Origin of the sequence: Sagittula sp. SSi028 (assembly GCF_048553715.1) — a bacterium.
Taxonomy (GTDB): Bacteria; Pseudomonadota; Alphaproteobacteria; order Rhodobacterales; family Rhodobacteraceae; genus Sagittula.
Map to the genome: position 1 here is coordinate 1 of NZ_JBLZNC010000007.1, position 54,730 is coordinate 54,730.

The window sequence follows — 54,730 nt, forward strand, 5'->3', positions numbered from 1 at the left end:
ACCAGCGCCGCCCACATATCTCTTCAGATACTCGCGATGTCAAATAACGTGAAAACAAAACCAAACAGTTGCGCCCTAAACTTACGGCGCGCCCGCCCAACCTTGCCTCGAATTTCCGTCCCGCCGTCCGAACCATTCCAGCCCGTCCAGCGCCCCGCCAGCACCTCAGCGCCGCCGGTGAAGGGGCTTTTACGGATACCCCAATCGAGTCGCAAGCGCTTTTTTGAAGTTTTCTTTCGGAACATTAGATTTTTTCACAAAACGCCCGTCGGGCTTCATGCAAACCTATACAAACAAACGAAAAACGGCGCCCCACATTCAGGGCGCCGCATCAATTCTTTCGTCTTGTCACCTTAGGCCGCGCGCGGGAAACGCTGTGCGCCTTTGACGATCAGGGCATCGTGCAGCACCTGGATCGCAGCGGCCATGTCTACCCGTGGCATGACATATTGCACGTCGACATTACGCGGACCCTGCGAGGCCCCGAGCGAAGCAAGTCCCGCCTGCTCCAAGGCCATCAAGCCGCGCGTCAGAACCGACAAACCCAGAAGATCACGGCCCACGATAGAGACAAGCGACACCTCGCGGGTGCTGATCTCTGCATGAGGGTACAGGCGCATCAGATCCTTCTCGACCCGACGCACCTCGGCCACGGTGGCATCCAGATAATGCGTGATGGTGTTCGCATTGGACACCTTGGACACGATCCGAACCCCATGACGGGTCAGCGCCTCGAGGATGGCGGCATCATACCCTTTCACCCCGACCATATCCTGCTCGAAGATTTCCAGGGCGAGCACGTCGAGACCCGTGACGATTTCCACCGCAGCCGAATCCGTCGGCTGATCATCGATCAACGTACCGGGGTCTTCGGGTTCGAACGCGTGGGCGACACGGAGCGGCACGCCCGCTTGGCGCAGTGTTTTTGCCGCCGAGGGATGGATCGCCTCCATCCCGAGGTTCGCCATCTGGTCCGCCACATCATAGTTCGTGCGCCCCAGCTTGCGCACCTTGTCGGCGCCCACCAGTTTGGGATCGGCGGAGGACAGGTGGAATTCCTTATGGATGATCGCCTCGCGCGCGCCGGTCAAAGCCGCCAGCTTCGAAAACGTCACCTCGGAATAGCCACGGTCAAACTCGCGCATCAGCCCTTCGGTGCATTGTGCATAGCCTGTCACGATTGGCAGTTCTCGATCGGTATCGATGCCATGCAGCGCAGAAGTGATCCGGTCATGCAAGCTGACCTCGCCCTCGTCCCGCCAGCCGGTCAGATCCACCAGACGGGCCTGCGCCCCGGCGCGCTGGAGAAGCAGAACGGCGACACGGGCCGAATGCGCCTCTCCAATGCCGGACAGAAGTTCGCGGATCTGCAGCAGGTGCTGGTTCAGGCGGAAATGCCCGTAGGAACACAGGCGCTGCAGATCGACCAGACAGTTGCGTGCCCCTTCGATACGGTCATGCACCATATCGGTGGCGGCCGCGATATCGTTGGGATGATCGAGGATCTCGGAATGGGCCGCGATCATCGCATCGCGCGCGGCATCCAGCGCGCTGTTCCAGCGTGTCTCGCCATTGCCATCTGCAAAGTTGGCGTAGATCCCCGGCTCGCCGGTCTTCTTATGCTCCAACAGCATGTTGGTGATGCCGCCAAAGGCAGAGACGACAAACACCCGACCGTATTGCGGTGCGCCGTTTTTGATAAAAAGCGTATCGCGCAAGTCCTTGAGGCGGGACATGGACGTCCCGCCGATTTTTTCGACCGTATGGGTCATGGCTTATGCGTCCTCCAGATCCGGCGCTGCATAAGACCCGTCTTCGCGGTGAACCTCTGTGCCGGTCACCGGCGGGTTGAAACAGCAGGCCATGACCAGCTCCTCATCGGCACGCAGGACGTGGCGGTCATGCTGGTCGAGGGCGTACATCACGCCGGGCTTGATCTCATGGGTTTCGCCGGTCGCCAGATCGGTGATCGCCCCTTTGCCCTGCATGCAATACACGCTTTCAAAGTGGTTTTTATATTCGAACGTGTGCTCCGACCCCGCTTCGAGGAAGGTGATGTGGAACGAAAAGCCCATCTTGTCGTCGGCCAGCAACATGCGAACGGATGTCCACTTGGCGTCCGAGACGACGCGGTCGGGTTGGGATTTGGTGATTTCGTTAAAGTCGCGAACGATCATGTCGATTACTCCGCTGCAATTTTGGTTGTTTCAAGGATGTCGCGCGCGGCGGCCGTCAGAATGTCGATGCCCTTTTGCAGGGTCTCATCCGGCGTCGTCAGCGGCGCGAGAATTTTGACCACCTCATCCTCGGCCCCCGAGGTTTCGATGATCAGGCCATTTTCGAAGGCACGCGCACAGATGTCGCCCGCCAGCTCGCCCGAGCCCACATCCACACCGCGCATCATGCCACGGCCCTTCAGCTTGGCGCCGGGGATCATGTCGGCAATCTTTTGCAGGCCCGCCTCGACGATCTCGCCACGGCGCGCGATGTCCTTGGCAAAGGCATCGTCGGACCAGAATTTTTCAATCGCCACGCGCGCGGTGACAAAGGCATGGGTGTTCCCACGGAAGGTGCCGTTGTGCTCCGCAGGCGTCCAGATGTCATACTGCGGGCGGATCAACAGGGCCGCAAAGGGCAGACCCATACCGGACAGTGATTTCGCCAGCGGGATCAGATCGGGCTGAACATCCATCTCCTCGAAGGAGAAGAAGGTGCCACAGCGGCCAATGCCCGCCTGAATGTCATCAAGGATCAGCAGCGCGCCGTGCTTTTTCGCCAGACGGCCAAGCCCTTCGAGGAATTCCTTGGAGGCCGCGTTCAGACCGCCCTCGCCCTGCACCGGCTCCAGAAGGAACGCCGCAGGCGCGTCAACGCCGGAACTGGGGTTGTCCAGCATCTGTTCAATCAACGTCAGCGAGCTCACCTCGTCACCGAAGGCCCCCTCGTAAGGCATACGGGTCACGCCGTGCAGATCCATGCCCGCGCCGCCACGCTTGCCCGCGTTGCCGGTGGCCGCAAGCGCGCCCATGGTCATGCCGTGAAAGCCGTTCGTAAAGGCGATCACATTGGACCGACCCGTCACTTTGCGCGCCAGTTTCATCGCCGCCTCGACCGCATTGGTGCCGGTGGGGCCAACCATCATAACCTTGTGGTCCATCCCGCGCGGCTTGAGGATCTTTTCCTCGAAGGTCGTCAGGAAATCGGCCTTGGCATCGGTGTGCATGTCCAGACCATGGGCGATCCCGTCGCCCGCAATATGGTCGAGCAGCGCGGCCTTCATATCCGGATCATTGTGGCCGTAGTTCAGCGACGAACAGCCCGCGAGGAAATCGATGTAGGTCGTGCCATCTGCGGCGGTCATCTCGGACCCGCTGGCTTTGACGAATGTTGTGTCAAAGCTGCGGCAGTAGCTGCGCGCCTCGGATTCACGACGCTTGAAGATAGGTTGCACATTTGTATGGGAGGCAGTCATCGACAGCTCCTTTCGATTGATTGATTATACGGAAAATTAAGAGACGCGGCTCAGGCCGCGCGTTTCACAGCCTCGGCAAAGGCGATGGTGACCATGTTCTCTGTCTTGGCCCGGCCATCGAAGTGCTCGGCTTGTTTGTAGTGTGGTGTATGGCTCAGCTCGCCGCCGGTGGTGCGGGCGAACTTGCGGAACAGACCCCACGAGGCGTCATTGTCAGAGGTGATTGTGGTCTGAAGACGGTCGACATCCGCACATGCTTCGCGATTCAAAAGATGTGACAGCATCTTGCCACCCAAGCCCATGCCGCGCGCGGCCTCGCCAACAGCAACCTGCCAGACGAAAAGCGTGTCCGGCTCGGACGGTTTGACGTAGCCCGACACCCAGCCGATCACCGCACCGTCAAGCTCTGCCAGCACGCAGGTGTCGGCAAAATGATCGCATTGCAGCAAGTTACAGTAAATCGAATTCTCATCCAGCGGCTTGCAGGCCCGCACCAGATCCCAGATCGCGGCCCCGTCTTCGGCGACAGGCTTGCGCAGGGTCGGTGTGGCGGGTCGGGTCAAATCGCTGGGCTGGGGCATCGGTCTCTCATGCGTTGTTCCTTTGATCGGCAAAGTATCTCCTCGCTGGATTATTTCAAGTGTCTAAGTGAAAAAATGGACATTTCGGCAAAATACCCCATATTTACTTAGAAATATCCGCAAATTTAGGAGAATCTTAACTTTGATTTCCAAAGCGAAATACTCTTGCGAAGGCCGCCCCGCCCCAGTAGTGCTGCACCATCGTGTGAAAGGGAAAACCATGGACAGGGTCGACAGCAGCCTTATTGCCCTGCGGCGCATTATCCGTGCGACGGAACTATACGGTCGTGATCTGAAACAGATCGCCGGCATCACAGCCGTGCAGTTCCGCGTGCTGCAAATCATTGGCGAAAAGGGTCAAACCACCGCCAAGGAGATCAGCACACGTATGCGCGTCAGCCAGGCCACCATCACCTCGCTGGTGGACAAGCTGGTGCGCGAAAACATGGTCACCCGCCAGAAATCCGAAACCGACCGGCGACAGACAAACATCTGCATCACCGAACAGGGCCGCGCGACCCTCAACGATGCGCCCGACCCGCTGCAGCAGCGATTCGTGCGCAAATTCGCGGCCATGGAAGACTGGGAGCAGTCGATGCTTCTGGCAGGGCTGGAACGTGTGGCCGCCATGCTGGATGCCGAGGATCTGGATGCCTCGCCCGTTCTGGATACCGGCGACATCAAACACTAGCCTTTACCTGACCCAAGGTTAGCATACCTATTAGATGACACAGGCATGGATGCCTGCGCAGACGCACGTCCCGCAGGTCAATGCCTGCCGCGCGTTGCTGCGCCCAAATGCCAAAGGAGACACCATGTTTCACAAGATTGTCGTTCCAATAGATTTGGCACACACCTCCAGCCTGAAAAAGGCGCTGGAGATGGCCGCCGATCTGGCCCACCAACACAAGGCCGAGGTGATCTATGTCGGCGTCACCTCCAGCAGCCCCGGCAGCGTGGCGCACAGCCCCGAGGAATTCGGCACCAAGCTGACCGATTTTGCCACGGGTCAGGCGCAAAAGGGGTTTGCCACATCCGCCAAAACCATCGTGGCGGCGGACCCGCGCACCGATACCGACAAACACCTGATCGCCGCGATCAAAGAGCTCGGCGCAGATTTGGTCGTGATGCAGACGCATCTGCCCAACGTCGCCGATTATATCTGGGCCGGACACGGGGTGTCTGTGGCCAGCCATGTCACAGCCTCAGTGTTTCTGGTCCGCGACTGAACCGGCCCCGTGCGGCTGAAAAGATAAAAACGGAAAGAGAGGACATTTATGTCAGACGAGAACAGCTCCGGCATGGATGGGATACCGTCCCCCGACGGCGCGTCCCATATCATCGACACCGATTATGAAATTGGTCAGGACAACGTCGAAGGCTCTGTCGGGCCAATCGGATTCGACATTCACAACCCTGTTTTCGCGATCTCCGGCTTTGCGGTGATGGCATTCGTATTCTACACACTCGCTTTGCCGGAACAGGCGGGCGCGGCCTTCAGCTGGCTTTTCAGCGCCGTGACCAAAGGCTTTGACTGGTTCTTTATCGGCTCGGCGAACATCTTTGTGATCTTCTGCCTTTTGCTGATTGTCACCCCCTTGGGCAATGTCCGCTTGGGCGGCACCGATGCCACGCCGGATTACACCTACATCGGCTGGTTCGCGATGCTGTTTGCGGCAGGCATGGGCATCGGCTTGATGTTCTACGGCGTCTCTGAGCCGCTCAGCCACTTTTCGTCGTCCTTCGGCGGCGTGAGCGTGGGCGAAGACGGCGTGCGCACCGACTGGGCACCGCTTGGCGGCGCCGAAGGGGACGAGGCCGCAGCGGTCCGTCTTGGCATGGCGGCCACGATCTTTCACTGGGGTCTGCACCCTTGGGGCATCTACGCCGTTGTGGCGCTGGCGCTGGCGTTGTTCAGCTATAACAAAGGCTTGCCGCTGACCATCCGCTCTGCCTTTTACCCGCTTCTGGGCGAACGCGTCTGGGGCTGGCCCGGTCACATCATCGACATTCTGGCGGTGTTTGCCACGCTGTTCGGCCTGACCACCTCGCTTGGCTTTGGCGCCACACAGGCAAACGCGGGCCTGAACGAACTCTTCGGCATTCCCGTGGGTCCCGTGACCGAAGTCATCCTGATCTCGGCCATCACATCCATTGCGTTGGTGTCCGTGGTGCGCGGTCTCGACGGTGGTGTGAAAATCCTGTCCGAGGTCAACATGGGTCTCGCGCTGATCCTGCTGGTCTTTGTCCTGCTGGTGGGTCCGACATGGTATCTGCTGTCGCTCTTCGGGGATTCGCTGCTGGCGTATTTCCAGTATCTTCCCGCGCTGGCCAATCCGGTGGGCCGCGAAGACGTGAACTTCATGCAGGGCTGGACCTCGTTCTACTGGGCGTGGTGGATCAGCTGGTCCCCCTTTGTCGGCATGTTCATCGCCCGCGTCAGCCGTGGCCGCACTGTGCGGGAATTCGTCACTTGCGTGCTGTTGATCCCGTCGCTGGTCTGCGTGCTGTGGATGTCCGTTTTTGGCGGCACCGCGCTGCATCAGGTCATCGCGGATGGCTACACCGTGGCACAGGACGCTGCACTTGAACTGAAACTGTTCAAAATGCTGGACATTCTGCCGCTGGCCTCGATCACATCGCTGATCGGCATCGTTCTCGTGATTGTGTTCTTTGTCACCTCGTCGGATTCCGGCTCCTTGGTGATCGACACGATTACGGCAGGCGGCAAAGTGGACGCCCCTGTCCCGCAGCGCGCCTTCTGGTGCATCTTTGAAGGCGCGGTGGCCATTGTGTTGCTGTTGTCGGCAGGCGGTTTGCAATCGCTGCAGTCGATGGTGATCTCCACCGGCCTGCCCTTTACCGTGGTGCTTTTGATCATGTGCTTTGCGATTTTCAAAGGGCTGATCAACGAACGCCGCCACACATAACAGGATCGGCGCGGGGGAGCATCCTCCGCGCCATCCCTTTCAGACGGGCACGACCACGCGACGCCCGTCGACCTCTCCCATGCGCAGCTCTGTGTCGAACAGATCGCTGAGCACACGGTCCGTCATCGCAAGGACCCGCGGCCCTGAGGCCATCAGCCGTCCCGCTTTCAGTGCCACAATCCGGTCCGCATAATGCGCGGTCGCGGAAAGATCGTGCAGCACGATCACAACACTGCGCTGGTCCGGCCCCGGTCGGGACAGATCATAGAGCCGCTCCAACAGGTCGCGCGCGTGTTTGGGGTCCAGCGCGGCCAGCGGTTCATCCAGCAAAATCCATGGTGTATCCTGCGCAAATGCCATCGCCACAAAAGCGCGTTGGCGCTGGCCACCCGACAGGGTTTCGATCAGACGCTCTGCCAGATCCTCCAGCCCGAACAGATCAAGCGCAGCCTCCACCCGCGCATGATCATGCGCCGTGGGCCGCCCCTTGTGATGGGGCCAGCGTCCAAAGCTCACCAGATCCCGCACGGTCAGACGCGCCGTGACCCGCTCTGATTGCGTCAACAGGGCGACATGGCGCGCGCGGTCTTGCGGACGGGCGCGCACCACGTCCAGACCTTCGACCAGAATCTCGCCGTGGGTCGGCGGCAGCAGGCCCGACATTGTATGCAGCAATGTCGATTTGCCCGCGCCATTCGGGCCAATCAGCGCCGTGATCCCCCCCGCCCCGAATTTAAGCGACACTTCATCCAGCGTGACGCTCTCGCCCCGCTTCAACGTGACATTCGACAGCTCGATCATGAGCGCGACCTCCGCAAGACAAGGAACAGGAACAAAAGCCCGCCAAAGAATTCGACAATCACCGCAAGGGCGGATTGCATCCCCAACAGCCGTTCAAACAGGAATTGCCCGGACACAAGGATCAGCGCGCCGATCCCCGCCGCCGCGGGCAGGATCAGCGCATGGCGATAGGTGCCCATAACCACGTACGCCAGACTTGCCGCCAGCAGCCCCAAAAAGGTGATCGGCCCGACCAAGGCGGTGGACACCGCGATCAGAAATGCCACCAACGCCAGCACGCCCAGCACCAGCCGGTCGTGGTCCAGCCCCACGGAGCGCGCGGTCATCCGGCCCAGTTCTGCCACGTCCAGACGCGGCGACAACCACAGCGCGACAGCCATGGCCGGCAACAGCCCCGCCAAGGCAACCCACAGCAACTGTGCGTCGACAAAGCCGAAGCTGGCAAAGCTCGCCGCCTGAATCACCGCAAACTCGGACGGATCGACCAGCCGCGCGGCAAGCCCCGACAGGCCGCGCAGGAAGGCGCCGATAATCACGCCCGTCAGGATCACACGCAGAACATCTTCGGACGACCGGCGCAGCAGCACCCCGAACAACGTCACCGCAGCAGCCATCAGGATCAGCGTTTCCGCCAGAAACTTGGCCATGACGGGCAAGGTCGAAAACGCGCCGCCACCGATGGCCACAACCAGCATCGTCTGGATGAAGATAAACAAGGCGTCAAAGCCTACGATCCCCGGCGTCAGCAGCCGGTTTTGTGACACGGTCTGAAACAACACCGTCGCCGCCCCTGTGGCGGCACCCACCACGATCAGGGCGGCCAATTTTGTGACCCGCAACGTCAGGATATAATCGTATGGCGCGCGCAGCCCCCAGCCAAGGAACAGGCCCGACATCAGCACCAGCATGGCCCCAAGCACAATCAACCGACGCCTACCCATGGCCGGACCTCCCGCGCGGGGCGGCATGCAGCAGCCACAAGAACACAGCCGCGCCGAACACGGCAAACACTGTGCCCGCAGGAATCTCGAACGGGATGCGGATCACACGCCCGATGATGTCAGACCCAAGCACCATCACAGCACCAAGCCATGCGATCAGCGGCAGGTTGCGGCGCAGATTATCACCGCGCCAGCGTGATACGATGTTGGGCACCACCAGCCCGACAAACGGCATGGTGCCGACGCTCACCACAATCACCGCCGTGGTCAGGGCCACCAGCACCAGACTGATCAGAACCGTGCCGCGATAGTCCAGACCCAAGGCGCGCGCCGCATCTTCGCCCAGACCCAACAGGGTGATACGGTCGGCGACGATATACAGCGCGAAGATCACCCCTGCGATCAGCCACAACAGCTCGTACCGGCCGCGTAGCACGCCAGAGAACTCGCCCGACATCCAGATGCCAACGTATTGCAGCAGATCGGTGCTCCATGCGATCCAGACCACGACCGACCCCAGAATACCGCCGTAGATCAAGCCGACCAGCGGCAGCAGCACCGGGTCTCGACGGGGCACATGTTGCGCCAGCGCCAGAAAACCCAATGTACCCGCCAGCGCAAAGACTGCGGACACCCCCATCTTGACGATCAGCGGGGCTGCTGGGGCGAACAGTGTGATGCCCAACAGCCCCAGCATCGCGGCCTCCGGCGTGCCGACCAGCCCCGGCTCTACCATGCGGTTCTGCACCGCCAGTTGAACGACCGCGCCCGACAGCGCCAGCCCCGCACCGGCCAACAGCGCGGCCAGGGTGCGCGGGATCCGGCTGACCGCCAGCAACAGCCCGGAATCCAGATCGCCGCCAAACAAATCTGCCGCGCCAAGCAGAACGCTCGCCCCGATCAACAGGACGAGCGCAGCACCAGCGGCCAAGGCCGTCCGTGTCATCAGTTTGTGGCGTCTGTCATCGCAGCGGTGATTTCAGACAATGTGCCTGTCATCGATTGCAGGCCGCCGCCTGCAAGATACAAAGGTGCGCTATCAAGATAGACGATCTGCCCCGCCTGACCTGCGCGGGTGCCCGCGACCAACGGGTTGTCCAGCGTTGTGGCCGCAGCCTCGCCCTCTTGGCCGATAGCGGCACCACGGTCGATCACAAAGATCCATGCCGGATCGGTCTGTGCGATGAATTCAAAGGACACCGCCTCGCCATGGGTGTTTGTGTCCAGATCCGCATGGGCTTCGGGCAGGTTCAACGTGCTGTAGATCCAGCCAAAGCGGCTTTCGCCCCCATAGGCAGAGACCTTGCCGCCGTTGGTCATCAGGATCAGCGCGTTGTCGGCATCGGTCACCGCAGCCTGCGCGGCCTCGATGGCTGCGTCCAGTTCAGCGATGGCCGCGTCTGCCGCGTCCTGCTTGTCGAACATCACGCCATAGGCCGTGGCCCGCGCTTTGGCCGTCTCGACGATGCCGGCTTCTGCCCCGATGGTCATGTCCACAGTCGGCGCGATGCGCGACAAAGGCTCCACCTGCGATTGCGACCGGCCACCGGCGATGATCACATCGGGCTGCATGGCTGCGATCGCCTCGAAGTTCGGCTCGAACAGGGTGCCTGCGATCTCGCCCGCGCTGACCGCGTCCTGCAGATAGGCGGGCGGCGTGATGTCGGGGACACCCGCAACGGACACGCCAATCGCATCAAGCGTGTCGATCGCCGCAAGATCAAGCGCGACAACAGTCTGCGGATTTTGCGGAACGTCCGCAGCACCGGCAAAGGTATCCACGCTGACAGTCTGGGCAGACAGGAATGTCGGCACCAACATGGCGGCAATCGCAGGGAACATCGGTTTCATCGGGCAGTCCTTCACCAAGATAATTTCCGACTGAATCAGTCTGATCTTTTCCGATTAAAGAACTCAAGAAAGGGATGATTGCAACCAATAAACCATGAGCCGAGCATGCTTTTTGCGATCTTCGCCCGCCGACTGCCCCCGCTATACGCTCAAATTCGCCCGACTATCTTGAAAATGAGAATGCGGCTTTTTGGAAATCACGACAATCAAAGGCCACATTGCCGTTGCGGTAGGGGTGCGGCCTGCTACCTATATCGGGACGCATATCAGGTCGGGAGCCATGGCCCCGACCCCGCTTAGGAGGAGCACCCGCATGACCGCCCACACAGCAAGGCCGCGCAAGACCTTTGAAGGCCTACAGGTTTCGTCCGAACTGGCAGAGTTTATCGAGACAGAGGCGCTCCCCGGCACCGGTGTTGACCCGCAGGCGTTCTGGGCCGGTCTTTCCGCGCTGGTGCATGACTTTGGCCCGCGCAACCGCGCCCTGCTGCAAAAGCGCGAGGACCTGCAGACCAAGATCGACGACTGGCACAAGGCCCATCGCGACGCCCCCCACGACGCCGCAGCCTATAAGGCCTTCCTCGAAGAGATCGGGTATTTGCTGCCCGAAGGTGAGGATTTCCAGATCGAGACCTCCAAGATCGACCCGGAAATTGCCACCACCCCCGGCCCGCAGCTTGTGGTGCCGGTGACCAACGCGCGCTTTGTGCTGAATGCCGCAAACGCCCGTTGGGGCAGCCTGTATGATGGGCTGTATGGCACCGATGCAATGGGGCCAGTGCCGTCGGGGGGCTTTGACGACGGGCGCGGTGCCCGTGTGGTGGCGCGGGCCTCGGTCTTTCTGGACGAGGTGTTCCCGCTGCAGGCGACGTCACATGCCAAGGCCACGCAATACAGCATCGAAGGCGGCGCGCTGCTTGTCGACGGCAGCCCGCTGAAGACGCCCGCAGCCTTTGTCGGCTACACCGGCGATGCATCGGCCCCCGCCTCTGTTCTGCTGCGCAACAACAGCCTGCATGTGGAACTGGTGTTCGACCGCAACCATCCCATCGGCAAGACCACCGCCTCCGGCATCGCGGATGTGCGTATGGAATCCGCCGTGTCAGCCATTGTCGACTGCGAGGATTCCGTGGCCTGCGTCGATGGTGCGGACAAAACGCTGGCCTATCGCAATTGGCTGGGCCTGATGAAGGGCGACCTGCAAGAGACCTTTGAGAAGGGCGGCAAGCAGATGACCCGCCGCCTGCACGGGGATCGCAGCTTTACCGCTGCGGATGGATCGGAGCTGACCCTGAAAGGCCGCGCCTTGCTGCTGGTGCGCAACGTCGGCCACCTGATGACAAACCCCGCCATTCTGGACCGCGACGGCCAAGAGGTCTTTGAGGGGCTGATGGATGCGATGGTCACGGCGCTGATTGCGATGCACGATCTGGCCAAAACCGATGGCGCGCGCAATTCGGTCGCGGGCTCGGTCTATGTGGTCAAACCCAAGATGCACGGCCCCGAAGAAGTGGCCTTTGCCGACGAGATCTTTGGCCACGTTGAAAAGGTGCTCGGCCTGCCGCAATACACGGTCAAACTGGGCATCATGGACGAAGAGCGCCGCACCTCGGTCAATCTGAAATCCTGCATCCGCGCCGCGCGGCATCGCGTGTGTTTCATCAACACGGGCTTTCTGGATCGCACCGGCGACGAGATCCACACCTCGATGGAGGCGGGGCCGTTCTCGCGCAAGGATTTCATCAAGCGCAAGGGCTGGATCGGCGCCTACGAGGCGCGCAACGTCGACATTGGTCTGGAATGCGGCCTGTCCGGCAAGGCGCAGATCGGCAAGGGCATGTGGGCGCAGCCCGACAGCATGGCCGCCATGCTGGAACAAAAGATCGAACATCCCCGCGCCGGTGCCACCTGCGCCTGGGTGCCTTCGCCCACGGCGGCGACCCTACATGCGATGCACTACCACAAGGTCGATGTGCTGGCCGTGCAGGACAAGCTGGCCAAAGGCGGGCGGCGGGCCCATGTGGACGGGCTGCTGGACATTCCGCTGGCCACTTACCGCAAGTGGAGCAAGGACCAGATCCGGCGCGAAGTCGAAAACAACGCCCAAGGCATTCTGGGTTATGTGGTCCGCTGGATCGATCAGGGCGTTGGCTGTTCCAAGGTGCCCGACATCAACGATGTCGGCCTGATGGAAGACCGCGCCACCTGCCGGATCTCGGCCCAGCATATCGCCAACTGGCTGCACCATGATGTGATCTCGCGCCAGGAAGTGTCCGAGATCATGCAAAGCATGGCAGAGGTGGTGGACCGCCAGAACGCGGGCGACCCCGATTATACACCGATGGCCCCCGGCTTTGACGGCATCGCCTACAAGGCCGCCTGCGATCTGGTGTTCGAGGGCACGACCCAGCCGTCGGGCTACACCGAACCGGTGTTGCATGCGCGCCGCCTTGAGCTCAAAGCCCAGTAATCGCGGATGGCGGGCCAATGGCCCGCCGCCCCCCCCTGCCCTGACACGCGCCGGAGTGCCCTGATGTCCCCCACCTATTACGCCCCGCGCGGCGGCCTGCCCGCGCAGGATCAACTGCTGACAGACCGCGCCATATTCACAGATGCCTACGCCGTCCTGCCCAAGGGCACGATGCGCGACATCACCACCAGCTTTCTGCCCGGCTGGACCGACACCCGCCTGTGGGTCATCGCCCGCCCCATGTCCGGCTTTGCCGAGACGTTTTCGCAATACATTATGGAGGTTCAGCCCGGCGGAGGATCGGACACGCCCGAGACCGATCCGCAGGCCCAAGGTGTGCTGTTCATCACCGAAGGCGAGGCGAGCCTGACCGCAAATGGCGCTGAACACCACATGACGGCGGGGGGCTACGCCTATCTGCCGCCCTCGGCCAAGTGGTCGCTGCACAACAAGGGCTCCGCGCCGCTGCGGTTCCACTGGATCCGCAAGGCTTATCAACCGGCACCCGGCCTGTCGGAACCCGATGTTCTGGTGCTGAACGAACAGGACATTACGCCCACACCGATGCCCGACACCAATGGCGCTTGGGCCACCACGCGCTTTGTCGACCCTGCCGACCTGCGTCACGACATGCATGTGACCATCGTTACCTTTGAACCCGGCGGCGTGATCCCCTTTCTGGAAACGCACGTCATGGAACACGGGCTGTATGTTCTGGAAGGCAAAGCTGCATACCGGCTCAACAATGACTGGGTCGAGGTGGAGGCCGGTGATTTCATGTGGCTGCGCGCCTTTTGCCCGCAGGCGTGCTATGCCGGTGGTCCGGGGCGTTTCCGCTACTTGCTGTACAAGGACGTCAACCGACACATGCCGTTGCGCCCGTTCGGGTAAGACAAGCGGACAAAAAAGGGCGGTGTGATCTCTCACACCGCCCTTTTTCTATGTCTGGGTTTATTCGCCCGCCATGGAGCCCGTGCCGCGACCGGCAAGCCCGCCGGACACTTCCTCGGTCGCCTCGCCAGCCAGCTCTTGCGGCAGCACGAGGTTCAGCACAATGGCGATCACCGCAGCAGGCAGAATGCCCGAGGTGGCCAGCACCTTCAGCGTGCCGGGCAGATACTGCAGCGCGCCCGGCTCCAGCTGAAGCCCAAGGCCAAGGCTCAGCGCGATGGCAAAGATCACCATGTTGCGACGGTTCCAATTCACATCCGACAGCATGGAAATACCCGCAGCCACCACCATGCCGAACATAACAATCACACCGCCGCCCAGCACCTCGATCGGGATGGAGGAGATAATCGCACCGATTTTCGGCACCAGACCGCACAGGATCAAAAAGACCGCACCGATGGACACCACGTGGCGGCTCATGACGCCGGTCATCGCGATCAAGCCGACGTTCTGGCTGAAGGACGTATTGGGAAGCGCGCCGAACAGTCCAGAGACAGCGGTGCCCAGACCGTCGGCATAGGTCGCGCCTTGGATCTCGCGGTCCGTCGCCTCGCGGCCTGCGCCGCCCTTGGTGATGCCGGACACGTCACCCACGGTTTCCACCGCAGACACAAAGGACATCAGACAGAAACCGATGATCGCCGCGACCGAGAACTCCAGCCCGAAGTGCAGCGGGTTCGGCAGAGCAAAGCTGGCCGCACGCCCCACGTTGCCAAGGTTCACCTGGCCCAAGGCAAAGGCCAGCGCGTACCCTGCGAGCAGGCCCACCAGCACGGCCGAAACCGACAGCATCCCACGGGCAAAGAACTTCAGCCCCAGCGTCACGATGATCACGGTGCCGGCCATCAGCCAGTTGATGCCCGAGCCATATTCCTCGGTGCCGATGGCGGGCACACCGCCTGCCGCGTATTGAATGCCAACCTTGACCAGTGCCAGACCGATCATCGTCACCACAAGACCGGTCACCAGCGGCGGCAGGGCAAAACGGATCTTGCCGATGAACAGGCCCAGAACCGCATGGAACAGACCACCGACCAGAATACCGCCCATCAGCACGGCAATGGCATCCACGCCCTTGCCCGCAACCAAGGGGATCATGATCGGAATAAAGGCAAAGGACGTCCCCTGCACGATGGGCAGTTTCGCCCCGACCGGACCCAGCCCGATGGTCTGGATCAGCGTCGCGATGCCCGCAAAGAACATCGACATCTGGATCATGTAGATCATCTGCGGAAAATCGGGCGAATTGGAGCCAAAGCCAAACCCCGCCGCCCCGCAAACGATGATAGCCGGCGTCACGTTCGATACGAACATCGCCAGCACATGCTGGATGCCCAGCGGAACCGACTTGGCCAAGGGCGGCGTATAGTCGGGATCGCGCAGTTGCTCCGCTGTCCCGAGTGTGGAATCTGTCATGGGTGGTCCCTCTCTGTTGCTGTCCGCGCGGGTTGGTCCCGCGTCATGACCTTTGGTCGTTCAGTGGTTGATCACATATGGCGTCTCGAACCAGTGTTCCTGCAGGTTGGCGCCCTCTCCGATCCGGTCGATCACCGCAAACAGGCCAGAGCCCGTCAGCGGCGTCAGCACCCCATGCCATGTCCCGCGATGGAAATTGATGCCCTGCCCGGGTTTTGAGCAAAAGGCCCGTGGGCTGCCCGGTTTTCCATCATCGTCAGGGGCGACGATCACCAGAAACCCGTCCATCGACATGGGCAAAAAGGCCTGTGAGCCTTCGGGGTGGCGTTCCATCATCTCCAACCGGTAGGGCAGCGCGCGCAGCTCTGCCTGAAACAGGCTGATGCCTGCGCGGCCCTCGATAAAATCCAGCGACGCGCGGTCGTGATAGCGTCCGCACAGACCCTGATTGATGATCTTGTCCGGCGCGCCAGTGGTGTCGATCACCTCGCCAAAGGGGGCAAAGCCGTCGCGGTCCAGCGGTTCGATGGTGATGTGCATCATGCGCCAAGCTTTTCGATCAGGCGCAGTTGCGCGATGCGTTCGACCTGTCGGCAGGCTTCGCTAAATTCGGTGTCGCGGTCATTGTCGATCCGGCGATGAAAGGCCTCCAGAATGCTGGCCTTGGTGTTGTCTTTTACCGCGATGATGAACGGGAAACCGTGCTTTTCGGTGTAGGCACTGTTTAGCCGGGTAAAGGTCGCGCGCTCCTCATCGGTCAACAGGTCCAGACCCGCGCCTGCTTGCTCGGCGGTGGAGTCTGCCGTCAGCCGCCCGGCAGAGGCCAGCTTACCCGCCAGGTCCGGGTGTGCGCGCAACACAGCAAGCCGCTTTTCCGCATCCGCGCTGCGGAAGACGCGCGCCAGCGCGTTGTGGACCCCCGCCGCGCTGTCGGAATGCGGCCCAAGCTCTTGGGCATGCGCGGCTTCGGCAATCCAAGAGGAATGTTCAAAAATCCCGCCAAAAGCCGCGACAAAATCTTGGGCGTCCATCTGAGATGGCCGCGCAACGGCTTGTGGCGGATGCACCTTGGCCCAGTGATCAGCGATCTGTTCACGGGTGGCGAACCACACGCCCTCTTGCGCGGCCATATGCGCCAGCGCCCGTTTCAACGCCAAGGCCCGCCCGGGACGCCCTGCGAGGCGGCAATGCAGACCGATCGACAGCATCTTGGGCGCGCCCGCCTGCCCTTCGGCATAAAGCATGTCGAAGCTGTCTTTCAGATAGCCCTCGAACTGCGCGCCATCGGTAAAGCCCGCCTGAATCGCAAATCGCATGTCGTTGCAATCCATCGTGTAGGGCACGATCAGTTGATTACGCCCGCCCGCCTTGACCCAATAGGGCAAATCATCGGCGTAACTATCCGCGATATATGCGAAATCCCCCTCCGCCGCTGCCAGGTCGATGGTGTTCATCGAACAGCGGCCCGTGTACCAGCCGCGCGGCGGCGTGCCGACAACCTCTGTATGCAGGCGGATCGCCTCGCGGATCTGGGCGCGCTCTTCCTCTGCGCTCATGTCCTTGTGTTCGATCCACTTCAACCCGTGCGAGGCGATCTCCCACCCGGCATCCTTCATCGCCTGAAGCTGTTCGGGCGCCCGTGCCAGCGCTGTCGTTACCCCGTAGACTGTGATGGGGATGTCGCGCAGCAGATCATGCACCCGCCAGAACCCCGCACGGCTGCCGTATTCGTAGATCGTTTCCATGTTCCAGTGACGCTGGCCGGGCCAAGGCTGCGCGCCGGTGATTTCGGACAGAAACGCCTCGGACGCCGCATCCCCATGCAGAATGTTGTTCTCACCGCCCTCTTCGTAGTTCAGAACGATTTGAACGGCGATCTTCGCACCGTTGGGCCACTGGGGATCTGGGGTGTTGCGGCCGTAGCCTGCCATGTCTCGGGGATAGCGTTGCACGTCGGGGCCTTTCAGATTGTAACACTTGGATAAACGAAGAAATGGCCAAGGATTGTCAAAAACTTTTTGAAACAGCCTTTGGCCCCTGTCGCTTTGCCTCTGCGCCTGCCTAAAGATTACATGACGCCACCGCATCAGGAGACTCCCATGACCGGCTATCTGACCACCCATGTTCTCGACACCGCGCGCGGCTGCCCTGCCGAAGGTATCGAGATCAAGCTGTACCGCCTGACCGGCGAGACGCGCGAGGAGATCGCACAAACCGTGACCAATGCAGACGGTCGCACCGATGCGCCGATCCTGCCAGCAGACGCCTTTGCCACCGGCACCTACGAGCTGGTGTTCTTTGCCGGTGACTATCTGCGCAGCAGCGGCCAAGCCGAGGGAGAGATCCTGTTCCTCGATCAGGTGCCGATCCGCTTTGGCATGTCCGATCCGCAGGCCCATTACCACGTGCCGTTGTTGCTGTCGCCCTACGGCATGAGCACCTATCGCGGCAGCTAAGCGGTGAAGCGCGCGCTGATCCGCTGGATGATAAACTCCATGAAAATGCGCGCCTTGGGGTCCTGTCTGCGCCGATGCGTGAACAGGCAGGCCATCTGGATGGGCTCGGGCGGGGTCTGTGTTGCCACCGGCACCAAGGCCCCGCTGCGCAAATGGTCGGCCACTTCGAACACGGGCTTCATCACCACGCCTTGCCCGGCCAGCGCCCAATCGGTCAGCACGTCGCCATCGTCCGATTCAAAGCGCCCCGAGACCGCAAAACGCCGTGGCCCCTGTGGTGTTTGCAAACGCCACTGGAATTCCGCCGCGCCGGGAAACCGTAGGTTCAGACAGTCATGGCCGTCGCGCACCAGCGCATCCCCATCCAGCGGCATGCCGCGCCGCGCGATGTAGTCTGGCGCAGCACACAGCACCCGTTCCACATCCGCGATCTTGCGGATGCGCAGATTGCTGTCCTCGGGCTGGCCAAGGAAAAACGCAAGATCCAGACCCTCTGTCGTCAGATCCACCTTGCGGTCAGACAGGCGCAAACGAACGCTGACATCGGGATAGTCCGCCAGAAAATCAGGCACTTGCGGCGCGATCAGGCGTCGCCCGACCCCCAGCGGCGCCGCCACATACAGCGAGCCGCGCAAATGTTCGGTGACATTTGTGATCTGCGCCTCGGCGTCCTCGACCGCCTCGAGGATGGCAGTGGCCCCGCGATAAAATGATTCGCCATGCTCCGTCGCGCTGAGGCTGCGTGTTGTCCGCTGGAACAGGCGCACGCCCAGCCGGTCCTCTAGCTGTGAGATGCGCGAGGAGGTCACCGCCGCCGAAATCCTCAGATCCCGACCGGCGGCGGACATGCTGCCCAATTCGTAGACACGGACAAAGGTGCGGATGTTGTCGAAATAGGACATTCTTCGGTTTTTTTTGATGCTGCTTGGCCTTTGCGGCAAATAGCAGGAAAAAGGAGGGGCCGCTATACTGCGCAAAACCTCGGAGGGATGCATGTACGATTTCGCGATCATCTGGGAATGGATCGCCTTCAGTGTGCGTTGGCTGCACGTGATTGCGGCGATGGCATGGATCGGGGCGTCCTTCTACTTTATCGCGCTCGATCTGATGCTAAAGCCCAACGCCGCCCTGCCCGAAGGCGCGCATGGCGAGGAATGGGAAGTCCACGGCGGCGGGTTCTACCACACCGTCAAATACATGGTCGCCCCCGAGCGCATGCCCGAGCATCTGACCTGGCACAAATGGCAAAGCTACACCACTTGGCTGTCCGGCGCGGCCCTGTTGATGGTGGTCTACTGGGTCGGCGGAGAGCTGTTCCTGCTGGACCCGACAAAGGCCGATCTGGCGCTTTGGCAGGGCATCGCGATTTCCGCGGGGTCGCTGACCATTGGCTGGCTGGCTTATGATCAGCTGTGCAAATCCAAGCTGGGTGAGACACCGACCCTGCTGATGTTGATCTTGTTCGCGATTCTCGTCACGATGAGCTGGGGCTATAACCAGATCTTTACCGGACGCGCCGCGCTGCTGCATCTGGGCGCATTCACCGCGTCGATCATGACCGGCAACGTGTTTTTCCAGATCATGCCGAACCAGCGCATCGTGGTCGCGGATCTAAAGGCAGGCCGCAAACCGGATGCGAAATACGGCAAAATCGCCAAGCTGCGGTCCACCCACAACAACTATCTGACCTTGCCGGTCGTGTTCCTGATGCTGTCAAACCACTATCCGCTGGCCTTTGGCACCCAATACGCGTGGATCATCGCCTGTCTCATCTTCCTGACCGGCGTGACGATCCGGCATTATTTCAACACGATGCACCGCACCGGCAAAGGGCCGCATTGGACGTGGCTGGTGACGGTCTTGATCATGGTGGTGATTGCGTGGCTTTCCACGGTCAAAGGGATGGACAGTTTCGAGGACAGCGAAGCCCGCGCGCTGACCCCCTATGAGGAACGGTTTGCGTCGGCAGAGGGATTCGACGACGCCTATCTAACTGTGGTGGGCAATTGTTCCATGTGCCACGGGCGAGAGCCCGCATGGAACGGCTTGCACTGGCCACCCAAGGGCGTGGTTCTGGAAACCCGCGCGGATGTGGCGCGCCATGCAGACCAGATTTACATGCAGGCGGGGCGCAGCCATGCCATGCCGCCGCCCAATGCCATCGATATGGACCCGCAAGCGCGTCAGCAGATTGTCACTTGGTACAGATCCGCAACAAAGGGCGGCGAGGGCTAACCCCGCCGCAATCGCTTAGCCCACAATCAACTGCTTGATCTGCAGGGCTTCTTCTTCGAGCTGGTTGAGCCGGAAATTCACCGCATCACCGATTGTGACCATGCCAACCAGATCTCCGCGATCCAGCACCGGCATGTGACGGAATCGCCCGTCGGTCATGCGGCGCAGAACGATCACCAGCAAATCCTCGGCCGTGCATGTCTCGACCTGACGGGTCATCACATCCTCGACCAGTTGCGGCAGGGTCTGGCCCGGAGTGTCGGCCAGCTTGCGCACAATATCGCGCTCCGACAGGATGCCGGACAGCTTGCCCGCGTCATCGGTGACAACCAACGCGCCGATGCGATATTCGCGCAGCAGTTCGACCGCACGGTGCAAGGTCTGATCCTGCCCGATGGTAAAGATCCGCGGGTCCTTGTTGTCCAGAACCTCCTGAACCTTGGCCTGCGCGGCAGAGGTGTTTGTTTCGACGGACTGCGTTTTGCTGCGGGATTCGGCGTCCTTGCGCAAAGGCGGGCGATAAGATTCGGCCATGGGATCGTTCCTTGCTTGTTTCGCGGTCGCACGTGGTGCAACACCCATTAAACCCCAAAACCTGCCAGATGGATCCTCTTAATTTGTCCGACTTTATGCTGACACCCGTCACCGCGACCCTGATTTTCACCGCAGCCTGCCTTGCCGGCTATGCCTATCGCAGGACGTGGAAAAACGAAGGCCCACGCTGGAAGCTGTGGGCCTATGGTGTGATCGCGGCCTTTGGCCTGCTTACCTTGAGCTTTGTGCCGATGGTGAACGGCTGATCAGTCTTCGTGATCCAGCCCCGCGCGTTCCAGCATCTTGCGCGCGCGCGGGCAGGCCAGACGTTCACGCAGCGGGCTGTCGGGGTCGATTTCCTTTTTGCAGACAAGGCATTGATCCGCGTCCGCAATGGCATTCAACCCGCCGCAGCTGCCTTTGATCCGGCGGCCAGAGAAAATCACGCCAACCGCCATGCCCAGCATCACCAGGGCCAGCAGAGCAAAGCTTAGAAACAGGGTTTGCATGGCGTGATTCCTTGTCGCTTAGGCTTGCAGCGCCTTGAAGCGGCTGCTTTCAGTGGTTTTGAAGCCTTCGCCGTCACGATCGATGAAGGTCACGGCAAGACCCTCCGCCTCGGCAATCTCAAGACCACGCTCGCGGCCCAGCACCAGCATTGCGGTGGCCCAAGCGTCCGCCAGCATGGCGTTCTCGGTCAGAACCGTTGCGGAAACAGTGTCATGCAAGATGGGGCGTCCGGTCGCGGGATCAATGATGTGCGAATAACGGGTGCCATCTGCCTCAAAGAAGTTGCGGTAATCGCCCGAGGTCGCCATGCCCAGATTGGACACATCCGCCACGCTGTACAGGCCGCGCTGGCCCGCGACCGGTGATTCGATCCCGATCTGCCACGGCGTGCCTTCGGGGTTGTTACCAGCGGTGTAGAGATCGCCGCCGATTTCTACCATGAAATCGGTGATGCCCAAGCCGCGCAGCGCGTCTGCGACGCGGTCCACACCATGCCCCTTGCCGATGGCGGCCAGATAGATTTCTGCACCGTCGGTCTGTTTGGTCAGCACATCGCCCTGCAGGTCCAGCACACGGCCTTGGCCGGCGCGCTGCATGGCATCCGCGATTGCAGAATCCGCCGGAATATTGGGCGCCACGTCTGCGACACCAAAGCCCCACAGGTCGATCAAAGCGCCAACTGTGACGTCAAAACGACCATCAGAGGCCAGATGCACAGCGTTGGCATTTTGCATCACATTTGCGAGAGCAGGGGAGAGTCGCACAGGCGCACCGGCCTTCGACGCGTTCAGGCGCGAAATCTCGGACCCCGCATCCCAGTTCGACATCTCGGCGGTCACATCCGCCAAAGCTGTCTCGATAGCCGCTGACACCGCCGCGCGATCCAGCGCGCCGCCAGTGGGCACAGCCACTACATTATACTGTGTTCCCATCGTGTTACCCGACAGCTTCAGCACTTCGGCCTCGGGCTTACAGGCGGCCACAGCCGCTGCGGTCATGATCAGAAAGGAACGCCGGGAAAATGTCGTGATGCCGGACACTGCGCAAAACTCCGTTGTTTGAGACGCGCCAACGGCGCAGGGCCGTGCATATAATCTGCTCTGTTTGGCCGCAACCCAGTGGGGTGCGATAAAATAACTCGAAAAAAGACGACTTGGGACGGTTTTGTTTACCGCCGTGCCGTTGCATAAGGTGCCGAAAAAATCGGATGGCGACCAAAGTGCAAAATTACACACTTCGAAAAGGCCTCGATCTTCCTATCGAGGGTTCCGTGTCGACCGACCAGGTAACACAGGCTTCCGTGCAAACGGTTGGCTTGCTGGGCGACGACTACGTTGGATTGAAACCACGACTGGCCGTGGCCGAGGGCGACGTTGTCGCTGCCGGCGCGCCGATCTTTGCGCATAAGGACAATCCCGACGCGGTTATGACCGCTCCGGTGTCCGGCCGCGTGAAGGCGATCAACCGCGGCGCCCGCCGCAAGCTGATCTCTGTCGTGATCGAAGTGGACGAACAGGCCGCAGCGCCGGTGGATTTCTCCAGCACGGGTGACATCACCACTGCCGAGGGTGTGACAGAGCGTCTGGCCGCCGCCGGTCTGTGGACGTCCTTCCGCACCCGCCCCTATTCCAAGGTGCCCGAAGTGGGCAGCCGTCCGGCGGCGATCTTTGTGCAGGCGATGGACACGGAGCCGCTGGCGGCAGACCCCGCGCCCATCATCCGCGCCGCCGCCGATGATTTCACGCGCGGCCTGCAGGCGATAACGCTGCTGACCGACGGGGCCACCTATCTGTGCCAGGCGCAAGGCAGCCCGCTGCCCGGTGCCGATCTGGCAGGCGTCACCGCCGCCGGTTTCTCGGGGCCGCATCCCGCGGGCCTGCCGGGGACGCATATGCATTTCCTCGACGCGCCCACCGCTGAAAAGACCGTCTGGTCCATCGGCTATCAGGATGTCATTGCCATCGGCCGCCTTTTGGGCACCGGCCAGCTGGACAGCCGCCGCGTGGTCGCCATCACCGGTCCGCTGGCCGCCGCGCCGCGTCTGGTGGAAACCTATGCCGGCGCCTCCATCGAAGAGCTGACAGCCAACGACAACCCCGACAATCTGCCGATCCGCCGCATTTCCGGGTCGGTTCTGTCGGGCCGCGCCGCCGAGGGCGAGTCGGGCTATCTGGGCCGCTACGCCCGTCAGGTCACCTTGATGGAAGAAGACCACAAACAGATCCCGATGGGCTGGATTCGTCCGATGCCCTCGAAATATGCGTTCCAGCCGGTTCTGGGCTCTGCCCTGTCGAACAAGCTGTACAAGCTGACCACCAACCTCAACGGTGGACGCCGCGCCATGGTACCGATCGGCACGTTCGAACAGCTGATGCCGCAGGACTATCTGCCGACACAGCTACTGCGGTCGCTGCTGGTCATGGACACCGATCAGGCGCAGGCGCTGGGTGTGCTGGAACTGGACGAAGAAGATTTGGGTCTGTGCGGCTTTGCCTGCCCGGCCAAATATGAATATGGCATGGCGCTTCGCGACTGCCTGACCAAGATCGAGAAGGACGGCTGAGGCATGGGATTGCGCAGTTTCTTCGACAGGATCGAGCCCAACTTTGAAAAGGGCGGCAAGTACGAACGGTACTTCCCCCTCTACGAGATGGTCGAGAGCTTCCTGTTTACACCAAAGACGGTGACCACCGCCGCGCCCCACGCGCGGTCGTACATCGATATGAAGCGGATCATGACCTATGTCGTGATCGCAACCATCCCCTGTATTCTGTTCGGCCTGTACAACACCGGCCTGCAGACCAACATGGCGATTCAGGAACTGGGTGCCTCCGGCTGGCGCGCGTGGATCATCGACACGCTGGGGATCGGGTTCAACCCCGCCAACCCCATCGCCAACATGCTGCACGGGTTGCTGTATTTCCTTCCGATCTACATCACGACGCTGGTCGCAGGTGGTCTGTTCGAGGTGATCTTTGCCACGATCCGTCGCCACGAGGTCAACGAGGGCTTCCTTGTCACCTCTATGCTCTACACGCTGATCCTGCCGGCTTCGACGCCGCTTTGGCAGGTCGCGCTTGGCATCATCTTCGGGGTGGTCATCGGTAAAGAGGTCTTTGGCGGCACGGGTAAGAACTTTCTCAACCCCGCGCTGGTGGGCCGTGCCTTTTTGTACTTCGCCTATCCCGCCTATATGTCCGGTGACACCATCTGGACGCCGGTGGACGGCTTTTCCGGTGCCACCGCCCTGTCGATCACCGCATCCGAAGGGCCCGCCGCCCTGCCCGACTACGGCATCACATGGATGGACGCCTTCATCGGCACCATTCAGGGCTGTATCGGTGAAACATCGACCATCGCGGCGCTGCTGGGTCTGGCGTTCCTGCTGGCCACGCGGATTGCCAACTACCGCATGGTCGTCGGTTGTCTGGCAGGCATGATCGCCTTCTCGACGCTGCTGAACTGGATCGGCTCTGACACCAATCCCGCCTTTGCCCTGCCGTGGTACTGGCATCTGGTGATCGGCGGCTACGCATTCGGCCTTGTGTTCATGGTCACCGAACCCGTTTCGGGCAGCCACACCAACGCAGGCCGCTATATCTACGGTGCTCTGATCGGCTTTATGGTCGTGATGATCCGCGTCATTAACCCGGCCTTCCCCGAGGGCATGATGCTGGCGATCCTGTTCGGCAACGTCTTTGCCCCGCTGATCGACTACTTTGTCGTGCAGGCCAATATCCGCAGGAGGGCGCGTCGCCATGCCTGATAAGGACAACCAAACCCAATCCGGCACCGAAGGGGAGGCAAAGTTCACCCCCGAGATGAACCCACCGGATCGCAATCTTGATGCGCCCGAGGGCGAGATCGTGACCCGCAAGGGACCGCTGCGCCGGTTCCTTGACACCCCGGCCGACAACGTGGCGAAGACCGTCACCGTAGCGCTTGGCCTGTGTCTGGTGGCCTCCATGGTCGTGTCCGCCGCGGCTGTGTCGCTGCGCCCCTTGCAGGAACGCAACGCGGCCTTGGACAAACAGGTCAACATCGTGCAGGTCGCAGGCCTGTACGAAGAGGGCATTGACGTGGCCGAGGCATTTGATGCTTTTGAGCCGCATGTTCTGGAACTGGCCACCGGTGAATTCGCCGACGGTCAGGACATCCAGGGCCAGGTCCTTGACCCGCTGACCTTCGACGACCGTTCCGCCGCCGAGGACCTGACGCTGTCCGCGCCGCTCGACGACGATCCGGCCAGCATCGGGCGGCAGGCGAACTACGTCACCGTCTACGTGCTGCGCAACGAGGACGGCACGCTCGATAAGGTGATCTTGCCGGTGTACGGCTACGGGCTTTGGTCCACGCTCTATGGCTTTATGGCCATCGAGGAGGACGGGAACACCATCTACGGTCTGCAATTCTACGAACATGCAGAGACCCCCGGTCTGGGCGCCGAGGTGGACAACCCCCGTTGGAAAGCTCTGTGGAATGAAAAGAAACTGCGCACCGAAAACGGCGAAGGCGAATTGGCGATTACCGTCGCCAAGACCCCGCCGCCCGCGGGCCGCGAGTATTTCGTTGACGCCCTGTCGGGTGCGACGCTGACCTCGCGCGGCGTAGACAGCCTTGTTCGCTTCTGGATGGGCGAGCGTGGTTTTGAACCCTTCCTTGAACGCGTTCGTGCGGGAGACATCTGATGGCACAAACCTATCGGAGCATGCTGGTCGACCCGATGGTCGACAACAACCCGATCACCCTGCAGGTGCTGGGCATCTGTTCGGCCCTCGCGGTGACCTCGTCGCTGCAGGTCGCACTGGTCATGACGATTGCCGTGACCATGGTGACGGGCTTTTCGTCCATGTTTATCTCGGTCCTGCGCAGCCAGATCCCGTCGTCCATCCGGATCATCGTCCAGATGATCATCATCGCCTCGCTGGTGATCGTGGTGGATCAGGTGCTGAAGGCCTACGCCTACGAGATCTCTAAAACCCTGTCGGTTTTCGTCGGTCTGATCATCACCAACTGTATCGTGATGGGCCGCGCCGAAGCCTTTGCCATGAAAAACCCGCCGATTGCGTCGTTTATCGACGGCGTGGGCAACGGTCTGGGCTACGGGCTGATCCTGATGCTGGTGGGCTTCATCCGTGAGCTGTTCGGCTCCGGCTCGCTGTTCGGCGTGACCATCCTGCAGACGGTGAACAACGGCGGCTGGTACGTGCCCAACGGCCTGCTTTTGCTGCCACCCTCGGCGTTCTTTGTGATCGGTCTGCTGATCTGGGCGTTCCGGTCGTGGAAACCCGAACAGGTCGAAGAGCGTGAATACCGCATCCAGACGGTGGAGGCACACTGATGGAAGAACTCCTTTCCCTCGCCGTGAAGGCCATCTTTGTCGAGAACATGGCCCTCGCCTTCTTCCTCGGCATGTGTACCTTCCTCGCCGTGTCCAAAAAGGTCGCAACCGCGATTGGTCTGGGCATCTCGGTCATGGTGGTGCAGTTGATCACCGTTCCGGCGAACAACCTGATACTGACCTATCTACTGGCACCCGGTGCGCTGGCATGGGCCGGTTTCCCGGATGTGGATCTGACCTTCCTTGGCCTGATCTCCTACATCGGGGTGATCGCCGCGATGGTGCAGATCCTCGAGATGATCCTCGATAAGTATTTTCCGCCGCTCTACAACGCGCTGGGTGTCTTCCTGCCGCTGATCACAGTGAACTGTGCGATCCTCGGTGGCTCGCTGTTCATGGTGGAACGCGACTACAATCTGGCGCAATCGACGGTTTATGGCCTGTCCTCCGGCTTTGGCTGGGCGCTGGCGATCACCGCGATGGCGGGTGTGCGTGAAAAGCTGAAATACTCGGACATTCCCGATGGTCTTCAGGGTCTCGGGATCACCTTCATCAGCGCCGGACTGATGGCTATGGCCTTCATGTCCTTCTCTGGCGTGAACCTCTGAAGGGATAGACAGAATGCAGACTTTCGGACTTGGCGTCCTGCTCTTCTCCTTGATCGTCATCGCCTTGGTGACGATCATCATGGTCGCGCGCTCGCGGCTGGTGTCGTCGGGCAACGTCAACATCACCATCAACGGCGAGAGAACCATTTCGGTCCCCGCCGGTGGCAAGCTGCTGCAAACGCTGGCGGCGGAAAACCTGTTCGTGCCCTCCGCCTGTGGTGGCGGTGGCACCTGCGCGCAATGCCGCGTGCGCATTCATGAGGGCGGCGGCTCTATCCTGCCGACCGAGGAATCGCATATTACAAAGCGCGAGGCCGCATGTGGCGACCGCCTGTCCTGTCAGGTGGCTGTGAAACAAGACATGCAGGTCGAAGTTCCCGAAGAGGTGTTCGGCGTCAAAAAGTGGGAGTGCACCGTGCGCTCCAACGACAACGTCGCGACCTTCATCAAGAACCTCGTTCTGGAACTGCCCGAGGGCGAGGACGTAAACTTCCGCGCCGGTGGCTATATCCAGATCGAAGCGCCTGCGCATACGGTCAAATACACCGATTTCGACGTGGCCGAAGAATACCGCGAAGATTGGGACAAGTTTAACATCTGGCAGTATGAATCCACTGTCGATGAGCCCATCGAGCGCGCCTATTCCATGGCGAACTACCCGGACGAAAAAGGGCTGATCATGCTCAACGTCCGGATCGCCACACCGCCGCCGCGCACCGAAGGCATCCCTCCGGGCAAGATGTCGTCCTACATCTTCAACCTGAAGCCCGGTGACAAAGTCACCATTTCCGGTCCGTTCGGCGAATTCTTTGCCCGTGAAACGCCCAAGGAAATGGTGTTCATCGGTGGTGGTGCGGGCATGGCGCCCATGCGGTCGCATATCTTTGACCAGCTCAAGCGTCTGAAGAACAAAGACCGCAAGATCACCTTCTGGTACGGGGCCCGTTCCAAGCGCGAGATGTTCTTTGTCGAGGACTTCGACGAGCTCGCCGCGGAATTCCCCAACTTTGAATGGCATGTGGCCTTGTCGGACGCGCTGCCCGAGGACGATTGGGGCGGGTATACCGGCTTCATCCACAACGTGCTGTATGAAGAATACCTCAAGAACCACCCCAACCCAGAGGACTGCGAGTTCTACATGTGTGGTCCGCCGATTATGAACCAATCGGTCATCAACATGCTGCTGGATCTGGGCGTGGACCGCGAGGACATCATGCTCGACGATTTCGGGGGCTAACCCCAAACGCAAACGGCGCCCCTCGGGGCGCCGTTTTTCATTTACCGTCATGGCGGAATTTGCGTCAGGCCAAAGGGGCCATCAGGATTTTCGGCACCACCTCTGCCAATAGCGACTTGTCTGCGCAAAGGCTTGGGTCCAGTCCCAGTTGCGTCAGCTCCCCTTCGTGCAATGCAATCACCAGCCGCGCCATCCGGTCCAGCTGTGCGGGATGATCGCTCAGCTCGGGACGCAGGGCTTTCAGGATCTCGGCCAAGCGCGCCTTGCTGCCCGCGCGCGATTGCAAAAGACGCGCCCGTGCCGCGTCGTTGCGCAGGGCATGCACGATGAATTCCTTATTCAGAATGTCCCAGCGCAGCTCGTCCTCATCGGGCTCCTGCAGCTCGCGCGACACCTGCGCCATGGGATCATCGGCCGCTTGCGCCGCCGCCGCGATCCGCGCCAGTCGCGCATACAGCCGGTCAGTGCGCTGCTCATAAAGCGCGAAGAACAACGCATCCTTGTCTGCGAAATTCGAATAGAACGCGCCCCGCGAAAATCCCGCTTGCGCACAGATGAAATCGATAGACGCCCCGCCAAACCCCTTTTCGGCAAAGGCCTGCGCCGCCCCTTCTATCAGACGCGCGCGCACCTCACAGCGCTTGGGGCGACGGGCGCGGTCCAGGGTGACGTTGCGTTCGGGCTCACTCATGGATTGCCTCATCTAAATTTCGATACAATACTGTATTGAGTGCGCGAAATTGCCACCGCGCACATGAGGGAGGAATACATGGCAAACAGCGCAGACGCCATTGTCGTCGGGGCCGGTCTGGCCGGACTTGTTGCCGCAACAGAGCTCGCAACCGCCGGCAAGCGGGTGATCATCGTCGAACAGGAAAGCCCCGCAAACCTTGGCGGACAGGCATTCTGGAGCCTTGGCGGTCTCTTCATGGTCGACACGCCTGAACAGCGCCGCCTCGGCATCAAGGACAGCTTTGATCTGGCTTGGGCCGATTGGCGGGGCACCGCAGGGTTCGATCGTGACGAGGATCACTGGCCACAGCAATGGGCCCGCGCCTATGTGGAATTTGCCACCGGCGAAAAACGCGACTGGCTGCACGGGCTGGGCCTGCGGGTGTTTCCGATTGTGGGATGGGCAGAACGCGGCGGTGTCGATGCCTCGTCAAACGGGAATTCTGTGCCGCGCTTTCATCTGACATGGGGCACCGGCCCTGGCGTGGTCGAGGTGTTTGAACACCGGCTGCGCGAGATGATCAACGATGGACGTATCTCCATTCTGTACCGCCATCAGGTCGATGACCTGATCATCGAGGGCGGCGCCTGCGTCGGTGTCACCGGCTCGACCCTCGCAGATGACGACGCCCCGCGCGGCACGCCAACCAACCGCGACATCACAGGCGACTTCACCCTGCGTGCCCCTGCCGTCATCGTCTGTTCCGGCGGGATCGGCGGCAATCTCGACCTTGTTCGGGCCAGCTGGCCGGACCGGCTGGGCAAACCCCCAAAGTCGATGATCAAAGGTGTGCCGGCCCATGTGGACGGGCGCATGGTCGGGATCACGGAGCAGGCGGGCGCGAATACCATTAACAAGGATCGCATGTGGCACTACGTCGAAGGGGTGCGAAATTGGGATCCGATCTGGCCCGATCACGGCATCCGCATTCTGCCCGGCCCGTCGTCGATGTGGTTCGACGCCACCGGACAACGGATGACAGCGCCGAACTACCCCGGCTACGACAGTTTGGGTGCGCTGCAGGCGATCATGGACACGGGCCACGACTACACGTGGTTCATCCTCACCCAGAGCATCATCAAAAAGGAATTCGCCCTGTCCGGGTCGGAACAAAACCCCGACCTGACCGGCCGTGATTGGAAGCTAGTTCTGGGCCGCGCCTTTGGTCCCAAAGCCACCGGACCGGTCGAGGCGTTCAAAGAACACGGCGCGGATTTCGCTGTCGCCGACACGTTGCCAGAGCTGGTGTCCCAAATGAACACCATCGCCGGAAACGACCTGCTGGACGAGACCCGTCTGCGCCGCCAGATCGAAGACCGCGACCGCCAGATCGACAACCGCTTTACCAAGGATCAGCAGATCATGGGTCTGCGCACCTTCCGCAATTATATCGGGGACAAGCTGATCCGCACGGCCAAGCCGCATAAGATTCTTGATCCGACCAAAGGGCCGCTAATTGCCGTCAAGCTGAACATCCTGACCCGCAAAACATTGGGCGGGTTGGAGACCGATCTGGGCGGACGGTGTTTTCAGGCCGCACCGGGTCGCGGCGCTGCAATCCTGCCGGGATTGTATGCCGCTGGAGAGGTCTCCGGTTTTGGTGGCGGGGGCTATCACGGCTACCGCGCGCTGGAGGGGACATTTCTGGGCGGCTGCATCTTTTCAGGCCGACAGGCCGGGCGCGCCGCCGCCAGTGACATAGGATAATCCGCGCGGGGGCGGCGCGGACAAAGGGAGGAAAACGGAATGAACATCATGGAGATCCTGCCGGATATCCTGCTGATCGCGCTTGCGCTGGTCATGCTGGGATTGGGGCTAGAGCTGTCTTTGCGCGATTTTGCCCGCGTGGCACAGTATAAATCCGCTGTCGCGCTGGCCTTGGTGCTGCAGGTGGTGATCCTGCCGCTGGCCTGTCTGGGCATTGCGTGGGGCTTTGGCCTTCCGGCGGCGTTTGCAGTGGGTTTGCTGATCCTTGCGGCCTCGCCCGGCGGCGTCACAGCCAATCTGTTCAGCCACATCTACGGCGGCAAGGTGGCGATGAATATCTCGCTGACGGCGATCAATACCGTGCTGGCCATCGTCTCGCTTCCGGTGATCTCGAACCTTGCCATTGCCATCTTTGCGCCAGAGGGGGCGGACGGCACGGTGGTGCCGCTGCAATTCGGCAAGGTCGCGCAAGTGGTGGCTGTGGTGCTGGTACCGGTGAGCCTTGGGATGCTTCTGCGCCGATTGGCCCCCGCTTTCGCGGCGCGCTTGCACAAACCGTTCAAGATCCTGTCGGCCGTGGTGCTCGCCAGCTTTGCGCTGATCGCCATCGTGTCGGAACGGCAGGCTTTGATGGACAACTTTGCGGTGCTGGGCCCTGCGGTGATCCTGTTCAACGTGCTGTCGCTGCTGGCGGGGTATTTCGCCGCGCAATGGGCGGGACAGGACGAAGGCACCGCCCGCGCCATCAGCTTTGAGATCGGCATACATAATTCCACACTGGCGCTGTATGTGGCATTGTCCGTGCTGCAAAGCCTGCCCATCGCCTTGCCCGCGGCGCTGTATTCCGTGTCAATGTATATCACCGCGCTGCTGTTTGGCATATGGTTGACCCGTCGCAAGGGGGCGGTGCCCGCATGAAGGTGGTGATCATCACCGGCGCGTCCGAGGGTATCGGCGCAGAGCTGGCCGCGCAGATGGGCACAGCCGAACGGGGGGACCTGTCGCTGGTGTTGGTCGCGCGGCGCGCCGAACAGCTTGAGGCCGTGGCGCGTCGCATCAGACCCCATGGAACGGATGTCCTATGCATCCCCGCTGACCTGCGCGAGGCCGCCGCCTGCCGCGATGTGATCGCCCAGACCATCGCCCGCTTTGGCAGGCTGGATGTGCTGGTCAACAACGCGGGCATGTCCGCCCATGCCAATCTGATCGATCTGGCCGAGCAGGACGACGGCTGGCAGGACCGCCTGATGACCATCAACTACTGGTCGGTGCTGTGGTTGACCCAAGCCGCACTGCCGCATCTGCTGCAAACCAAGGGGCAGGTTGTGGGCGTCAGTTCCGTCGCGGGTCTTGTCGGGGTCCCCGGACGCACCGCCTATTGCGCGAGCAAATTCGCCATGACCGGTTTCCTAGAGGCGCTGCGCGCGGAAATGGGCGCGAAAGGGCTGCGCGTGACCTTGGCCTATCCCGGCACAATCGACACCAACCTGCGCAAACAGGGTTATACCGCCGGAGGTGTCGCGCCCGGCGTGTCCATGCTGCGCGATGCGCGGGCCATGCCAGTGGACCGCTGCGCGCGGCTGATCTACGACGGGATGCGTCGGGGCAAACGCGATGTGCTGATGACGCCCCGTGACCGGATTGGGCGGTGGTTGCGTCTGATCGCGCCCGGTCTGGTGGACCGGCTGGCCATGGCGAACGTCAAACCGGAATACCGCCCCTAGTGAGTGATCTCAGGCCGCTTGCGCCTGAGATTTGCGCCCCCCACGCGGCACCCATGCCATTGTAACGTCACAGCTCATGGGGCTTTCGCCGGTCTCGTCGATGACCTCGACCGCGACAGTCAGTTCGCCCTTTTCCTGATCCATGACCGCGCGCAGCGTTTCCGCATCCGCCTGCGCAATCGCCCGCACATCGCCTTTGACCGGCTTGTACAGGTTGGCCTGCATGGATTTGACCACGACCACCGCACCCTTGGGCGTCCAATGGGCGATCAGCACACCGGCGGCAAACTCCCCCGGCACCTGAGCGATCACCCCGTGGATACCGCCCACATGATTGCGAATCTTGCGCATGTTGCGCAGCTCCATCTCGACCCGCGTGGGCGTCAGAACCCGCGTGCGAATACGCAAAGACCGATACGCCCGGATCAACCGACCAAAGAAAAAGTCAAACGCGCGCAGGCGCAGTCCCTCGGGCAAAAAGGCAATACGCTCCAGCACGCCATTGAGTTGGTTGTCAGGTCGGTTCATGTCGTGATGCCCTTGGTGTCGTTTGCCCCCGCAGATTAACACTGTTGCACACCCCGTGGGCGTGTGACGTTACGCTCCGCCGCTGTCCTTTCGCGCCAGGCGAGCCATGCGCGTGTTGATCCAACCCGCCCCGTTGGTCCTGAAGCCAAGCGGCCACGGCCACCAAATCGCTTTCCAGCGCCGCGTCGGAATTGTTGTTGCCGATCAGAACGCGCGCGCCGCTGCTGACGTAGGTACGGGCAATTTCACGACCTGCCGCCCCGGGCACCTCCGGCGATACTCACCACAGGGACGCGTCACACCGGCCTGCATGGCCAGAAGGGGAAGGCGCCTTAGCGCCAAATAGCCATGGGCGAAATGCAATCCAAAGTTGATTTTTCATGTCAGTTGACCGACGCCCCGTTCGCCGATGCCCGGCGTACCGACGAAGTGAAAATTCCCATGGAACCGGATCGCGAACCATGCGTTAACTCGTCACTGCAGTCGCAGAATCTCCCCATCGCTGGTCACAGATTCTGCCGCTCTGGTGCCCAAAGAAATTGCCATACTACAAACGATCCACAGCAAAACCACACCGACAGGCCATTTGTTGCCGAAAATGCCGACCGCCATACTCGTTTCGCCGCCATTGGCGGAAAATCTCTGATCTCACGAGATTGAAATTTGCTGAAACAGCACCAATACATCCTTAAACTTCTTTGGGGACAGACACTTGCCGCTACCAGAACACCGCGACACGCTGACCACCGGTCACAGACCGAACCGCCGTATCTTTATGACGGGCCTGTTAGGCACCGCCGCTGCCTTGCCGTTTGCACACATGGGACGCGCGCAGGACAGCACCGACGTTGAGCTGCCCGAAAACGAGGCAGGGACCGCGTTCTCCTTTGACCTGCTGGCGGACAATATGCGTGCTGCGGCGCAGAAACCCATTGCCGACGCCAAGCCGATTTCGGGCTTTCTGTCCGGTCTGGACTATGACGCCTACAACCGTATCCGCTTCAATCCCAGCCGTAACAAATGGCAGGACCAGCCCAACTTCCGCATGAACGCCTTTCACATGGGGTGGCTGTTCAAAGAGCCGGTACACGTCTTTGAGGTCACCAATGGCCGCGCCATGCCGATGGGCTTTAGCGCGCAGGATTTCGTCTATGATCCGAAAACCGAAGTCCCCGAGGATTTCGAGATGCCGGGCGTTGCGGGCATCCGTTTGATGACGCCCCTGAACGACCCCGATCGGTTTGACGAATTGGGCGCCTTCCTCGGTGCCAGCTATTTCCGCATGCTGGGTGAAGGCAACCGGTACGGGCTGTCCGCGCGCGGTCTGGCTGTGAACACCGGCCTGCCGCAGGGCGAGGAATTTCCGCGCTTCTCGAACCTATGGCTGGAACGCCCCACCGATGGCGAGGACCGGCTGACCGTCTATGCCGCGCTGGAAAGCAAATCGGTGACGGGGGCCTATCGCTTTGTCATCACGCCCGGTGCGACCACGGTCATGCATGTGACAGCGCGGCTGTTCATGCGCGAGGATGTGGAACAAATCGGCATAGCGCCGCTGACATCGATGTATCTGTACGGCGCATCCGATCCGGGCAATTTCCGTGACTTCCGTGAAAGCGTCCACGACAGCGAAGCACTGGTGATCAACAGCAGCAGTGGCGACACCCTGTTCCGCCCGCTGAACAACCCGCCCCGTCTGGCAAACTCCTACCTCGGGATGGAGAACCCCAAATCCTTCGGTCTGGTGCAGCGCACACGCGGCTTTGACGCCTATCTCGATGCCGAGGCGCATTACGAGCTGCGCCCCAGCGTGATGGTCGAACCCGTCGGCGAATGGGGCCGCGGCACCGTCCGGCTGATGGAGATTCCCACCGATCTCGAAGTAAATGACAACATCGTGGCCTTCTGGGTGCCGGAGGCAGACACCAAAGCCGGTGACGAGATCGAGCTGTCCTATCGCCTGCGTTGGGGCATGACCCCAAAGGGGGATCGCGCGACGGACCGTGCCCGCGTTCTGCGCACACGCGTCGGACAAGGCGGCGTGGCCGGTGTCGAAAAAGCCCGCGACACCACCAAATTCGTCATCGATTTCCACGGCGGCGTTCTTTCGGAACAAACCGACCCCAAGGCGGTTGTACCCGACGTAAGCATTTCGCGCGGAGAGATAACCGAAGCCATTCTGTCGCCCATCGACAACAGCGACGTGTGGCGACTGGTGGTCGAGGCCCGCACCGACCAAGGCAGCGTGGCCGAGCTTAAGGCCCGCCTGCTGAACGATACAGAAACACTGACAGAAACCTGGCTGTACCAATGGATGACCCAATGACCGATCTGCAAAATATGCTTGATCTCAGCGCCGACGATCTGGACACTCTGCACGATTGCCGCCCCCCCGAAGCACCGCTTGCCATGCCTGTGCAAAGCCTCACCGGCGATGACGGTGAGGGCCACAGCATCCTGTCGTGGGTGCGCGGCTTTTGGCTGCGGCCCTCTGCATAACGCCGGGCTGTTGCGCGCATGAACCTGCCCCCGCCCCCCTCGACCCGTGCTATTCGTCTGGCCGCGCTGTGCTTTGCCGTTGCGGCGGCGTTCAGCGCCGGATCGCTGTTGATCAGCGTCGCCGCTGTCGACGGGTTGAACGCTTTGGATCTGTTCCGCACTGTTCTAATCATGCTGACAACGGCGTGGTTGGCGTGGGGTGCCACACTGGCTTTGGCCGGTCTGTGGCCGATGAGCCGCCGCAGCATCCCTGTAGCAATCGAACCGCCAGCCACGGTCATGCTGGTCCCGATCTGTAACGAGGATCCGGTGGCCACCTTTGCCCGCATCGCTGCCATCGACCGGTCGCTGGCGCAATCCGGAGCCCATGTCGACATTGCGATCCTATCGGACACCCGCGACCCGGCACGTTCTGCCGAGGAACGCGCGGCCTTCGCGCGTCTGCGGGCGCAGATCACCGGCCAAGGGCGGCTGTACTACCGCATTCGCGAAGATGGCGCAGGACGCAAGGCGGGCAACGTCGGGCATTTTATGCGCAACTCCGGCCGCGCCTACGAGCTTGCCGTGATCCTTGACGCCGACAGCCTGATGTCCGGCGAGGCGATCCGCATGATGATTGATCGCATGGCCGCCGATCCGCAGCTTGGCCTGTTACAGACGCTGCCCCGATTGGTGCAGGGGCATTCGATTTTCGCGCGGGCCATGCAGTTCTCTGCCGCCTTTCACGGGCTTGTTTTCACGCGCGGCCTGATGCGGATGCAGGGCCACACCGGCCCGTTCTGGGGCCATAACGCCATCGTTCGCGTTGCGGCCTTTGCGCAGTCCTGTGGGCTGCCCGATCTTCCAGGCAAAGCGCCCTTTGGCGGGCATATCCTGTCCCACGACTATGTCGAGGCCGCCCTGCTGGCCCGCGCGGGCTGGAAGGTCGAAGTCGACGCCGCCATCCCCGGCTCTTACGAGGAAGGCCCCGAAAACGTGCTCGCCTATGCCAAACGCGACCGCCGTTGGTGCCAAGGCAACCTGCAGCACGCCAAGCTTGTGGGAGCGCATGGCCTCGCCGGGTGGAGCCGTTTTGTCTTTGTCCAAGGGATCATGGCCTATGTGGCAGCCCCCCTGTGGGGTTTGTTCCTGCTGGCGACCCTCGCGGCCACTTTGATGGCGCCTTTGCCCGACTATTTCCCAGAACAGTATCAGCTTTTCCCGACCTTTCCCTATGACCGGACGCTGGAGATCACGACCCTGATCCTTGGCACAGCGAGCCTGTTGATCCTGCCCAAATTCCTGATCTGGATCGAGGCGGTCGCAACACGTCGCGCGGCACTGTTCGGCGGGGCGGGGCGCAGCTTTGTCTCTGTGGTGACAGAAATCGCGCTGACCTCCGCCCTTGCCCCGATTATGCTGGCCTTCCAAAGCCGCGCGGTCTTTCAGGTGCTGACAGGGCAGGACGGCGGCTGGCCCGCAAACGCCCGTGGCGAAGGCCGTCTGAGTGTGGCCGAAGCCTTCCGCGCCTGCGGCTGGATTGTCGGTCTGGGTCTGGGGTCGGGTGCGGCGGTGGCGTGGCTCGCGCCCGATCTGATCCCTTGGCTGCTGCCCATCGGCCTGCCGATGGTGCTGTCGCCGTGGATCATCGCGTGGTCATCGCGCCCGCTGACCCACGCGCTGTTCCACACGCCCGAAGAGCACACCACGCCGCCGGTGCTGCAAACCTACCGCGAAATTCTGGCGTCCTGGTCCCCTGCCCTGCAGACAGAACCGCTTTCCCCTGATGCGCCCGATGCGGGCGCCCTTGCCCGAGCCTGACACCCATGTCCATCGTCTCTCATGCACCATCTCTGCCCAGCCGTCGCGATCCGCGTCTTGATGCGTTTCGCGGGCTGGCTTTGGTCATGATCTTTATCGACCACGTGCCCGGCAACCCGTTCGAGGCCTTCACCCTGCGCAATCTTGGGTTTTCTGACGCGGCAGAGGCGTTTTTCTTTATGTCCGGTCTGGCAGCGGCGCTGGCCTATTCCAGCCGCCTCAGCGATCCCCTTCGCGCGCAAGACGGGCTGTGGTCCGGCATTCGCCCGATGTGGCTGCGCGCGTGGACGCTGTACAAGACACATATCGTTATGACGATGATGGTGATCGCGATTTTTGCCGTGGCCTCCGCGTGGTTTGCCATGCCGGAGCTGTTAAAAAAGCACAACATTGGCGGCGTGTTCAGCGATCCCCTGCGGACTGTGCCCGCGCTGTTCGCGATGACCCATCAGATCGGCTATGTGAATATTCTGCCTGCCTATTGCGTGCTGCTGCTGACCGCGCCCTTCGCCATCCTCGTGGGGTTGAAACGCCCGATGATGCTGCTGGCAGCCTCTGTCGCGCTGTGGGTCATCACCGGACTGGTCCGCCTGAACATCCCCAACTGGCCCGGCGGTGGTGGCTGGTTCTTCAACCCGTTTGCATGGCAGCTGATCTTTGTTCTGGGACTGGTCACGGGTCTGAAATCCAAGGCCGGTGCACGGCTGGTGCCGGTCCGTTTTGATCTGTTTCTGGGCTGTCTGGCGTTTCTGGTATTTGTCTTTGCATGGCGGCAGATCCCCGAGCTGGGCAAGTTCATGAACACACAGATGTGGCGGCTGAGCGAGGCAGGCGCCCCGCATCTGTTTGTCGCCCACTCCAAAAGCTTCCTCGCCCTGCCGCGCCTGCTGCATATGCTGGCCCTGATTTACGTTCTGTCCTGCCTGCCGTGGGTGGTGTCGCTGTGCGCCAGTGCGGTTGCGGCCCCCCTGCGGCTGATGGGCCAACAGGGGCTGGAGGTGTTCTCTTACGGCACGGTGCTGGCCATGGTGTTTCAGGCGATCATGGACGGATATGGCGATCCGTGGATTTTGGGACTGCTGCTGCCCCCCGTGGGCGTGGTCGCGCTGTACGGCATCGCACGATGGAGCAAGTGGCGCAAAACAACCCCCTCGCCAGAGGCGCCATCGGCACCGGCGCTTGGGTAATCTGCAGCCCGTCACGCCCCACGCGAATGCCTACCGGTCAACCGTTCCCGCCCCGGTGGATGTAAAGATAACGTTCCCGTGAACCTTTGGCTTGGGCGCTTTTCTTGGCCGCATTTCAGTTTACCTGCACCACCCTTACCGGACCAATCCGGCCCTCAGGCAAACTGAACCCAAGGGAACACCTGCATGATAAATTTCGAACTGAACGGGCGACAGGTCTCTGTCGACGCGGACCCGGACACCCCGCTGTTGTGGGCCATCCGTGACGAAATCGGTCTGACCGGCACAAAGTTCGGCTGCGGCATCGGCGCCTGTGGCGCCTGCACCGTACATATCGACGGCACCGCCGCGCGATCCTGCATCACCTATCTGTCCGACGTCGAAGGTCTGTCCGTAACGACCATCGAAGGTCTGGACGAAAACAACGCCCATCCCGTCCAGGAGGCATGGCGCAACCTGCGTGTGCCGCAATGTGGCTACTGCCAATCGGGCCAGATCATGCAGGCCGCCTCTCTGCTCAAGGACACGCCAAACCCCAGCGACGAGGATATCGACGCGGTCATGACCGGCAACCTGTGCCGCTGCATGACCTACACGCGCATCCGGCAGGCTGTGCGCGACGCCGCAACCGCAATGGGAGGCTCCGACAATGGCTAACCTGATGTCCCGCCTGACAGGCGACGCGGCCCAGCCGCAGATGACCCGTCGTGGCTTTCTGGTTTCGATGACCGCCGCCGGTGTGGCCTTTGGCTTCCCGCAGGCGTCTGACGCGGCGATGAACCCCGCTGTGCCCGATGGCACGCCGGTCACGCCGAACGGCCAGACCTTCGAGCCGTCGATGTGGTACTGGATCGACGCCGATGGTCGCGTCAACGTCAACATCATCCGCGCCGAGATGGGCCAACACGTGGGCACCGCCATCGCCCGCATTCTGGCCGACGAGCTGGATGTGGCGTGGGAAAACGTGCACATCACCCATGTGGACACGGACGAGAAATGGGGCCTGATGGTCACCGGCGGCAGCTGGTCTGTCTGGCAAAGCTGGCCGGTCTACCGTCAAGCAGGTGCCGCAGGGCGCACCGCCCTGATCGAGGCCGCCGCCGCCAAATGGGGTGTGGATCCCTCGACCTTGACCACCCGTGACGGCATGGTCAGCGATGGCACGCAGGAGATCTCATACGGGGATCTGGTCGCCGAAGGGCTGGAGCGCAGCTTTACCGAGGAAGAGCTGGCCGCGCTGCCGCTGAAACCCCACGCGGATCTGCGCCTTGTGGGGCAGGACGTGCATGCGCTGGACATTGACACCAAGACCACCGGTCAGGCGATCTATGGTCTGGATGCCAAGGTCGACGGCATGGTCTACGGCGTGCCGATGCTGCCGCCCACACGCTATGGGGCGAAGGTGAATTCGGTCGACGACAGCGGCGCCAAGGACATCAAGGGCTACCTTGAAACCGTGGTGATCGAGGACCCCTCCGGCACTGTTCCGGGCTGGGTTGTCGTGCTGGGCGAAACCCTGTTTGCAGCGCGCAATGCCTCTTACGAGATCACCGTGGACTGGACCGCAGGCGACACCGCGGGCGTGTCCGAGGAGGACATTCAGGCGCGGTCGCGCGAGCTGATCGCGGGCGAGACCGGGTCGATCCTGCACACCGAACAGCCCGAGACATCCGGCGTGTTCGATGCGGCCGCCGACATGATCGAGGTAGAGTACACCACCCAATCGGTGCTGCACTTCCAGATGGAGCCGGTGAACGCCACCGCCTACCAGAATGCCGACGGCATCTGGGAGATCCACGCGGGCAACCAGTGGCAATCGCTGATTCTGCCCACGCTGGCCACCGCGCTGGAAGTCCCCGCCGACAAGATCGTCATGCGCAGCTACATGCTGGGCGGTGGCTTTGGCCGTCGTCTGAACGGCGACTACATCGTGCCTGCGGCGCTTGCGTCCAAGGCCTATGGCAAGCCGGTCAAACTGGTCTTTGCCCGCGAAGAGGATGCGCAGTTCGACAGCATCCGCTCGCCCTCGGTCCAGAAACTGCGGATGGCCTTTGATGACGCACAGGCCGTGACCGGCATGGAACATCACGCGGCGGCGGGGTGGCCCACGCAGGTGATGGCCCCCGGTTTCATGCCCAAGGGTGTGAACGATGAACCCTATGATCCCTTTGCCATCGACGGTGCCGATCACTGGTACACCGTTGGCGCGCATCGGGTTCGGGCGATTTCGAACGATCTGGCCAACCAGACCTTCCGCCCCGGCTGGCTGCGTTCGGTTGGGCCGGGCTGGACCAACTTCGCGGTCGAAAGCTTTATGGACGAGGCCGCGCATAAGATCGGCGCAGACCCGCTGCAGTTCCGTCTCGACCATCTCAAGGCCGAAGGGATCAACGCAGGCTCCGCCCCCAACGCTGTGGGGGGCGCGCAGCGTCAGGCCGATGTGCTGCGTCGCGTGGCCGAGATGTCGGGCTACGGGCGCACCGATCTGCCCGACAACACCGCCATCGGCATTGCCACGACCTATGGCCAGTCGCGCACCATGCCCACATGGACCGCAGCCGCGGTGCAACTGGCGGTCGATCCGTCCTCGGGCGATGTGGACGTCCAGAAGATGTGGCTGGCTTTTGACTGCGGCACTGTGGTCGATCCCGACAGCGCCCGCGCGCAATGCGAAGGTGCGGCTTTGTGGGGTCTCTCCATGGCCCTTCACGAGGGCACACGGATCGAGAACGGCAATGTCGTCGACCTGAACCTCGGCGCCTATACGCCGCTGCGTCTGGCCGATGTCCCCGAGCTGGAGATCGAATTCGTCGAAAGCACCGAAGTGCCCGTGGGCCTTGGCGAACCGGGCACCACGGTGATCGCACCGGCCATCGCCAACGCGATCTTTAACGCGACCGGCGCACGCCTACGCCATCTGCCGATCACCGCCGATGCGGTCGCGGCTGCGCTACAGGGCTGATACAAAACAGGCAGGCGCGTCATGTGCCTGCCTTTCCTTTTGGATCATTACGTCATTCAGTCGTGAAAATCGTCCGTGGCGCTGCGTTCGCCCAGCGTGAAAGCATCCGCCACCAGCGTCATGGGCCGCAGGTCCATATCCACGCCGCACGTCTCCACCAGCCGCGCCATACGGTCGTACAGCCGTGGATATTCTCCGGCGAGGGAGCTTGCCACACCAGCGGCTTGGCCGTCAATTTCCATGCGCGCCCCGCCGTCGAACAGACGCAGCACCCCGCCGTCGGTGTCCGCCTCGATCTGCCAGATCTGTTCGCCCTCCTGTCGCCAGTCAAAATCGGCCTGCACCTCGGCCCCGTCGGGATGGGCAAACTGTATCTGCGCGGCAATCGGGGTCTGCACGTTGCACGGCACCTCCAGCCGTGCGGCTTGCACGTGGATGTCCTGTGGCAGGATCTCTGTCACGATGGACAGGGCGTTGATGCCGGGGTCGAACACGCCCATGCCACCCGGCTGCCAAATCCACGCCTGACCGGGATGCCAGCGGCGCACGTCCTCTTTCCACGTGACCTGCAAGCGCTTCAACCGTTTGTCCGCCAACCACGCCTTGGCCGCCGCGACCATATCCGCATGGCGGGAATGCCATGTGGCGTAGATCGACACGCCCGCCGACCGCGCCGCCTGTTCCAGCGCATGACATTCCGCCAATGTCGCGCCGGGCGGCTTTTCCAGCATCACATGGCGACCGGCCTTGATCGCCTGCATCGCGTAGGCGAACCGGGGCACCGGCGGCAGGCACAGCGACACCACCGGCACATCAGGACAGGCCCGCAGCATCTCTGCCATATCGGTGAAGGCGGGGACGCCCGCGACCTGTCCTTGACGGCTGACCGTGGCGGCCAGTTCCCAATCAGGGCTGTTGGTGATTGCGGGGATCTGCTGATCCACCGCGATCTTTCCAATCCCCACCACTGCGATTTTCATGCGACCTCCCCCGTTTTGCTTTGGGATCTTGTGCCGCAGCTAGATGCGTCGCGCAACGGGGGACGTGCCGTCGTGGTCTCTGGCGTTATGCCGCCAATTCGGCCGCCCACCGGAACCGAGCCGTCTGCGGGTCCACGGCGTAATGCTGCGACAGGTCGGCGGCGCGGGTGGCAATGTCACAGACCGCCGCCAGCAGACGCGCCTGTTTTGCATCGTCCATCAGGGCGGACAGGTTCAGCCTGACCCAGCCGGGCTTGGCCATCTCGTCCCCTGCCTGCAACCGACGGTCAAGCGCCTGGGACTCCCCTTCGCCGATGCCCAAAAGCCTGTGCGCGTAAGGCCCCGCGCAGGCGCAGCCACCGCGCGCCTGAACCCCGTGCACATCCGACAACAGCCGCGTCACCAACTGCTGATGGACATAGCCCCCCTGCCCGTCACGCACCCGAAAGGCGAAGATAGGCAGGGCATTGGCGCACATTGGGCCCAACAGGTCGATACGTGGGTGATCGCCCAAAGCGGCCAGCCCTTTCGCCCGCAAGGCCTGCGGCGTCTCGGCGCCCGCGTGCAGCATCGCCTGCTTCACCGCCATCACAAGGGCCGCGCGAATATCCCCGACCCCATCCGGCGTGCCGGCCTCCTCGCGGGTGACCACCAATTCGCTGTAGCGGTGCGCCTGCGGCGACACAAAGGCCACCGTGCCCCCGCCGGTTGCCGTGGGGGTTTGCCGGCGCACCACACTCCCGCGGACGCACAGCACGCCGCTCGCCCCCGGACCACCGGCGAACTTGTGCGAGGAATAAAAGATCGCATCCTTGGCCCGCAGGCCCGTCCCCATCTGCATCGGCACATAAGGGGCCGCGCAGGCGTAATCCCACAGCGCCAGCGCCCCGTGCGCCTTCAACAGCTCGGTCACCGCGTCCACATCCGTCAGGATGCCTGTCACATTGGACGCGGCCGAGAACGCCCCGATCACACTGCCACGCGCCGCGCGCAGGCGCGACTCCAGATCCGCCAGATCGACACCGCCGCCTGCGGCTTCGGCAATTTCGATCACGCGCGCGCCGCTTTCGCGCCACGGCAGGATGTTTGAGTGGTGCTCGTAAGGACCGATCAGCACGTCGATCTCCTCGCCACGTTGAACCCGTGCGGGCACATCCAGCAGGCCCACCAACCGATTGACCGCCGTGGTCGCCCCCTGCCCCGCAAAGATCACATGCGCCTGCGGCCCCGCGCCCAATGCCTGCGCAATCCGCGCCCGCGCGACCTCTCGCCCGCGGGTCATCGCCTGCCCGACGGCAGAGGCCTCCGTATGGCTGTTGGCGTAGAAGGGCAGCACCTGCGTGCGGACAAAATCCTCGACCACGGTCAACGCCCGACCCGAAGCGATATAATCCGCATAGAGCAGCTTTGGCGCGCCAAAGGGGGTCGAAAGCGTCAAGCCATCCCCGATCTGGCCGTTGCGCAATGTCTCCATCACATTCGGGGCGGCGAGTTCTGCATCAAACAGCGAAAAGTCGATCATTGGTCTGTCCTTTGGTCTTTGACGCAATGTGCGACGAGGGGCGCGGGACTTTTACACCGTTTTCTGTAGGCATGCTGGAATTTTTGGGTCATATGACCCAACATGAGCATAGAATTAGACCAGATTGATCGCAACATCCTGAATGCGCTGCAACGCTGCGCGACCCTGTCGCAACGGGCGCTGGCCGAACAAGTTGGGCTGTCGCAAAACGCGTGCTGGCGCAGGTTGCGCGCGCTGGAAGACGCCGGCGTCATCCGGGGCCGCACCATTCTGCTGGACCGTGACAAGGTCGGAGCAGGGCTTGTGACCTTTGTCTTTGTGCGCACCAGCACCCATTCCACCGACTGGCTGGCGCAGTTCCGCCGCCATGTGCGCACCATTCCCGAGGTCGTGGATTTCTACCGCATCAGCGGCGAATACGACTATATGCTCAAGGTCGTAACCGCCGATATCGCGGGCTTCGATCAGGTCTACAAACGTCTGATCGACGGGGTGGCGATGGAAACGGTGACCTCGTTTTTCGCCATGGAGACGATCGAGGAACAGCGCCCCCTGCAGTTATGATCCGCTAGCCTTGGGCGCGCTGCGACACCGCACCGGGCAGCAGGCTACGTGCCAACGCGGCGGTGAAACGCGCGACAGACACCTCTGCCTCGGGGCGGGTTTTCTTGGCCCGCATCAGCTTGGCCAACGGCGAGCCTTTCTCGGCCAGCTGTTCGGCCAGCAACAACAGCGCCATCTCCCGCAGGCGGTGGGTGAGCGCCTCTGCGGCATCGTCGGGCAGACCGTCGGGCAAGGGCACATCCGTCTCTGACAGCATCTGTTTCAACAGATCGCCATGTTTCACCTGCTCCGCCTGCGCCAGACAAATGTCCATGGCGCCTGCGGTTTCCGCGTGAAAGACCTCGCGCGGGACCTGTGCCTCTTGCTCGCTATAGGCGTTCACGCGGCGCAGATGCACCTGCCCCGCCACGGGATCATCGCTGATCCATAGCCCGTCAAAATCCAGATCGCTGGCGTCCCGCATCCCAAGATCATCTCGCAGGCTTGCGGCCTCGGAAAACAGGGCAAGCTGCACCAGATCGGCCCGCGACAGATCAAAGGACAGACGTCGCAGCCCGCCGCCCGCACCGCGATAGCCCAGCGACAAACGGCCCGTGCCGTCCTCGCGCGTGTCGATGTCAAAAATCTTACTCGCCATGGCGGCTGGCTACTCAAATGCCTGCGCGCCCGCAAGATGCTTCGCCCGCCGCAGGCGCAAAGACGCGCGCCGGTTATCGCTTTGACCTTTGGGGAAACGATTGGTTTTATGAGCAAAAGCAACAGGAGCACGGGATGCAGGATTGGTTAATTGTCGTGGATATGCAGCCCGGCTTTGGTCACAAGGACAGCCCTTGGGCCGCACCGGGATACGACGCCTGCGCCGAGACGATTTCGCGTCTTCTGCCCATGTTCGGGCCGCAGGTGATCTTTACCCGCTTTGTTCCACCCACCGATCCCAAAGGCGCATGGCGTCCCTATTACGACCAGTGGCCCTTTGCCACAGCGCCGGACAATGCGTGGATGTGGGCGCTGGATGCGCGGTTCTCAGGTCGCGAGGTCAGCAGCCCGCGTTTTGCCAAATGGCAAGAGCTGCGCGAGGTTCTGCCCGAAGATGCAAGACTGACGGTCTGCGGCGTGGCCACAGATTGCTGCGTTCTGGGCACCGCCATCGAAGCGGTCGATGACGGGCGTCACGTGTGGCTGGTCACCGATGCCTGCGCCGCAGGATCGGATGCGTTGCACGACGCCGCACTCGCCGTGATGGCAGACCGCGCCCCCATGTTGACCCTGACGAACAGCGCCGCTTTGCTGGCGGGCGGGCAATAACCCACCATTCCAATCAGAAAATCGCGGCACAGCGCTTGATTTTCGTTCCGGCAGGTGACACCTAATCAGCAGACATTACCTAAGTAAAAATATCAGAATTAGATCGCGGCGCGACGGATTACGCGCGCTGCCGCGTATCATCTGATATTCCAGAGCTGATTGGACCGCTGCATGACTGTGATTTCCCCTCCCCGTATGATCCGGCACCGACTCGACCTTGTGATGCGGACCCTGACCGTCGCCGATGTGCAGCATGTCACGCCGATCATGCTGCGGATCACGGTCGAGGGCCCTGAACTTAACGGGTTCACCTCTCCGGCGCCCGACGACAACATCAAGGTTTTCCTTGATCAACCCGATGGGACGGTCGAGAAACGCAGCTACACCCCGCGCAGCTTCGACCCTGCCACCAACCGGTTGGTGCTGGATTTTGTGGACCACCCCGGCGGGCCAGCCGCCGATTGGGCGCGCGCGGCCAAGGTCGGGGACAGCCTGCGCATCGGAGGGCCGCGTGGGTCCAAAGAGATGGAAGGGCCGCTGCCGCGTGTCCTGCTGATCGGGGATGAAACCGCCTTGCCCGCCATCGGCCGCTGGATCGAGGAAAGCACCGCCGACAGCCATGTGACCGCCGTGATTGCCGTGCCCACGCCCGAGGACGAACAGCCCTTTGACACGCAGGCCTTGGTCGACACGCATTGGGTGCACCGCCCGCTGGAGATGGCCGATGACCCGACCCCTGTTCTGGCCGCTTTGGACAGCATCGATCTGGCCCCCGACACCTTTGTCTGGATCGCCGCCGAGGCCAGCGTGGCAAAGGCCGCGCGCAGCGCGCTTGAGGCCCGTGGCGTGGCCAAAGGATGGCTGCGCGCCTCGGGCTATTGGACTAAGGGCGTCGCCGAAGGCAGCGTCAAAGAGGCGGACATGACCGCCGCATAAAGTTCAAAAAGACGCGTTCACACTCTTTCGATAATCCGCAACTATGTGGGCTGCATGATCTGGGCGCGTCTCTCCTTTTCCGGCAAGCTGCTGTTTGCCGTCATCCTTCCCGTGTTGTTCGCGGTGATGCTGATGACGCTTGCTGTGGGCTATGCCATGCGGTCGGGTTTTTCGACCTATTTGCTGGAAACCGAGATCGCGCAATTCGATGCGCTGGCCACCGTTCTGGCCGATGAACCTGAAAGCTGGGACATCCTGTCTGATCCCGACGTATGGGCCGCGACCGTCGAAACCCATGTGCCCCGCCCCAGCAAACGCAGCGTTCAAAGGGCGCGCGCGCTCAAACTGTCCGACCCAGCGCCGCCCCCGCCGCCAGACGGTAGCCCGCCAACGCCACCCCATGTCCGACCAAAGCCGCTGCCAGAGCGGCTGGCCTTGTTTGATGCCGACGGACGTTTGGTCTCCGGTCAGCCCCAGCCGGATGCCCCTTGGGTCAGCCGCACGATCCGCAACGACCAAGGCGCGCGGATCGGCGAGCTGCGCCTGACCCAGATGGGAGAGACATCTGCGCCCGCCGATGCGGCCTTTCTGGCGTCACAGATGCGCGCCATCGCGGTGGCCGCGGGGATTGCGCTGCTTTGTGCCGCTTTGGTCGCGGGGCTGACAGCGCGCCAGTTTCTCAACCCCATCCGCGCCATTGGCCGCCACGTGGCGCGGCTGACAGACGGGGATCTGTCCTCGCGGCTCGGGTCCGATCGCCGGGACGAGCTGGGCGTTATGATGCGCGACCATAATGTGCTGGCAGAACGGCTGTCGGAGCAGCGCAAACGCGAACGCCAATGGATTTCCGACACCTCGCACGAACTAAAGACCCCGTTGTCGGTGTTGCGCGCCCAGATCGAAGCGTTGCAGGACGGCGTACGGACCTGCGACGACACCGCGCTGACCAGCATGCACCATGCGGTGATGCGGCTGGCCCGCCTGACCGATGATGTCAGCCTGCTCAGCCGCAGTGACGAGGGGCGCCTGCCCTTGGCCACGACCACGCTGAACATGTGTGGCCTGCTGCATGACGCAGCACAGGACATCACCGCGCGGCTGGACGCGGCGGGCCATGAGTTGCAGATCGGCGATATGGCCCCGCTGTATGTGTCAGGTGATCCCATGCGCCTGCGTCAGGTGATCGACAACCTGCTGATCAATGCCTGCCGCTACACCGATCCGCCCGGGGTCATCCGCGTGGATTGCTACGCGAATGCAGGGCGCGCCATCATCATCGTCGAGGACACTGGCCCCTGTCCCCCGCCGGATCTGCTACATGACATGTTCGACCGCTTCCGACGCGGCGAAACCTCGCGCGCGCGCAGCCATGGCGGGGCCGGATTGGGCCTGTCCATCTGTCGCGCTCTGATTGAATCCCACCACGGCACGATCTCTGCCAGCCGCTCAGATCTGGGCGGGCTGCGGATCACGATCGACATGCCGATGGTCCCAAACGCTTAGGAGCCTGACATGGCCCCCCATATCCTGATCGTCGAAGACGAAATTGCGCTGGCCAACATCCTGCGCGACTATCTTGAAGCCGCTGACATGCAGGTCACCCACCTGTCTACGGGAGGGGAGGCCACAGAACGCGCCTTGTCCGACACTGTGGATCTGGTGGTTCTGGACCTGATGCTGCCCGAAGTGGACGGGCTGACGATCTGTCGACAGGTGCGGGCGGCGTCGGATGTGCCGATCATCATGACCACCGCCAAGGTCGAAGAGATCGACCGCCTGCTGGGGCTGGAGCTGGGGGCCGATGACTATATGTGCAAACCGTTTTCGCCGCGCGAACTGGTGGCACGCATCAAGGCTGTGCTGCGCCGCCGTCCCAGCAGCACCGATACGCAAGTGGATCGCCTGATGCTCGACCGTGAAAGCTGGCGGGCCACGGTGGATGGGCAGCGCGTTGATCTGACCCCGCGGGAATTCCGCCTGCTTGATACGCTGTCGGCCCGTCCGGGGCGGGTTTTCTCACGCGAGCAAATCCTTGATCTGGCGTTTCCCGATGATGCGGATGTCTTTGACCGCACCATCGACAGCCATATCCGCAACATCCGCCGCAAGCTGGCCGCAGTGGCCGAGGATTTCAGCCCGATCCGCTCCGTTTACGGCGTGGGCTACGCCTATGAGCCGCAGACCACCGACTGAGGGGCCACGCCAAAACCACAGTCGCAGAAAAATTCGCTTCTGCATGCTAGCTTCATCTTTGCTGCAACCTCGCTCGACTTTGGGGGGCTAATGCTTGGCCCACGGCCAACGGCCCCTATCGAGAGAGTGAGATACAGATGAAACCCAAGACCCAAATGCGCATGACCATCGCCGCGATCCTGATTGTTGGCAGCGTCGCGTCCTTGGCTGCGGCTGCCCTGCCCGTCTGGGCCGCAGGCAAGCAGACCTTTCTGACCAGCCAGGTCGACATGACCATTCTGGACAGCACCCAATTGGCGCAAAGCAAACAACGCCCGCAACGCCCACCGCAAGAGGCCATCGAAGCCTGTCAGGACAAAAAGTCGGGCGATGCCTGCAGCTTTGACGGGCGTGACGGCACCGAAAGCGGGACCTGTGTTTCGCCCCAGAGCAATGTACCGCCCGCCTGTGCCCCTGCGGGGCAACAGCAGCGCGGCTGATCTGGGACGACCGGCCGGAGCGATCCCTTGTTGCGGTCTCCAATCGCTCCGGCCAACACGTTTACGCAGTGGCGGCCACCGCCTCACGCGCTGCCTTTTGCGAGACAAAGGCACAGACCAGAAGCTGCGACATGTGGTAAATCATCAAGGGCAACACGATGGCCCCCACATCGCTGGCCGCGAACAGTGCGGTTGCAATGGGCAGACCAGAGGCGAGGCTTTTGGTTGATCCACAATAGAACAGCACCGCGCGGTCGGGCGCAGGCAACCCCGACAGGCGACCGGTCCAGACCATCAGCCCCATGGTGATCGCAAGGAACACCCAGACCACCGCAATCAACAACAACAAGGTTGTCACAGGGATCGCATCCCACAGACCCGACACCGTACCTGCGCTGAAGGCGGAATAGACGATCAGCAAGATCGCCCCGCGATCCACAACGGTGGTCAGCGTCTTATGACGTTTGACCAGCGCACCGACCCACGGGCGGGCAATCTGGCCGATGACAAAGGGCAACAGGATCTGGGTGGCGATCTTGACCACCGAATCCGTGCTGATGCCGCCTTCGCCGGTTTTCAAAAGCAGGGCCACCAACAGCGGGGTCAGCACCACGCCGATCAGGTTGGACACCGACGCCGCACAGATCGCCGCAGGCACGTTCCCCCCCGCGATGGAGGTGAACGCGATGGAGCTTTGCACCGTCGAGGGCAGCACCGCCAGAAACAGCAGCCCCAAGGTCACCGTTGCCCCCAGCACCGGACCCGCCAGCCACGCCAGCACAAAGCCCACAATCGGGAACATCACGTAGGTCGCCAGAAAGGTCATCCCCTGCAGGCGCCAGTTGGTCATCCCCTCGATCACCGATCCGGTGTCGAGCTTTGCGCCATACAAAAAGAACAGCAGCGCCACGGCCCAGAATGTCACATACCCCAAGGCGTCCGCCGCGATCCCTTGGGCCGGCAGCACCAGCCCAAGCGCGACGGTTGCCAACAGCAGCAACATGTAGGCATCGATCCCGATGCGTTTGAGATAGTTCATCAAAGTCCTCCCGCAGGGCCGGATCAGAATCCGGCGGCCTGCCCGTCTTTACGTGGGTCCGATCCGGCGGCATAGCCCCCATCGGGCAAGCGGTGCACCAGTTGCGCCCCACCAAACCCAAAGGCATTGTCCGGGCTTTCCACGGTGATCCGATGCCCGAGCGCGCGCAGGCCGTCCAGCACCTCGGGTGCAATCGCGGGTTCGCAGGCGACATCCAGCCCGTCGATCATGCGCCAACGCGGCGCATCGGCGGCGGTCTGCACGTCCTGATCCCAAAGCTGTGTGCGCAGCAACAGTTGCACATGACCTTGCGCCTGAATCGGCCCACCCATCATGCCAAAGGCCATCAGCGGCGCGCCGTTCTTCATCGCAAAGCCGGGGATGATGGTGTGGAAGGGGCGTTTGCCACCTGCCACGCAATTGGCATGACCCGGCGTGGTGTTGAACCCCGCGCCCCTGTTTTGCAGCGACACCCCCGTGCCCGGCACCACAACGCCCGACCCGAAACCGGCATAGTTCGACTGGATAAAGCTGACCATCATCCCCGAGGCATCCGCCGTGTTCAGCAAGACGGTGCCGCCGCGTTTGGGCGCGCCTGCGCCATGGTCCACCGCCCGCGTGGGATCGATCAGCGCCGCGCGGGATTTCAAATAGGTCGGGTCCAGCAGGGCGGTCTCGTCGATCTCTGTCATGTGGTCGCGATCCGCGACATAGGCATGCAGGTCACGGTAGGCCAGCTTGATCGCCTCGATCTGCAAATGGATCGCCTGCACATCATCCGGCCCGTAGGAGCGGATATCCGTGTGTTCCAGAATGCCCAAAGCCATGAGCGCGGCGACCCCCTGCCCGTTTGGCGGGATCTCGTGCAGTTCGGTATCCCCGAATTCCGCGCTGATCGTGCCGCACCAATCGGGCTTGTGCGCGGCCATATCCTCGACCGTCAGTGCGCCGCCGTGGCTTTGGATGAAACTGGCGATCTCCTCAGCAATCTCACCTTCGTAGAAGGCACGCCCGTTGGTTTCCGCGATGGCACGCAGGGTGCGCGCGGCACCGGGGTTGCGGAACCGCTCGCCCGCTTTGGGGGCGCGCCCCTCCGGCAGGAAGGTCTCGGCAAAACCGGGGTGGTCGGCGAATGTTTCCGCCGCAATGGACCAAAGCCGCGCAATGGTGGGCGACACGATAAAGCCATCCTCGGCATAGGCGATGGCCGGGGCCAGTACCGTCGCAAGCCCCAGCTTGCCGAACTTCTGCGACAGCGCGACCCACGCGCTGACAGCGCCCGGAACGGTGACCGTATCAACGCCGGTGTCGGGCATCCCGTCGGGAAACCGCTCCGGCGACCAGGCGGCAGGGGCTCGGCCAGAGGCATTCAGCCCGTGCAGCTCTTTGCCATCCCACAGGATGCAAAAGGCGTCAGAGCCCAGACCATTGCCCGAAGGTTCGACCACGGTCAGAACCGCAGCGGTGGCCAAGGCGGCATCAACGGCATTGCCGCCCTGCTGCAAGATGGTCAGGCCCGCCTGCGTGGCGAGGGGCTGCGAGGTTGCAACCACATTGTCAGCCAGAACGGGCGACCGGCGGGACGGGTAGACGGGATCATGACGCAGTTGCATCGGAAGTCCTCTCGTGTCGAGATTTAAGGTGCGCGCGCACGGCCCATGCGATGGAAAGCACGGCGGCAATCAGGAAAATCAGGCTGATGGGGCGGGTGACAAACAGCAAAGGATCGTCATCGGTCATCAGCGCCCGGCGCAGATTGGTTTCCGCAATCGGGCCAAGGATGACGCCCAGAACCAGCGGCGCCAGCGCATAGCCAAGCGCGCGCAGCGCGTAGCCCACAACGCCAATCGCGGCCAGCAGGTACAGATCCGTCACGCGGTTGTTCAGCGCAAACGCCCCCACCACACAGCAAACCATCACCGCAGGCACGATCAGCCATTTCGGGATCTCTGCCACGCGCAGGAACAGGCGCATCGACAGCACCGACACGACCAGCATCATCAGCGAGGCGACAGCCATCGCAATGAACATGCCGTAGACCAGATCACCGTGATCCATGATCAGACGGGGGCCTACGGAAATGCCGTGCACCATCAACGATGCCATCAGGATGGCATCCACCGCAGAGCCGGGAATGCCCAGCCCGATCAGCGGGATCAAACCGCCGCCTGCGGTGGCCGAATTCCCCGCCTCGGACGCCACAACCCCGTCAGGGTTGCCCTTGCCAAAGCTGTCAGGCGTTTTGGAGGCGCGTTTGGCCTGATCATAAGCCACAAGGTTGGCGATGGACCCGCCCGCACCGGGCAGCGCGCCAATCAAAACGCCCACAACAGAGGACCGGATCAGGTTGACCGGACGCATCAGCACCTCGCGCATGACTTTCCATGTCTGGAAATCGATGGCGCCGGTGACCAGCGCATTGCCTGACCGGACCGATGCGGCGTCCTCGACCTCGGACACCAGCTGCGAGATCGCGAAGATCCCGATGAGCACCACCAGAAACGGCAGGCCGGTTTCCAGCATCTCGATCCCGAAATCGAACCGTGGCCGCCCCATGATGGGGTCGGTGCCGACAGTCGACATGGCCAGACCGATCAGACCCGCCAGCAGACCGCGCACCACGGACTGGCCCACAAGGCTTGCCACGATGGTCAGGGCAAAGACGATCAGCGAAAAATACTCCCACGGGCCAAGTTTGACCGCGAACATCGCCAAGGGCGGTGCCGCGACGATCAGAACCAGCGTGGACAGGATGGTGCCGAAAAACGACGCCCAGACCCCAAGCGACAGGGCGCGCCCCGGCTCTCCATTGCGGGCCATGGGAAAGGCGTCAAACGTTGTCGCAACCGAGGACGGGGTGCCCGGAATGCCCAGAAGCGCGGCAGAAATCAGACCGCCGGTGTAGCCCCCGACATAGACCGACAGCATGACCGCAATGCCTTGCAGCGGCTCCATCGTGAAGGTCAGCGGCAAGGTCAGGACAATCGCCATGGTCACGGTAAAGCCCGGAATGGCAGCGGCAATGATGCCTGCAACCGATCCCGCCAGCATAAAGACCAGCGTCGACAGGGTGAAAATCTGCGCAATTGCCGATGCAAAATCTGCCATCTCAGAACACTCCGCGCGGCAAGAAGACGGTAAAGCCTTCGGCGAACAGCCAGTTCAGACCGAAGGAAAAGACCAGCGCCACGGCCAGCGCGATGGACACGGTGACAGGTCCACGCGGCATCAGCACCATTTGCAGGCCGAAGACAAAGACAAGGCTTGCCCATTCAAAGCCCGCCACAGGAATGGCAAGGATATAGACGCCAAAGGCGATCAGGCAGACAAAGACCAAAGCCCGCCGTTTGACCCAGGCTGCGGTCTGCGCCCCGAAGGCCCCCCACGCGTGGCGCGGGATCTTGCGCAGCGCGTCGACGATGGCAATGCCCGCCACCAAGACGATTGCGCCAAAGACCGCGCGCGGGAACGCGCCCGCGCCCAGTGTTTCAAACCGCGATGTGGGGATGGCACCTGCGGACACAAATAGCGCCGCCGACACCAGCCCGATCACGATGTAGCTGAGAAGGCGGGCAATCTCGCCCGCCTCCCGTACCTTGGTGTCAGGCGTGTTGCTCACGGTGCAAGAACCTCGGACAGGGATTTCACGGTCGCGTCGAGTGCGGCGAGATAATCGCGATAGCCCTCTTGGCCGCGGAACATTACGTCGGCACCGGCATTATTGGTCTGCTCAATGTAGGTCGGGTCCTTGGACAGCTCTTCCAATGCCGCCTCCATTGTGGCGCGCGCGGCCTCGGGTGCGCCGCCGGGCATGACGATGCCACGGGTGACCATCAGCTCCAGATCGCTGCCCAGCTCTTTAAATGTCGGCACATCAGGCACAGCATCTAGACGGTCGGTGGAGCCTGCGGCGAGGAATACCAGATCGCCGTTTTCGACGAACTGCAACGACGACGAGATATCACCGATGGCGATGTCCAGATTGCCGCCGACCAGCGCACGAATGCGTTCGCCGGTGCCCTCGTAGCCCACGTATTTGAACTGCAGATCATAGGCCTGTTCGATCATCGCCGCGTGCAGATGCGGCACACCGCCCAAGGTCACGCCGATTGTGATCTCGCCGGGGTGCGCCTTGGCGTAGTCAACGAATTCCTCGAACGTGCTGTAGTCTTCGGTGGGATGCGCCACGAGGAACTGCGGCGAGGCGGTCATCAGCGCGATCGGATCGAAATCGTCCC

Annotated in this window: 56 protein-coding genes (1 of these 56 cut by a window edge); 30 read left to right on the forward strand and 26 right to left on the reverse strand. The window is 62.1% G+C overall.

The annotated features are described in order from the left end of the window. Positions 1-23 precede the first annotated feature (23 nt). From ACN5AZ_RS13800 to ectA, 5 genes are all read right to left on the reverse strand, one after another. Positions 24-245, reverse strand: a complete 222-nt coding sequence (locus ACN5AZ_RS13800; RefSeq protein WP_419429479.1) for a hypothetical protein — start codon at positions 243-245, stop codon at positions 24-26. A gap of 108 nt (positions 246-353) precedes the next feature. Further along, positions 354-1,772 (reverse strand): aspartate kinase, encoded by a 1,419-nt coding sequence (locus ACN5AZ_RS13805; protein ID WP_419429480.1) that lies wholly within the window; start codon positions 1,770-1,772, stop codon positions 354-356. 3 nt (positions 1,773-1,775) lie between these two features. Beyond that, positions 1,776-2,177, reverse strand: coding sequence for an ectoine synthase (locus ACN5AZ_RS13810; protein ID WP_419429481.1), 402 nt, complete (start codon positions 2,175-2,177; stop codon positions 1,776-1,778). Positions 2,178-2,182: 5 nt separating this feature from the next. Further along, positions 2,183-3,472: a diaminobutyrate--2-oxoglutarate transaminase gene (ectB, locus tag ACN5AZ_RS13815; RefSeq protein ID WP_419429482.1), complete on the reverse strand. Its 1,290-nt coding sequence runs from the start codon at positions 3,470-3,472 to the stop codon at positions 2,183-2,185. A 50-nt stretch (positions 3,473-3,522) separates the two neighbouring features. Further along, complete coding sequence (gene ectA, locus ACN5AZ_RS13820) at positions 3,523-4,053, reverse strand: diaminobutyrate acetyltransferase (protein WP_419429483.1); 531 nt, start codon at positions 4,051-4,053, stop codon at positions 3,523-3,525. A gap of 220 nt (positions 4,054-4,273) precedes the next feature. Between ectA and ACN5AZ_RS13825 the strand changes: the two genes are divergently transcribed. The 3 genes from ACN5AZ_RS13825 to ACN5AZ_RS13835 all read left to right on the forward strand — a co-directional run bounded on the left by ACN5AZ_RS13825 (position 4,274) and on the right by ACN5AZ_RS13835 (position 6,983). Continuing rightward, a complete protein-coding gene (locus ACN5AZ_RS13825; protein WP_419429484.1) occupies positions 4,274-4,744 on the forward strand; it encodes a MarR family winged helix-turn-helix transcriptional regulator in 471 nt (156 codons plus the stop codon). A 124-nt stretch (positions 4,745-4,868) separates the two neighbouring features. Then, entirely contained in the window at positions 4,869-5,282 is a 414-nt protein-coding gene (locus tag ACN5AZ_RS13830; protein ID WP_419429485.1) for a universal stress protein, read from the forward strand. A gap of 48 nt (positions 5,283-5,330) precedes the next feature. After that, entirely contained in the window at positions 5,331-6,983 is a 1,653-nt protein-coding gene (locus ACN5AZ_RS13835; protein WP_419429486.1) for a BCCT family transporter, read from the forward strand. A 39-nt stretch (positions 6,984-7,022) separates the two neighbouring features. On the opposite strand, the gene ACN5AZ_RS13840 is transcribed toward ACN5AZ_RS13835, so the two are convergent. From ACN5AZ_RS13840 to ACN5AZ_RS13855, 4 genes are read right to left on the reverse strand one after another with little or no spacing between them, the layout of a single operon-like run. Next, positions 7,023-7,784, reverse strand: coding sequence for an ABC transporter ATP-binding protein (locus ACN5AZ_RS13840; RefSeq protein ID WP_419429487.1), 762 nt, complete (start codon positions 7,782-7,784; stop codon positions 7,023-7,025). Next, positions 7,781-8,725 (reverse strand): iron chelate uptake ABC transporter family permease subunit, encoded by a 945-nt coding sequence (locus ACN5AZ_RS13845; RefSeq protein ID WP_419429488.1) that lies wholly within the window; start codon positions 8,723-8,725, stop codon positions 7,781-7,783. Before ACN5AZ_RS13845 ends, ACN5AZ_RS13840 begins: the two co-directional genes overlap by 4 nt. Next, entirely contained in the window at positions 8,718-9,671 is a 954-nt protein-coding gene (locus ACN5AZ_RS13850; protein WP_419429489.1) for an ABC transporter permease, read from the reverse strand. Before ACN5AZ_RS13850 ends, ACN5AZ_RS13845 begins: the two co-directional genes overlap by 8 nt. Further along, positions 9,671-10,576: a siderophore ABC transporter substrate-binding protein gene (locus tag ACN5AZ_RS13855; protein ID WP_419429490.1), complete on the reverse strand. Its 906-nt coding sequence runs from the start codon at positions 10,574-10,576 to the stop codon at positions 9,671-9,673. The genes ACN5AZ_RS13850 and ACN5AZ_RS13855 overlap by 1 nt, the downstream gene beginning before the upstream one ends. A 313-nt stretch (positions 10,577-10,889) precedes the next feature. On the opposite strand from ACN5AZ_RS13855, the gene ACN5AZ_RS13860 reads away from it, so the two are divergent. Beyond that, positions 10,890-13,046, forward strand: a complete 2,157-nt coding sequence (locus ACN5AZ_RS13860; protein WP_419429491.1) for a malate synthase G — start codon at positions 10,890-10,892, stop codon at positions 13,044-13,046. 63 nt (positions 13,047-13,109) lie between these two features. After that, complete coding sequence (locus tag ACN5AZ_RS13865; RefSeq protein ID WP_419429492.1) at positions 13,110-13,937, forward strand: bifunctional allantoicase/(S)-ureidoglycine aminohydrolase; 828 nt, start codon at positions 13,110-13,112, stop codon at positions 13,935-13,937. Between the two features lie 60 nt (positions 13,938-13,997). Here ACN5AZ_RS13865 and ACN5AZ_RS13870 read toward each other — a convergent pair whose 3' ends face one another. From ACN5AZ_RS13870 to puuE, 3 genes are read right to left on the reverse strand one after another with little or no spacing between them, the layout of a single operon-like run. Then, positions 13,998-15,413, reverse strand: a complete 1,416-nt coding sequence (locus ACN5AZ_RS13870; RefSeq protein ID WP_419429493.1) for a uracil-xanthine permease family protein — start codon at positions 15,411-15,413, stop codon at positions 13,998-14,000. A gap of 60 nt (positions 15,414-15,473) precedes the next feature. After that, on the reverse strand, positions 15,474-15,956 hold the full coding sequence (locus ACN5AZ_RS13875) for an ureidoglycolate lyase (protein WP_419429494.1): 483 nt from the start codon (positions 15,954-15,956) through the stop codon (positions 15,474-15,476). Continuing rightward, positions 15,953-17,365 carry an allantoinase PuuE gene (puuE, locus tag ACN5AZ_RS13880; RefSeq protein ID WP_419429495.1) on the reverse strand — a complete coding sequence of 471 codons (1,413 nt, stop codon included), beginning with the start codon at positions 17,363-17,365 and terminating at the stop codon, positions 15,953-15,955. The genes ACN5AZ_RS13875 and puuE overlap by 4 nt, the downstream gene beginning before the upstream one ends. 147 nt (positions 17,366-17,512) lie before the next feature. Here puuE and uraH point away from each other — a divergent pair, with 147 nt between their 5' ends. Continuing rightward, positions 17,513-17,869 (forward strand): hydroxyisourate hydrolase, encoded by a 357-nt coding sequence (gene uraH, locus ACN5AZ_RS13885; protein WP_419429496.1) that lies wholly within the window; start codon positions 17,513-17,515, stop codon positions 17,867-17,869. Here the strand turns inward: uraH and ACN5AZ_RS13890 are convergent. Further along, entirely contained in the window at positions 17,866-18,771 is a 906-nt protein-coding gene (locus ACN5AZ_RS13890; protein ID WP_419429497.1) for a LysR family transcriptional regulator, read from the reverse strand. The two genes, uraH and ACN5AZ_RS13890, sit on opposite strands and share 4 nt — an antisense overlap. A gap of 91 nt (positions 18,772-18,862) precedes the next feature. Here ACN5AZ_RS13890 and ACN5AZ_RS13895 point away from each other — a divergent pair, with 91 nt between their 5' ends. Further along, positions 18,863-20,104 carry a urate hydroxylase PuuD gene (locus tag ACN5AZ_RS13895; protein ID WP_419429498.1) on the forward strand — a complete coding sequence of 414 codons (1,242 nt, stop codon included), beginning with the start codon at positions 18,863-18,865 and terminating at the stop codon, positions 20,102-20,104. Positions 20,105-20,119: 15 nt separating this feature from the next. Here the strand turns inward: ACN5AZ_RS13895 and ACN5AZ_RS13900 are convergent, their stop codons facing one another. Beyond that, positions 20,120-20,638 (reverse strand): CBS domain-containing protein, encoded by a 519-nt coding sequence (locus ACN5AZ_RS13900; protein WP_419429499.1) that lies wholly within the window; start codon positions 20,636-20,638, stop codon positions 20,120-20,122. A 68-nt stretch (positions 20,639-20,706) separates the two neighbouring features. On the opposite strand from ACN5AZ_RS13900, the gene ACN5AZ_RS13905 reads away from it, so the two are divergent. Continuing rightward, positions 20,707-20,904, forward strand: coding sequence for a hypothetical protein (locus ACN5AZ_RS13905; RefSeq protein ID WP_419429500.1), 198 nt, complete (start codon positions 20,707-20,709; stop codon positions 20,902-20,904). Here the strand turns inward: ACN5AZ_RS13905 and nqrM are convergent, their stop codons facing one another. Further along, positions 20,905-21,147, reverse strand: a complete 243-nt coding sequence (gene nqrM / locus ACN5AZ_RS13910) for a (Na+)-NQR maturation NqrM (protein ID WP_419429501.1) — start codon at positions 21,145-21,147, stop codon at positions 20,905-20,907. It lies immediately after the preceding gene. Positions 21,148-21,165: 18 nt separating this feature from the next. Beyond that, positions 21,166-22,146 carry an FAD:protein FMN transferase gene (locus tag ACN5AZ_RS13915; protein WP_419429502.1) on the reverse strand — a complete coding sequence of 327 codons (981 nt, stop codon included), beginning with the start codon at positions 22,144-22,146 and terminating at the stop codon, positions 21,166-21,168. 221 nt (positions 22,147-22,367) lie between these two features. On the opposite strand from ACN5AZ_RS13915, the gene ACN5AZ_RS13920 reads away from it, so the two are divergent. From ACN5AZ_RS13920 to nqrF, 6 genes are read left to right on the forward strand one after another with little or no spacing between them, the layout of a single operon-like run. After that, positions 22,368-23,711: a Na(+)-translocating NADH-quinone reductase subunit A gene (locus ACN5AZ_RS13920; protein WP_419429681.1), complete on the forward strand. Its 1,344-nt coding sequence runs from the start codon at positions 22,368-22,370 to the stop codon at positions 23,709-23,711. Positions 23,712-23,714: 3 nt separating this feature from the next. Continuing rightward, positions 23,715-24,914 carry an NADH:ubiquinone reductase (Na(+)-transporting) subunit B gene (locus ACN5AZ_RS13925; RefSeq protein ID WP_419429503.1) on the forward strand — a complete coding sequence of 400 codons (1,200 nt, stop codon included), beginning with the start codon at positions 23,715-23,717 and terminating at the stop codon, positions 24,912-24,914. 55 nt (positions 24,915-24,969) lie between these two features. After that, entirely contained in the window at positions 24,970-25,836 is an 867-nt protein-coding gene (locus tag ACN5AZ_RS13930; protein ID WP_419429682.1) for a Na(+)-translocating NADH-quinone reductase subunit C, read from the forward strand. Next, entirely contained in the window at positions 25,836-26,489 is a 654-nt protein-coding gene (locus tag ACN5AZ_RS13935; RefSeq protein WP_419429504.1) for an NADH:ubiquinone reductase (Na(+)-transporting) subunit D, read from the forward strand. The genes ACN5AZ_RS13930 and ACN5AZ_RS13935 overlap by 1 nt, the downstream gene beginning before the upstream one ends. Further along, on the forward strand, positions 26,489-27,097 hold the full coding sequence (nqrE, locus tag ACN5AZ_RS13940; RefSeq protein WP_419429505.1) for an NADH:ubiquinone reductase (Na(+)-transporting) subunit E: 609 nt from the start codon (positions 26,489-26,491) through the stop codon (positions 27,095-27,097). Before ACN5AZ_RS13935 ends, nqrE begins: the two co-directional genes overlap by 1 nt. A gap of 13 nt (positions 27,098-27,110) precedes the next feature. Then, positions 27,111-28,334 (forward strand): NADH:ubiquinone reductase (Na(+)-transporting) subunit F, encoded by a 1,224-nt coding sequence (nqrF, locus tag ACN5AZ_RS13945; protein WP_419429506.1) that lies wholly within the window; start codon positions 27,111-27,113, stop codon positions 28,332-28,334. A gap of 64 nt (positions 28,335-28,398) precedes the next feature. Here nqrF and ACN5AZ_RS13950 read toward each other — a convergent pair whose 3' ends face one another. Next, entirely contained in the window at positions 28,399-29,025 is a 627-nt protein-coding gene (locus ACN5AZ_RS13950; protein ID WP_419429507.1) for a TetR/AcrR family transcriptional regulator, read from the reverse strand. 78 nt (positions 29,026-29,103) lie between these two features. On the opposite strand from ACN5AZ_RS13950, the gene ACN5AZ_RS13955 reads away from it, so the two are divergent. The 3 genes from ACN5AZ_RS13955 to ACN5AZ_RS13965 are packed head-to-tail and all read left to right on the forward strand — an operon-like array spanning position 29,104 to position 32,498. Further along, positions 29,104-30,774: an FAD-binding dehydrogenase gene (locus ACN5AZ_RS13955; protein ID WP_419429508.1), complete on the forward strand. Its 1,671-nt coding sequence runs from the start codon at positions 29,104-29,106 to the stop codon at positions 30,772-30,774. Between the two features lie 39 nt (positions 30,775-30,813). Further along, complete coding sequence (locus ACN5AZ_RS13960) at positions 30,814-31,692, forward strand: bile acid:sodium symporter family protein (protein WP_419429509.1); 879 nt, start codon at positions 30,814-30,816, stop codon at positions 31,690-31,692. Beyond that, positions 31,689-32,498 (forward strand): SDR family oxidoreductase, encoded by an 810-nt coding sequence (locus ACN5AZ_RS13965; RefSeq protein WP_419429510.1) that lies wholly within the window; start codon positions 31,689-31,691, stop codon positions 32,496-32,498. Before ACN5AZ_RS13960 ends, ACN5AZ_RS13965 begins: the two co-directional genes overlap by 4 nt. A gap of 9 nt (positions 32,499-32,507) precedes the next feature. Here the strand turns inward: ACN5AZ_RS13965 and ACN5AZ_RS13970 are convergent, their stop codons facing one another. Then, positions 32,508-33,026, reverse strand: coding sequence for a DUF4442 domain-containing protein (locus tag ACN5AZ_RS13970; protein WP_419429511.1), 519 nt, complete (start codon positions 33,024-33,026; stop codon positions 32,508-32,510). A gap of 348 nt (positions 33,027-33,374) precedes the next feature. On the opposite strand from ACN5AZ_RS13970, the gene ACN5AZ_RS13975 reads away from it, so the two are divergent. From ACN5AZ_RS13975 to ACN5AZ_RS14005, 7 genes are all read left to right on the forward strand, one after another. After that, positions 33,375-33,686, forward strand: coding sequence for a hypothetical protein (locus ACN5AZ_RS13975; protein ID WP_419429512.1), 312 nt, complete (start codon positions 33,375-33,377; stop codon positions 33,684-33,686). Between the two features lie 115 nt (positions 33,687-33,801). Beyond that, on the forward strand, positions 33,802-35,352 hold the full coding sequence (locus ACN5AZ_RS13980) for a glucan biosynthesis protein (protein ID WP_419429513.1): 1,551 nt from the start codon (positions 33,802-33,804) through the stop codon (positions 35,350-35,352). Next, positions 35,349-35,525, forward strand: coding sequence for a hypothetical protein (locus ACN5AZ_RS13985; protein ID WP_419429514.1), 177 nt, complete (start codon positions 35,349-35,351; stop codon positions 35,523-35,525). Before ACN5AZ_RS13980 ends, ACN5AZ_RS13985 begins: the two co-directional genes overlap by 4 nt. 18 nt (positions 35,526-35,543) lie before the next feature. After that, a complete protein-coding gene (gene mdoH / locus ACN5AZ_RS13990) occupies positions 35,544-37,325 on the forward strand; it encodes a glucans biosynthesis glucosyltransferase MdoH (protein WP_419429515.1) in 1,782 nt (593 codons plus the stop codon). A gap of 5 nt (positions 37,326-37,330) precedes the next feature. Beyond that, a complete protein-coding gene (locus tag ACN5AZ_RS13995) occupies positions 37,331-38,512 on the forward strand; it encodes an OpgC family protein (RefSeq protein WP_419429516.1) in 1,182 nt (393 codons plus the stop codon). 186 nt (positions 38,513-38,698) lie between these two features. Then, positions 38,699-39,169, forward strand: a complete 471-nt coding sequence (locus ACN5AZ_RS14000) for a (2Fe-2S)-binding protein (protein WP_419429517.1) — start codon at positions 38,699-38,701, stop codon at positions 39,167-39,169. Then, the gene (locus ACN5AZ_RS14005) at positions 39,162-41,474 is read left to right on the forward strand and encodes a molybdopterin cofactor-binding domain-containing protein (RefSeq protein ID WP_419429518.1); all 2,313 of its coding nucleotides are present in this window, start codon (positions 39,162-39,164) and stop codon (positions 41,472-41,474) included. Before ACN5AZ_RS14000 ends, ACN5AZ_RS14005 begins: the two co-directional genes overlap by 8 nt. A gap of 56 nt (positions 41,475-41,530) precedes the next feature. Here ACN5AZ_RS14005 and ACN5AZ_RS14010 read toward each other — a convergent pair whose 3' ends face one another. Then, on the reverse strand, positions 41,531-42,454 hold the full coding sequence (locus ACN5AZ_RS14010; RefSeq protein ID WP_419429519.1) for a Gfo/Idh/MocA family protein: 924 nt from the start codon (positions 42,452-42,454) through the stop codon (positions 41,531-41,533). 85 nt (positions 42,455-42,539) lie between these two features. Next, entirely contained in the window at positions 42,540-43,976 is a 1,437-nt protein-coding gene (locus ACN5AZ_RS14015) for an aminotransferase class V-fold PLP-dependent enzyme (protein WP_419429520.1), read from the reverse strand. A gap of 102 nt (positions 43,977-44,078) precedes the next feature. On the opposite strand from ACN5AZ_RS14015, the gene ACN5AZ_RS14020 reads away from it, so the two are divergent. Then, positions 44,079-44,540 carry an Lrp/AsnC family transcriptional regulator gene (locus ACN5AZ_RS14020; protein WP_419429521.1) on the forward strand — a complete coding sequence of 154 codons (462 nt, stop codon included), beginning with the start codon at positions 44,079-44,081 and terminating at the stop codon, positions 44,538-44,540. A 4-nt stretch (positions 44,541-44,544) separates the two neighbouring features. Here the strand turns inward: ACN5AZ_RS14020 and ACN5AZ_RS14025 are convergent, their stop codons facing one another. Further along, complete coding sequence (locus ACN5AZ_RS14025) at positions 44,545-45,177, reverse strand: hypothetical protein (RefSeq protein ID WP_419429522.1); 633 nt, start codon at positions 45,175-45,177, stop codon at positions 44,545-44,547. A gap of 134 nt (positions 45,178-45,311) precedes the next feature. Here ACN5AZ_RS14025 and ACN5AZ_RS14030 point away from each other — a divergent pair, with 134 nt between their 5' ends. The 5 genes from ACN5AZ_RS14030 to ACN5AZ_RS14050 all read left to right on the forward strand — a co-directional run bounded on the left by ACN5AZ_RS14030 (position 45,312) and on the right by ACN5AZ_RS14050 (position 49,453). Further along, positions 45,312-45,845, forward strand: coding sequence for a cysteine hydrolase family protein (locus ACN5AZ_RS14030; RefSeq protein ID WP_419429523.1), 534 nt, complete (start codon positions 45,312-45,314; stop codon positions 45,843-45,845). A gap of 195 nt (positions 45,846-46,040) precedes the next feature. Continuing rightward, positions 46,041-46,781 carry a siderophore-interacting protein gene (locus tag ACN5AZ_RS14035; RefSeq protein ID WP_419429524.1) on the forward strand — a complete coding sequence of 247 codons (741 nt, stop codon included), beginning with the start codon at positions 46,041-46,043 and terminating at the stop codon, positions 46,779-46,781. Positions 46,782-46,835: 54 nt separating this feature from the next. Next, positions 46,836-48,284: an ATP-binding protein gene (locus ACN5AZ_RS14040; protein WP_419429525.1), complete on the forward strand. Its 1,449-nt coding sequence runs from the start codon at positions 46,836-46,838 to the stop codon at positions 48,282-48,284. 9 nt (positions 48,285-48,293) lie between these two features. Continuing rightward, positions 48,294-48,974 (forward strand): response regulator, encoded by a 681-nt coding sequence (locus tag ACN5AZ_RS14045; RefSeq protein ID WP_419429526.1) that lies wholly within the window; start codon positions 48,294-48,296, stop codon positions 48,972-48,974. A gap of 137 nt (positions 48,975-49,111) precedes the next feature. Further along, on the forward strand, positions 49,112-49,453 hold the full coding sequence (locus tag ACN5AZ_RS14050; RefSeq protein WP_419429527.1) for a hypothetical protein: 342 nt from the start codon (positions 49,112-49,114) through the stop codon (positions 49,451-49,453). A 61-nt stretch (positions 49,454-49,514) separates the two neighbouring features. Here the strand turns inward: ACN5AZ_RS14050 and ACN5AZ_RS14055 are convergent, their stop codons facing one another. The 5 genes in view from ACN5AZ_RS14055 to ACN5AZ_RS14075 are tightly spaced (at most 23 nt apart) and all read right to left on the reverse strand, a layout consistent with a single transcriptional unit that may run on beyond the window. Further along, on the reverse strand, positions 49,515-50,492 hold the full coding sequence (locus ACN5AZ_RS14055) for a bile acid:sodium symporter family protein (RefSeq protein WP_419429528.1): 978 nt from the start codon (positions 50,490-50,492) through the stop codon (positions 49,515-49,517). Between the two features lie 23 nt (positions 50,493-50,515). Next, the gene (locus ACN5AZ_RS14060; RefSeq protein ID WP_419429529.1) at positions 50,516-52,105 is read right to left on the reverse strand and encodes a gamma-glutamyltransferase family protein; all 1,590 of its coding nucleotides are present in this window, start codon (positions 52,103-52,105) and stop codon (positions 50,516-50,518) included. Next, positions 52,089-53,600 carry a tripartite tricarboxylate transporter permease gene (locus ACN5AZ_RS14065; RefSeq protein ID WP_419429530.1) on the reverse strand — a complete coding sequence of 504 codons (1,512 nt, stop codon included), beginning with the start codon at positions 53,598-53,600 and terminating at the stop codon, positions 52,089-52,091. Before ACN5AZ_RS14065 ends, ACN5AZ_RS14060 begins: the two co-directional genes overlap by 17 nt. A gap of 1 nt (position 53,601) precedes the next feature. Continuing rightward, positions 53,602-54,111 carry a tripartite tricarboxylate transporter TctB family protein gene (locus tag ACN5AZ_RS14070; protein WP_419429531.1) on the reverse strand — a complete coding sequence of 170 codons (510 nt, stop codon included), beginning with the start codon at positions 54,109-54,111 and terminating at the stop codon, positions 53,602-53,604. Then, on the reverse strand, positions 54,108-54,730 hold the 3' portion of the coding sequence (locus tag ACN5AZ_RS14075; protein WP_419429532.1) for a Bug family tripartite tricarboxylate transporter substrate binding protein. It continues 325 nt past the right edge of the window; only the last 623 of its 948 coding nucleotides appear in the window; its start codon lies off the right edge, out of view — the gene reads right to left on this strand; it ends in the stop codon at positions 54,108-54,110. Before ACN5AZ_RS14075 ends, ACN5AZ_RS14070 begins: the two co-directional genes overlap by 4 nt.

What these genes read in the sequence shown, in the direction of transcription:
- ACN5AZ_RS13800 (WP_419429479.1), bottom strand. Translation starts at nt 245, where the DNA reads ATGTTCCGAAAGAAAACTTCAAAAAAGCGCTTGCGACTCGATTGGGGT.
- ACN5AZ_RS13805 (WP_419429480.1), bottom strand. Translation starts at nt 1,772, where the DNA reads ATGACCCATACGGTCGAAAAAATCGGCGGGACGTCCATGTCCCGCCTC.
- ACN5AZ_RS13810 (WP_419429481.1), bottom strand. Translation starts at nt 2,177, where the DNA reads ATGATCGTTCGCGACTTTAACGAAATCACCAAATCCCAACCCGACCGC.
- ectB (WP_419429482.1), bottom strand. Translation starts at nt 3,472, where the DNA reads ATGACTGCCTCCCATACAAATGTGCAACCTATCTTCAAGCGTCGTGAA.
- ectA (WP_419429483.1), bottom strand. Translation starts at nt 4,053, where the DNA reads ATGCCCCAGCCCAGCGATTTGACCCGACCCGCCACACCGACCCTGCGC.
- ACN5AZ_RS13825 (WP_419429484.1), top strand. Translation starts at nt 4,274, where the DNA reads ATGGACAGGGTCGACAGCAGCCTTATTGCCCTGCGGCGCATTATCCGT.
- ACN5AZ_RS13830 (WP_419429485.1), top strand. Translation starts at nt 4,869, where the DNA reads ATGTTTCACAAGATTGTCGTTCCAATAGATTTGGCACACACCTCCAGC.
- ACN5AZ_RS13835 (WP_419429486.1), top strand. Translation starts at nt 5,331, where the DNA reads ATGTCAGACGAGAACAGCTCCGGCATGGATGGGATACCGTCCCCCGAC.
- ACN5AZ_RS13840 (WP_419429487.1), bottom strand. Translation starts at nt 7,784, where the DNA reads ATGATCGAGCTGTCGAATGTCACGTTGAAGCGGGGCGAGAGCGTCACG.
- ACN5AZ_RS13845 (WP_419429488.1), bottom strand. Translation starts at nt 8,725, where the DNA reads ATGGGTAGGCGTCGGTTGATTGTGCTTGGGGCCATGCTGGTGCTGATG.
- ACN5AZ_RS13850 (WP_419429489.1), bottom strand. Translation starts at nt 9,671, where the DNA reads ATGACACGGACGGCCTTGGCCGCTGGTGCTGCGCTCGTCCTGTTGATC.
- ACN5AZ_RS13855 (WP_419429490.1), bottom strand. Translation starts at nt 10,576, where the DNA reads ATGAAACCGATGTTCCCTGCGATTGCCGCCATGTTGGTGCCGACATTC.
- ACN5AZ_RS13860 (WP_419429491.1), top strand. Translation starts at nt 10,890, where the DNA reads ATGACCGCCCACACAGCAAGGCCGCGCAAGACCTTTGAAGGCCTACAG.
- ACN5AZ_RS13865 (WP_419429492.1), top strand. Translation starts at nt 13,110, where the DNA reads ATGTCCCCCACCTATTACGCCCCGCGCGGCGGCCTGCCCGCGCAGGAT.
- ACN5AZ_RS13870 (WP_419429493.1), bottom strand. Translation starts at nt 15,413, where the DNA reads ATGACAGATTCCACACTCGGGACAGCGGAGCAACTGCGCGATCCCGAC.
- ACN5AZ_RS13875 (WP_419429494.1), bottom strand. Translation starts at nt 15,956, where the DNA reads ATGATGCACATCACCATCGAACCGCTGGACCGCGACGGCTTTGCCCCC.
- uraH (WP_419429496.1), top strand. Translation starts at nt 17,513, where the DNA reads ATGACCGGCTATCTGACCACCCATGTTCTCGACACCGCGCGCGGCTGC.
- ACN5AZ_RS13890 (WP_419429497.1), bottom strand. Translation starts at nt 18,771, where the DNA reads ATGTCCTATTTCGACAACATCCGCACCTTTGTCCGTGTCTACGAATTG.
- ACN5AZ_RS13895 (WP_419429498.1), top strand. Translation starts at nt 18,863, where the DNA reads ATGTACGATTTCGCGATCATCTGGGAATGGATCGCCTTCAGTGTGCGT.
- ACN5AZ_RS13900 (WP_419429499.1), bottom strand. Translation starts at nt 20,638, where the DNA reads ATGGCCGAATCTTATCGCCCGCCTTTGCGCAAGGACGCCGAATCCCGC.
- ACN5AZ_RS13905 (WP_419429500.1), top strand. Translation starts at nt 20,707, where the DNA reads ATGGATCCTCTTAATTTGTCCGACTTTATGCTGACACCCGTCACCGCG.
- nqrM (WP_419429501.1), bottom strand. Translation starts at nt 21,147, where the DNA reads ATGCAAACCCTGTTTCTAAGCTTTGCTCTGCTGGCCCTGGTGATGCTG.
- ACN5AZ_RS13915 (WP_419429502.1), bottom strand. Translation starts at nt 22,146, where the DNA reads ATGACCGCAGCGGCTGTGGCCGCCTGTAAGCCCGAGGCCGAAGTGCTG.
- ACN5AZ_RS13925 (WP_419429503.1), top strand. Translation starts at nt 23,715, where the DNA reads ATGGGATTGCGCAGTTTCTTCGACAGGATCGAGCCCAACTTTGAAAAG.
- ACN5AZ_RS13930 (WP_419429682.1), top strand. Translation starts at nt 24,970, where the DNA reads ATGAACCCACCGGATCGCAATCTTGATGCGCCCGAGGGCGAGATCGTG.
- ACN5AZ_RS13935 (WP_419429504.1), top strand. Translation starts at nt 25,836, where the DNA reads ATGGCACAAACCTATCGGAGCATGCTGGTCGACCCGATGGTCGACAAC.
- nqrE (WP_419429505.1), top strand. Translation starts at nt 26,489, where the DNA reads ATGGAAGAACTCCTTTCCCTCGCCGTGAAGGCCATCTTTGTCGAGAAC.
- nqrF (WP_419429506.1), top strand. Translation starts at nt 27,111, where the DNA reads ATGCAGACTTTCGGACTTGGCGTCCTGCTCTTCTCCTTGATCGTCATC.
- ACN5AZ_RS13950 (WP_419429507.1), bottom strand. Translation starts at nt 29,025, where the DNA reads ATGAGTGAGCCCGAACGCAACGTCACCCTGGACCGCGCCCGTCGCCCC.
- ACN5AZ_RS13955 (WP_419429508.1), top strand. Translation starts at nt 29,104, where the DNA reads ATGGCAAACAGCGCAGACGCCATTGTCGTCGGGGCCGGTCTGGCCGGA.
- ACN5AZ_RS13960 (WP_419429509.1), top strand. Translation starts at nt 30,814, where the DNA reads ATGAACATCATGGAGATCCTGCCGGATATCCTGCTGATCGCGCTTGCG.
- ACN5AZ_RS13965 (WP_419429510.1), top strand. Translation starts at nt 31,689, where the DNA reads ATGAAGGTGGTGATCATCACCGGCGCGTCCGAGGGTATCGGCGCAGAG.
- ACN5AZ_RS13970 (WP_419429511.1), bottom strand. Translation starts at nt 33,026, where the DNA reads ATGAACCGACCTGACAACCAACTCAATGGCGTGCTGGAGCGTATTGCC.
- ACN5AZ_RS13975 (WP_419429512.1), top strand. Translation starts at nt 33,375, where the DNA reads ATGGGCGAAATGCAATCCAAAGTTGATTTTTCATGTCAGTTGACCGAC.
- ACN5AZ_RS13980 (WP_419429513.1), top strand. Translation starts at nt 33,802, where the DNA reads ATGACGGGCCTGTTAGGCACCGCCGCTGCCTTGCCGTTTGCACACATG.
- ACN5AZ_RS13985 (WP_419429514.1), top strand. Translation starts at nt 35,349, where the DNA reads ATGACCGATCTGCAAAATATGCTTGATCTCAGCGCCGACGATCTGGAC.
- mdoH (WP_419429515.1), top strand. Translation starts at nt 35,544, where the DNA reads ATGAACCTGCCCCCGCCCCCCTCGACCCGTGCTATTCGTCTGGCCGCG.
- ACN5AZ_RS13995 (WP_419429516.1), top strand. Translation starts at nt 37,331, where the DNA reads ATGTCCATCGTCTCTCATGCACCATCTCTGCCCAGCCGTCGCGATCCG.
- ACN5AZ_RS14000 (WP_419429517.1), top strand. Translation starts at nt 38,699, where the DNA reads ATGATAAATTTCGAACTGAACGGGCGACAGGTCTCTGTCGACGCGGAC.
- ACN5AZ_RS14005 (WP_419429518.1), top strand. Translation starts at nt 39,162, where the DNA reads ATGGCTAACCTGATGTCCCGCCTGACAGGCGACGCGGCCCAGCCGCAG.
- ACN5AZ_RS14010 (WP_419429519.1), bottom strand. Translation starts at nt 42,454, where the DNA reads ATGAAAATCGCAGTGGTGGGGATTGGAAAGATCGCGGTGGATCAGCAG.
- ACN5AZ_RS14015 (WP_419429520.1), bottom strand. Translation starts at nt 43,976, where the DNA reads ATGATCGACTTTTCGCTGTTTGATGCAGAACTCGCCGCCCCGAATGTG.
- ACN5AZ_RS14020 (WP_419429521.1), top strand. Translation starts at nt 44,079, where the DNA reads ATGAGCATAGAATTAGACCAGATTGATCGCAACATCCTGAATGCGCTG.
- ACN5AZ_RS14025 (WP_419429522.1), bottom strand. Translation starts at nt 45,177, where the DNA reads ATGGCGAGTAAGATTTTTGACATCGACACGCGCGAGGACGGCACGGGC.
- ACN5AZ_RS14030 (WP_419429523.1), top strand. Translation starts at nt 45,312, where the DNA reads ATGCAGGATTGGTTAATTGTCGTGGATATGCAGCCCGGCTTTGGTCAC.
- ACN5AZ_RS14035 (WP_419429524.1), top strand. Translation starts at nt 46,041, where the DNA reads ATGATCCGGCACCGACTCGACCTTGTGATGCGGACCCTGACCGTCGCC.
- ACN5AZ_RS14040 (WP_419429525.1), top strand. Translation starts at nt 46,836, where the DNA reads ATGATCTGGGCGCGTCTCTCCTTTTCCGGCAAGCTGCTGTTTGCCGTC.
- ACN5AZ_RS14045 (WP_419429526.1), top strand. Translation starts at nt 48,294, where the DNA reads ATGGCCCCCCATATCCTGATCGTCGAAGACGAAATTGCGCTGGCCAAC.
- ACN5AZ_RS14050 (WP_419429527.1), top strand. Translation starts at nt 49,112, where the DNA reads ATGAAACCCAAGACCCAAATGCGCATGACCATCGCCGCGATCCTGATT.
- ACN5AZ_RS14055 (WP_419429528.1), bottom strand. Translation starts at nt 50,492, where the DNA reads ATGAACTATCTCAAACGCATCGGGATCGATGCCTACATGTTGCTGCTG.
- ACN5AZ_RS14060 (WP_419429529.1), bottom strand. Translation starts at nt 52,105, where the DNA reads ATGCAACTGCGTCATGATCCCGTCTACCCGTCCCGCCGGTCGCCCGTT.
- ACN5AZ_RS14065 (WP_419429530.1), bottom strand. Translation starts at nt 53,600, where the DNA reads ATGGCAGATTTTGCATCGGCAATTGCGCAGATTTTCACCCTGTCGACG.